The 56,023-nt window shown below is 65.8% G+C and carries 51 protein-coding genes, 2 pseudogenes and 1 riboswitch (2 of these 54 only partly in view); of the genes and pseudogenes, 33 read left to right on the forward strand and 20 right to left on the reverse strand.

Translation table 11 applies throughout. The features are described from left to right. The 3 genes from ACZ899_RS16945 to tkt all read right to left on the reverse strand — a co-directional run. Positions 1–71: the 5' portion of a phosphoglycerate kinase gene (locus tag ACZ899_RS16945; protein WP_234562765.1), read on the reverse strand. Its footprint begins 1,093 nt before the window's first position; the window shows 71 of its 1,164 coding nt (coding positions 1–71); the start codon lies at positions 69–71; its stop codon lies beyond the left edge, outside the window. 12 nt (positions 72–83) lie between these two features. Beyond that, positions 84–1,145 (reverse strand): erythrose-4-phosphate dehydrogenase, encoded by a 1,062-nt coding sequence (epd, locus tag ACZ899_RS16950; RefSeq protein ID WP_110734779.1) that lies wholly within the window; start codon positions 1,143–1,145, stop codon positions 84–86. Positions 1,146–1,299: 154 nt separating this feature from the next. After that, a complete protein-coding gene (gene tkt, locus ACZ899_RS16955; RefSeq protein ID WP_234562766.1) occupies positions 1,300–3,297 on the reverse strand; it encodes a transketolase in 1,998 nt (665 codons plus the stop codon). A gap of 326 nt (positions 3,298–3,623) precedes the next feature. Between tkt and ACZ899_RS16960 the strand changes: the two genes are divergently transcribed. The 4 genes from ACZ899_RS16960 to ACZ899_RS16975 all read left to right on the forward strand — a co-directional run bounded on the left by ACZ899_RS16960 (position 3,624) and on the right by ACZ899_RS16975 (position 8,097). Then, positions 3,624–4,616 carry an ArsR/SmtB family transcription factor gene (locus ACZ899_RS16960; RefSeq protein WP_203648263.1) on the forward strand — a complete coding sequence of 331 codons (993 nt, stop codon included), beginning with the start codon at positions 3,624–3,626 and terminating at the stop codon, positions 4,614–4,616. 19 nt (positions 4,617–4,635) lie between these two features. Continuing rightward, complete coding sequence (gene metK / locus ACZ899_RS16965) at positions 4,636–5,826, forward strand: methionine adenosyltransferase (RefSeq protein ID WP_186715851.1); 1,191 nt, start codon at positions 4,636–4,638, stop codon at positions 5,824–5,826. Between the two features lie 145 nt (positions 5,827–5,971). Continuing rightward, positions 5,972–7,642 carry an NAD-dependent DNA ligase LigB gene (ligB, locus tag ACZ899_RS16970; protein ID WP_234562767.1) on the forward strand — a complete coding sequence of 557 codons (1,671 nt, stop codon included), beginning with the start codon at positions 5,972–5,974 and terminating at the stop codon, positions 7,640–7,642. A gap of 59 nt (positions 7,643–7,701) precedes the next feature. Further along, positions 7,702–8,097, forward strand: coding sequence for a DUF1090 domain-containing protein (locus ACZ899_RS16975; protein WP_203648267.1), 396 nt, complete (start codon positions 7,702–7,704; stop codon positions 8,095–8,097). 140 nt (positions 8,098–8,237) lie between these two features. On the opposite strand, the gene ACZ899_RS16980 is transcribed toward ACZ899_RS16975, so the two are convergent. Further along, positions 8,238–8,684, reverse strand: coding sequence for a c-type cytochrome (locus tag ACZ899_RS16980; protein WP_234562768.1), 447 nt, complete (start codon positions 8,682–8,684; stop codon positions 8,238–8,240). A gap of 119 nt (positions 8,685–8,803) precedes the next feature. Here ACZ899_RS16980 and mltA point away from each other — a divergent pair, with 119 nt between their 5' ends. Continuing rightward, positions 8,804–9,955 carry a murein transglycosylase A gene (gene mltA / locus ACZ899_RS16985; protein ID WP_234562769.1) on the forward strand — a complete coding sequence of 384 codons (1,152 nt, stop codon included), beginning with the start codon at positions 8,804–8,806 and terminating at the stop codon, positions 9,953–9,955. A gap of 69 nt (positions 9,956–10,024) precedes the next feature. Here the strand turns inward: mltA and ACZ899_RS16990 are convergent. Beyond that, positions 10,025–10,412, reverse strand: a pseudogene (locus ACZ899_RS16990) (MAPEG family protein). A 31-nt stretch (positions 10,413–10,443) separates the two neighbouring features. Continuing rightward, entirely contained in the window at positions 10,444–11,277 is an 834-nt protein-coding gene (locus ACZ899_RS16995; RefSeq protein ID WP_186733338.1) for an EamA family transporter, read from the reverse strand. 196 nt (positions 11,278–11,473) lie between these two features. Between ACZ899_RS16995 and ACZ899_RS17000 the strand changes: the two genes are divergently transcribed. Further along, entirely contained in the window at positions 11,474–12,709 is a 1,236-nt protein-coding gene (locus ACZ899_RS17000) for a cation:proton antiporter (RefSeq protein WP_234561915.1), read from the forward strand. 115 nt (positions 12,710–12,824) lie between these two features. Here the strand turns inward: ACZ899_RS17000 and ACZ899_RS17005 are convergent, their stop codons facing one another. After that, on the reverse strand, positions 12,825–13,226 hold the full coding sequence (locus ACZ899_RS17005) for an acyl-CoA thioesterase (protein WP_186715898.1): 402 nt from the start codon (positions 13,224–13,226) through the stop codon (positions 12,825–12,827). Between the two features lie 336 nt (positions 13,227–13,562). Between ACZ899_RS17005 and ACZ899_RS17010 the strand changes: the two genes are divergently transcribed. The 6 genes from ACZ899_RS17010 to rhlE2 all read left to right on the forward strand — a co-directional run bounded on the left by ACZ899_RS17010 (position 13,563) and on the right by rhlE2 (position 20,298). Then, positions 13,563–14,069: an inclusion body family protein gene (locus ACZ899_RS17010; protein WP_203648277.1), complete on the forward strand. Its 507-nt coding sequence runs from the start codon at positions 13,563–13,565 to the stop codon at positions 14,067–14,069. 84 nt (positions 14,070–14,153) lie between these two features. Further along, positions 14,154–14,663, forward strand: a complete 510-nt coding sequence (locus tag ACZ899_RS17015; protein WP_234561917.1) for a hypothetical protein — start codon at positions 14,154–14,156, stop codon at positions 14,661–14,663. 100 nt (positions 14,664–14,763) lie between these two features. Further along, positions 14,764–14,860, forward strand: a riboswitch (S-adenosyl-L-homocysteine riboswitch). A 21-nt stretch (positions 14,861–14,881) separates the two neighbouring features. Next, positions 14,882–16,291: an adenosylhomocysteinase gene (gene ahcY / locus ACZ899_RS17020; protein WP_234561919.1), complete on the forward strand. Its 1,410-nt coding sequence runs from the start codon at positions 14,882–14,884 to the stop codon at positions 16,289–16,291. A 139-nt stretch (positions 16,292–16,430) separates the two neighbouring features. Continuing rightward, complete coding sequence (gene metF, locus ACZ899_RS17025; protein ID WP_203648281.1) at positions 16,431–17,276, forward strand: methylenetetrahydrofolate reductase [NAD(P)H]; 846 nt, start codon at positions 16,431–16,433, stop codon at positions 17,274–17,276. A 116-nt stretch (positions 17,277–17,392) separates the two neighbouring features. After that, complete coding sequence (locus ACZ899_RS17030) at positions 17,393–18,175, forward strand: substrate-binding periplasmic protein (protein ID WP_234561921.1); 783 nt, start codon at positions 17,393–17,395, stop codon at positions 18,173–18,175. 221 nt (positions 18,176–18,396) lie between these two features. After that, positions 18,397–20,298, forward strand: a complete 1,902-nt coding sequence (gene rhlE2 / locus ACZ899_RS17035) for an RNA helicase RhlE2 (RefSeq protein WP_234561923.1) — start codon at positions 18,397–18,399, stop codon at positions 20,296–20,298. 96 nt (positions 20,299–20,394) lie between these two features. On the opposite strand, the gene ACZ899_RS17040 is transcribed toward rhlE2, so the two are convergent. The 3 genes from ACZ899_RS17040 to ACZ899_RS17050 all read right to left on the reverse strand — a co-directional run bounded on the left by ACZ899_RS17040 (position 20,395) and on the right by ACZ899_RS17050 (position 23,621). Continuing rightward, the gene (locus ACZ899_RS17040; protein ID WP_203648287.1) at positions 20,395–20,973 is read right to left on the reverse strand and encodes a YceI family protein; all 579 of its coding nucleotides are present in this window, start codon (positions 20,971–20,973) and stop codon (positions 20,395–20,397) included. Between the two features lie 34 nt (positions 20,974–21,007). Further along, positions 21,008–21,559 carry a cytochrome b gene (locus tag ACZ899_RS17045; protein WP_069016035.1) on the reverse strand — a complete coding sequence of 184 codons (552 nt, stop codon included), beginning with the start codon at positions 21,557–21,559 and terminating at the stop codon, positions 21,008–21,010. A 229-nt stretch (positions 21,560–21,788) separates the two neighbouring features. Continuing rightward, a complete protein-coding gene (locus ACZ899_RS17050) occupies positions 21,789–23,621 on the reverse strand; it encodes a flavin monoamine oxidase family protein (RefSeq protein ID WP_234561925.1) in 1,833 nt (610 codons plus the stop codon). A gap of 241 nt (positions 23,622–23,862) precedes the next feature. On the opposite strand from ACZ899_RS17050, the gene ACZ899_RS17055 reads away from it, so the two are divergent. The 3 genes from ACZ899_RS17055 (at position 23,863) to ACZ899_RS17065 (ending at position 26,634) form a co-directional block, all read left to right on the forward strand. Continuing rightward, positions 23,863–24,258, forward strand: a complete 396-nt coding sequence (locus ACZ899_RS17055) for a hypothetical protein (RefSeq protein ID WP_203648292.1) — start codon at positions 23,863–23,865, stop codon at positions 24,256–24,258. A 73-nt stretch (positions 24,259–24,331) separates the two neighbouring features. Next, entirely contained in the window at positions 24,332–25,738 is a 1,407-nt protein-coding gene (locus tag ACZ899_RS17060) for an adenosylmethionine--8-amino-7-oxononanoate transaminase (RefSeq protein WP_234561927.1), read from the forward strand. A gap of 176 nt (positions 25,739–25,914) precedes the next feature. Further along, entirely contained in the window at positions 25,915–26,634 is a 720-nt protein-coding gene (locus ACZ899_RS17065) for a 16S rRNA (uracil(1498)-N(3))-methyltransferase (RefSeq protein WP_203648296.1), read from the forward strand. On the opposite strand, the gene trhA is transcribed toward ACZ899_RS17065, so the two are convergent. The 7 genes from trhA to pilG all read right to left on the reverse strand — a co-directional run bounded on the left by trhA (position 26,631) and on the right by pilG (position 36,566). Beyond that, positions 26,631–27,248 (reverse strand): PAQR family membrane homeostasis protein TrhA, encoded by a 618-nt coding sequence (gene trhA / locus ACZ899_RS17070; protein ID WP_203648298.1) that lies wholly within the window; start codon positions 27,246–27,248, stop codon positions 26,631–26,633. The two genes, ACZ899_RS17065 and trhA, sit on opposite strands and share 4 nt — an antisense overlap. 104 nt (positions 27,249–27,352) lie before the next feature. Beyond that, entirely contained in the window at positions 27,353–27,826 is a 474-nt protein-coding gene (locus ACZ899_RS17075) for a chemotaxis protein CheW (RefSeq protein ID WP_234561929.1), read from the reverse strand. Then, complete coding sequence (locus tag ACZ899_RS17080; protein WP_234561931.1) at positions 27,819–33,116, reverse strand: Hpt domain-containing protein; 5,298 nt, start codon at positions 33,114–33,116, stop codon at positions 27,819–27,821. Before ACZ899_RS17080 ends, ACZ899_RS17075 begins: the two co-directional genes overlap by 8 nt. Next, on the reverse strand, positions 33,113–35,149 hold the full coding sequence (locus ACZ899_RS17085; protein ID WP_203652715.1) for a methyl-accepting chemotaxis protein: 2,037 nt from the start codon (positions 35,147–35,149) through the stop codon (positions 33,113–33,115). Before ACZ899_RS17085 ends, ACZ899_RS17080 begins: the two co-directional genes overlap by 4 nt. Positions 35,150–35,200: 51 nt before the next feature. Beyond that, positions 35,201–35,755 (reverse strand): chemotaxis protein CheW, encoded by a 555-nt coding sequence (locus ACZ899_RS17090; protein WP_232856275.1) that lies wholly within the window; start codon positions 35,753–35,755, stop codon positions 35,201–35,203. After that, positions 35,752–36,117, reverse strand: a complete 366-nt coding sequence (gene pilH, locus ACZ899_RS17095; RefSeq protein ID WP_234561933.1) for a twitching motility response regulator PilH — start codon at positions 36,115–36,117, stop codon at positions 35,752–35,754. The genes ACZ899_RS17090 and pilH overlap by 4 nt, the downstream gene beginning before the upstream one ends. Before the next feature lie 47 nt (positions 36,118–36,164). After that, positions 36,165–36,566, reverse strand: coding sequence for a twitching motility response regulator PilG (gene pilG, locus ACZ899_RS17100; RefSeq protein ID WP_234561934.1), 402 nt, complete (start codon positions 36,564–36,566; stop codon positions 36,165–36,167). A gap of 340 nt (positions 36,567–36,906) precedes the next feature. Between pilG and gshB the strand changes: the two genes are divergently transcribed. The 14 genes from gshB to ACZ899_RS17170 all read left to right on the forward strand — a co-directional run bounded on the left by gshB (position 36,907) and on the right by ACZ899_RS17170 (position 50,877). Further along, positions 36,907–37,860 carry a glutathione synthase gene (gene gshB / locus ACZ899_RS17105; RefSeq protein ID WP_050707244.1) on the forward strand — a complete coding sequence of 318 codons (954 nt, stop codon included), beginning with the start codon at positions 36,907–36,909 and terminating at the stop codon, positions 37,858–37,860. 89 nt (positions 37,861–37,949) lie between these two features. Continuing rightward, positions 37,950–38,849, forward strand: a complete 900-nt coding sequence (locus ACZ899_RS17110; protein ID WP_203648312.1) for an energy transducer TonB — start codon at positions 37,950–37,952, stop codon at positions 38,847–38,849. A 174-nt stretch (positions 38,850–39,023) separates the two neighbouring features. Then, on the forward strand, positions 39,024–39,593 hold the full coding sequence (locus ACZ899_RS17115; protein ID WP_203648314.1) for a YqgE/AlgH family protein: 570 nt from the start codon (positions 39,024–39,026) through the stop codon (positions 39,591–39,593). Next, positions 39,593–40,018: a Holliday junction resolvase RuvX gene (gene ruvX / locus ACZ899_RS17120; RefSeq protein WP_110734721.1), complete on the forward strand. Its 426-nt coding sequence runs from the start codon at positions 39,593–39,595 to the stop codon at positions 40,016–40,018. The genes ACZ899_RS17115 and ruvX overlap by 1 nt, the downstream gene beginning before the upstream one ends. Positions 40,019–40,069: 51 nt before the next feature. Then, positions 40,070–40,588 (forward strand): bifunctional pyr operon transcriptional regulator/uracil phosphoribosyltransferase PyrR, encoded by a 519-nt coding sequence (gene pyrR / locus ACZ899_RS17125; RefSeq protein WP_050707247.1) that lies wholly within the window; start codon positions 40,070–40,072, stop codon positions 40,586–40,588. Between the two features lie 12 nt (positions 40,589–40,600). Then, positions 40,601–41,605 (forward strand): aspartate carbamoyltransferase catalytic subunit, encoded by a 1,005-nt coding sequence (locus tag ACZ899_RS17130; protein ID WP_050707248.1) that lies wholly within the window; start codon positions 40,601–40,603, stop codon positions 41,603–41,605. Then, the gene (locus tag ACZ899_RS17135; protein WP_234561937.1) at positions 41,602–42,873 is read left to right on the forward strand and encodes a dihydroorotase; all 1,272 of its coding nucleotides are present in this window, start codon (positions 41,602–41,604) and stop codon (positions 42,871–42,873) included. Before ACZ899_RS17130 ends, ACZ899_RS17135 begins: the two co-directional genes overlap by 4 nt. A 201-nt stretch (positions 42,874–43,074) precedes the next feature. After that, entirely contained in the window at positions 43,075–43,605 is a 531-nt protein-coding gene (gene hslV, locus ACZ899_RS17140) for an ATP-dependent protease subunit HslV (protein WP_011536056.1), read from the forward strand. Between the two features lie 74 nt (positions 43,606–43,679). Beyond that, on the forward strand, positions 43,680–45,023 hold the full coding sequence (hslU, locus tag ACZ899_RS17145) for an ATP-dependent protease ATPase subunit HslU (protein ID WP_203648318.1): 1,344 nt from the start codon (positions 43,680–43,682) through the stop codon (positions 45,021–45,023). 175 nt (positions 45,024–45,198) lie between these two features. Next, on the forward strand, positions 45,199–45,576 hold the full coding sequence (locus ACZ899_RS17150) for a gamma-butyrobetaine hydroxylase family protein (RefSeq protein ID WP_203648320.1): 378 nt from the start codon (positions 45,199–45,201) through the stop codon (positions 45,574–45,576). A 336-nt stretch (positions 45,577–45,912) separates the two neighbouring features. Continuing rightward, positions 45,913–47,592 (forward strand): class II poly(R)-hydroxyalkanoic acid synthase, encoded by a 1,680-nt coding sequence (phaC, locus tag ACZ899_RS17155; protein ID WP_234561939.1) that lies wholly within the window; start codon positions 45,913–45,915, stop codon positions 47,590–47,592. A gap of 64 nt (positions 47,593–47,656) precedes the next feature. Next, entirely contained in the window at positions 47,657–48,508 is an 852-nt protein-coding gene (gene phaZ, locus ACZ899_RS17160; protein ID WP_203648324.1) for a poly(3-hydroxyalkanoate) depolymerase, read from the forward strand. An 85-nt stretch (positions 48,509–48,593) separates the two neighbouring features. Continuing rightward, positions 48,594–50,258 carry a class II poly(R)-hydroxyalkanoic acid synthase gene (gene phaC, locus ACZ899_RS17165; protein WP_234561941.1) on the forward strand — a complete coding sequence of 555 codons (1,665 nt, stop codon included), beginning with the start codon at positions 48,594–48,596 and terminating at the stop codon, positions 50,256–50,258. Positions 50,259–50,262: 4 nt separating this feature from the next. Beyond that, positions 50,263–50,877 (forward strand): TetR/AcrR family transcriptional regulator, encoded by a 615-nt coding sequence (locus ACZ899_RS17170; protein ID WP_203648328.1) that lies wholly within the window; start codon positions 50,263–50,265, stop codon positions 50,875–50,877. Positions 50,878–50,962: 85 nt separating this feature from the next. Here ACZ899_RS17170 and ACZ899_RS17175 read toward each other — a convergent pair whose 3' ends face one another. The 3 genes from ACZ899_RS17175 to ACZ899_RS17185 all read right to left on the reverse strand — a co-directional run bounded on the left by ACZ899_RS17175 (position 50,963) and on the right by ACZ899_RS17185 (position 52,657). Then, positions 50,963–51,790 carry a phasin family protein gene (locus ACZ899_RS17175; RefSeq protein WP_442799995.1) on the reverse strand — a complete coding sequence of 276 codons (828 nt, stop codon included), beginning with the start codon at positions 51,788–51,790 and terminating at the stop codon, positions 50,963–50,965. Beyond that, positions 51,717–52,139 (reverse strand): phasin family protein, encoded by a 423-nt coding sequence (locus ACZ899_RS17180; RefSeq protein ID WP_110734707.1) that lies wholly within the window; start codon positions 52,137–52,139, stop codon positions 51,717–51,719. Before ACZ899_RS17180 ends, ACZ899_RS17175 begins: the two co-directional genes overlap by 74 nt. Before the next feature lie 242 nt (positions 52,140–52,381). Then, positions 52,382–52,657: a polyhydroxyalkanoic acid system family protein gene (locus tag ACZ899_RS17185; RefSeq protein ID WP_110734705.1), complete on the reverse strand. Its 276-nt coding sequence runs from the start codon at positions 52,655–52,657 to the stop codon at positions 52,382–52,384. Positions 52,658–52,782: 125 nt separating this feature from the next. On the opposite strand from ACZ899_RS17185, the gene ubiE reads away from it, so the two are divergent. The 4 genes and pseudogenes from ubiE to hisI form a co-directional block, all read left to right on the forward strand. After that, on the forward strand, positions 52,783–53,553 hold the full coding sequence (ubiE, locus tag ACZ899_RS17190; RefSeq protein WP_203648331.1) for a bifunctional demethylmenaquinone methyltransferase/2-methoxy-6-polyprenyl-1,4-benzoquinol methylase UbiE: 771 nt from the start codon (positions 52,783–52,785) through the stop codon (positions 53,551–53,553). Further along, positions 53,553–54,176 carry a ubiquinone biosynthesis accessory factor UbiJ gene (locus ACZ899_RS17195; RefSeq protein ID WP_234561945.1) on the forward strand — a complete coding sequence of 208 codons (624 nt, stop codon included), beginning with the start codon at positions 53,553–53,555 and terminating at the stop codon, positions 54,174–54,176. Before ubiE ends, ACZ899_RS17195 begins: the two co-directional genes overlap by 1 nt. Beyond that, positions 54,173–55,787 (forward strand): annotated as a pseudogene (gene ubiB / locus ACZ899_RS17200) (ubiquinone biosynthesis regulatory protein kinase UbiB). Before ACZ899_RS17195 ends, ubiB begins: the two are co-directional and overlap by 4 nt. A gap of 73 nt (positions 55,788–55,860) precedes the next feature. Further along, positions 55,861–56,023, forward strand: the beginning of a protein-coding gene (hisI, locus tag ACZ899_RS17205; RefSeq protein WP_050707261.1) for a phosphoribosyl-AMP cyclohydrolase. The gene runs 230 nt beyond the window's last position; 163 of the gene's 393 nt are visible here — the first part of the coding sequence; its start codon is at positions 55,861–55,863; its stop codon lies beyond the right edge, outside the window.

Consider the following 56,023-nt stretch of genomic DNA (forward strand, 5'->3'; position numbering starts at 1 on the left):
ACGTTGAGGTCTTCGCGGATCAGTACGCGCTTACCTTGCAGGTCGAGGTCGGTCATCTTCAACACGGTCATGAATGCAGTCCTTCAGGGCTGTTTGCTGCGGGTTGGGTGTACGACGTGCAGATAGTGTTCGGCAACGTCGAGCATACGGTTGGCAAACCCCCATTCGTTGTCGAACCAGGCCAGCAGGTTCACCAGGCGGGGGCCTGAGACACGGGTCTGGCTGGCATCGACGATGGCCGAATGCGGGTCATGGTTGAAATCACAACTGGCGTGGGGCAGCTCGGTGTAGGCCAGCAAGCCTTTCAGCGGGCCGTCCAGGGCGGCCTCACGCAACACCCGGTTGACTTCCTCGGTGGTGGTATCGCGGGAAGTCTGCAGGGTGATGTCCAGGCACGAGACGTTTACGGTCGGCACGCGTACCGCTTTGGCCTGGATTCGCCCGGCAAGTTCCGGCAGCAGGCGTTCGATACCCCGGGCCAGGCCCGTGGACACCGGTATCACCGACTGGAACGCCGAACGGGTGCGGCGCAGGTCTTCGTGGTGGTAGGCGTCGATCACCGGCTGGTCGTTCATCGCCGAGTGGATGGTGGTGATCTGCACATACTCGATGCCAAAAGCCTGGTCCAGCACGCGCAACAGCGGCACGCCGCAGTTGGTGGTGCAGGAGGCGTTGGACACCAGCAGTTCGCTGCCGGTCAGGCAATCCTGGTTGACGCCGTAGACCACCGTGGCGTCGATGTCCGCCTCGCTGGCCATGGGCTGGGAAAACAGCACCCGCGGCGCGCCGGCGTCGAGGAAGCGCTGGCCGTCGGCACGGGTGTGGTAGGCACCGGAGCATTCCAGCACCAGGTCGATGTCCAGGGCGGCCCAGTCGATGCCTTCCGGGGTGGCGCTGCGCAGCACTTTCACGCAGTCGCCATTGATATGCAGACAGTCGCCGTCGACCTTCACCTCGCCGGGGAAACGCCCGTGGGTGGAGTCGAAGCGCGTCAGGTATTCCAGGCTGGCCTGGTCGGCCAGGTCGTTCAGCGCGACGATCTCGAAACCGGCCTTCGCCCCCCGCTCGAACAGTGCGCGCAGGACACAGCGGCCGATGCGGCCGTAACCGTTGAGTGCAACTTTGTAGGGACGCGGGTGGGGCATTCGATGGCTCGCTAACGCATGATGGCTTTTGGGGCCGCTTTGCGGCCCATCGCGACGCAAGGCCGCTCCTACAGGGTACGGTGTACGCCATACCTTGTAGGAGCGGCCTTGTGTCGCGAAACGAGGGCAACGCCCTCGCCTCGCACAGTCTGAATCAGTCTTCCAGCAGCTCTTCGGCGGTACCCAGGATGTTGTCCAGGGTGAAGCCGAACTCCTCGAACAGCGCGCTGGCCGGGGCCGACTCGCCGTAGGTGGTCATGCCGATCACGCGGCCTTCGAGGCCGACGTACTTGTACCAGAAGTCGGCGTGAGCGGCTTCGATGGCGATACGCGCACCGACTTGCAGCGGCAGTACCGACTGCTTGTAGGCTGCGTCCTGGGCGTCGAACACGCTGGTGCTCGGCATCGACACGACGCGGACCTTGCGGCCGTCCGCGGTCAGCTTGTCGAAGGCCTGGACGGCCAGGCCCACTTCGGAGCCGGTGGCGATCAGGATCAACTCAGGCTCGCCGGCGCAGTCCTTGAGCACGTAACCGCCACGGGCGATATCGGCGATCTGCTGGGCGTCGCGGGTCTGGTGCTGCAGGTTCTGGCGCGAGAAGATCAGCGCCGACGGGCCGTCCTTGCGCTCCAGGGCGGCTTTCCAGGACACGGCGGATTCCACCGCGTCGGCCGGACGCCAGGTGTCCAGGTTCGGCGTGCTGCGCAGGCTGGTCAGCTGCTCGATTGGCTGGTGGGTCGGACCGTCTTCGCCCAGGCCGATGGAGTCGTGGGTGTAGACGTGGATCACGCGCTGCTTCATCAGCGCCGACATGCGCACGGCGTTGCGGGCGTATTCCATGAACATCAGGAAGGTGGCGCCGTAAGGCACCAGGCCGCCGTGCAGGGCGACGCCGTTCATGATGGCGGTCATGCCGAACTCGCGCACGCCGTAGAACACGTAGTTGCCGCTGGCATCGTTGGCTTCGACGCCCTTGCAGCCTTTCCACAGGGTCAGGTTGGAGCCGGCGAGGTCGGCGGAGCCGCCAAGGAACTCGGGCAGCAGCGGACCGAAAGCGTTCAGGGTGTTCTGGCTGGCCTTGCGGCTGGCGATGGTCTCGCCCTTTGCAGCAACTTCGTTGATGTAGGCCTGGGCCTTCTCGGAGAAGTCGGCCGGCAGGTCGCCGGCGGCGCGGCGCTTGAACTCGGCAGCCAGCTCAGGATAGGCCTTGGCGTAGGCGTCGAAGCGCTGGTTCCACTCGGCTTCGACCTTGGCGCCAGCTTCCTTGGCATCCCACTCGGCCTTGATGTCGGCCGGGATTTCGAACGGGCCGTGGTTCCAGTTCAGTTCCTTGCGGGCCAGGGCGATTTCGTCGTTGCCCAGCGGTGCGCCGTGGCAGTCTTCCTTGCCCTGCTTGTTCGGCGAGCCGAAGCCGATGATGGTCTTGCAGCAGATCAGGGTCGGACGGTCGCTCTTGCGCGCGGTCTCGATGGCGGTCTTGATCTCGTCGGCGTCGTGGCCGTTGACGTTGCGGATCACCAGCCAGTTGTAGGCTTCGAAGCGCGCCGGGGTGTTGTCGGTAAACCAGCCGTGGACTTCGCCGTCGATGGAGATGCCGTTGTCGTCGTAGAAGGCGACCAGCTTGTTCAGGCCCAGGGTGCCGGCCAGCGAGGCGACTTCATGGGAGATGCCTTCCATCATGCAGCCGTCGCCGAGGAACACGTAGGTGTTGTGGTCGACGATGTTGTGGCCTTCACGGTTGAACTGGGCACCCAGCACTTTTTCCGCCAGGGCGAAGCCCACGGCGTTGGCCAGGCCCTGGCCCAGCGGGCCGGTGGTGGTCTCGACGCCCGGGGTGTAACCGAACTCCGGGTGGCCCGGGGTGCGGCTGTGCAGCTGGCGGAAGGCCTTGAGGTCGTCGATGGTGACGTCGTAGCCGGTCAGGTGCAGCAGCGAGTAGATCAGCATCGAGCCGTGGCCGTTGGACAGCACGAAGCGGTCGCGGTCGGCAAAGCTTGGGTTGCTCGGGTTGTGCTTCAGGTAATCGCGCCAAAGCACTTCGGCGATATCCGCCATACCCATGGGGGCACCTGGGTGGCCGCTGTTGGCCTTTTGCACGGCATCCATGCTGAGGGCACGAATGGCGTTGGCACGTTCACGACGGCTGGGCATCGCTGAGTCTCCTGGGGCTTGAAATAGGTGGTGAAGCGAAAAAAGGCGGCCATTTTCGCCCACAGGGGGGGCCGGGGGCAATGACGTATGGTCGCAGTCGGGTTTTTTTCCTGTGTTTGGCAGGGAAAAGAGTAAAAAAGCGGGGTCGTGGGAGCGGGCTTGCCCCGCGATTGCCTCAGATTGGACGCAGGAAGTACCAGGGCGAGCGCTATCGCGGGGCAAGCCCGCTCCCACGATTAGCCCCACGAGGCCATCGGTCAGGCAATATCAAAACTTTTTGATATTGCTATTGCGACGACAGCATCCCCTGTCTAGACTCCCGCCCCATGAACCTCAATGCGCCCATCACCCCACAACGCAGCGACGAGCTGGCCGCCCTGTGCAAGGCCGGCGGCGACCCCCTGCGCCTGAACGTGCTGCGCGCATTGGCCAATGATTCGTTCGGCGTGCTGGAGCTGGCGCAGATCTTCGACATCGGTCAGTCGGGCATGAGCCATCACCTGAAGGTGCTGGCCCAGGCCGAGCTGGTGGCGACCCGCCGCGAAGGCAACGCGATCTTCTACCGCCGCGCCCTGCCCGACAGCCAGCGCCTGGGCGGCCGTCTGCATTCGGCGCTGCTCGAGGAGGTCGACGACCTCGCCCTGCCTCAAGCAGTGCAGGCTCGCATCGCCCAGGTCCAGCAGCGTCGCGCCGCCACCAGCCAGGATTTTTTCCTGCGCGTGGAAGAGAAGTTCCGCGCCCAGCAGGACCTGATCGCCGGCCTGCCGCAGTACCGCGAAAGCCTGCTGGCACTGCTCGACAAGCTGAGCTTCGACGCGGGCGCCAGCGCCCTGGAGGTCGGCCCCGGCGACGGCGGTTTCCTGCCCGACCTGGCCAGGCGCTTCGAGCAGGTCACGGCCATGGACAACAGCCCGACCATGCTCGAGCTGGCCCGCCAGGTCTGCGAGCGCAACGAATTGAGTAACGTAAACCTGCAGTTGGCCGATGCACTGGGTGCAACGGATGTGGAAGCCGACTGCGTTGTGCTGAACATGGTCCTGCACCATTTCAGCGACCCGGCCCAGGCCCTGCGCCTGCTGGCCAGACGGGTGAAGGCGGGCGGCAGCCTGCTGGTCACCGAGCTGTGCAGCCATGACCAGGGGTGGGCCCGCGAAGCCTGCGGCGACCTGTGGCTTGGCTTCGAGCAGGACGACCTGGCCCGTTGGGCCAACGCGGCAGGGCTGGCCCCCGGGGACAGCCTCTACGTGGGCTTGCGTAACGGTTTCCAGATCCAGGTCCGGCACTTCCAGCGGACCACTGGCGACATACAACATCGGTAAATTTCAGGAACCCATCGAGATGAGCGAATACTCCCTTTTCACTTCCGAGTCCGTGTCCGAAGGGCATCCGGACAAGATCGCCGACCAGATCTCCGACGCGGTGCTGGACGCCATCATCGCCCAGGACAAGTACGCCCGCGTGGCCTGCGAGACCCTGGTCAAGACTGGTGTCGCCATCATCGCCGGTGAAGTCACCACCTCGGCCTGGGTCGACCTGGAAGAGCTGGTGCGTAAAGTGATCATCGACATCGGCTACAACAGCTCCGACGTCGGCTTCGACGGTGCCACCTGCGCCGTGATGAACATCATCGGCAAGCAGTCGGTGGATATCGCCCAGGGTGTCGATCGCTCGCGCCCTGAAGACCAGGGTGCCGGCGATCAGGGCCTGATGTTCGGCTACGCCAGCAACGAGACCGACGTGCTGATGCCGGCGCCGATCTGCTTCTCGCACCGTCTGGTCGAGCGCCAGGCCGAAGCGCGCAAGTCCAAGCTGCTGCCATGGCTGCGCCCGGACGCCAAGTCGCAGGTCACCTGCCGCTACGAAAACGGCAAGGTAGTCGGTATCGATGCCGTGGTGCTGTCGACCCAGCACAACCCTGAGGTTTCGCAGAAAGACCTGCAGGAAGCGGTGATGGAGCTGATCGTCAAGCACACCCTGCCGGCCGAGCTGCTGCACAAGGACACTCAGTACCACATCAACCCGACCGGCAACTTCATCATCGGTGGCCCGGTGGGCGACTGCGGCCTGACCGGCCGCAAGATCATCGTCGACAGCTACGGCGGCATGGCCCGCCACGGCGGTGGCGCGTTCTCCGGCAAGGACCCGTCCAAGGTCGACCGTTCCGCCGCCTACGCCGGCCGCTACGTGGCCAAGAACATCGTTGCCGCGGGCCTCGCCGAGCGCTGCGAGATCCAGGTGTCCTACGCCATCGGCGTAGCCCAGCCGACCTCCATCTCGATCAACACCTTCGGTACCGGCAAGGTCTCCGACGACAAGATCGTGCAGCTGGTGCGCGAGTGCTTCGACCTGCGTCCGTATGCCATCACCACCATGCTCGACCTGCTGCACCCGATGTACCAGGAAACCGCCGCCTACGGTCACTTCGGCCGTACGCCGCAGCAGAAGACCGTCGGCGACGACACCTTCACCACCTTCACCTGGGAGCGCACCGACCGCGCCGCCGCCCTGCGCGACGCCGCTGGCCTGTAAGCCTCCTACAGCAGTACCGGAAAGCCCCTGCCGAGTGATCGGCAGGGGCTTTTTTGTGACATATGGGCTGACAAATGCCCACCGTCGCCCACGCCGTCACCCGCCTAGGCTGAGAACTCCTTCCCGCCTTGCAAGGATGCCGGCCATGCCATTACTGCTGATAGTCGTAGCGCTGCTGTTGCACCACCCCGTTGTCCTGGCGGGTGTGTGCCCGGCCTGGGACTCGGCGCAGGCCGAGGCCGAGGTCGCCCGGCTGCGCGCCACCCTCGCGCACTGGGACGACCAGTACCATCGCCAGGGTATCGCCCTGGTGGCCGACGAACTCTACGATCAAAGCCGCCAGCACCTGCTGGAGCTTCAAGCCTGCTTTGGTCTTTCCCACGACGACGCTCCGCTGGCGAGTGCCCGCGGCACTATCCCCCATCCGATCCCCCACACCGGTGTCGACAAGCTTGCCGACGAGCAGGCCGTAGCCCGCTGGCTGCTGGGCAAACGCGACATCTGGATGCAGCCGAAGGTCGACGGCGTCGCGGTATCACTGATCTACCGCCAGGGCCAACTGACAGGCCTGCTCAGCCGTGGCGACGGCACACTAGGGCACGACTGGAGCCGGCACATCCCGGCGCTGAGCGGTATCGTGCGACAACTTTCCCAACCTTTGGACAGTGTGTTCCAGGGTGAGCTGTACTGGCGCCTGGACCACCACGTGCAAGCAGAAGCAGGCAGCGCCAACGCCCGCGGCTCCGTCGCCGGGCTGCTGGCACGCAAGCGGATGACCGAGGAACAAGGCGCGGGCATCGGCCTGTTCGTCTGGGACTGGCCGCACGGCCCGGACAACCAGGCCGAACGCCTGGCGCAGCTGACAGCGCTTGGTTTTCCGGACAGTCAACGCCTGAGCGTGGCCATCGAGGATGTCGCCGAGGTCGCGCACTGGCGTCAGCACTGGTACCGCTCGCCCCTGCCCTTCGCCAGCGACGGCGTGATCCTGCGCCAGGACAGCCGCCCCGCAGCACAGCGCTGGCGCGCCCAGGCGCCCTACTGGATCGCTGCCTGGAAATACCCGTTCGCCCAGGCGCTGGCGCAGGTCAGGGAGGTGCAGTTCCGAATCGGCCGTACCGGGCGCATCACACCCTTGCTGCTGTTGCAGCCGCTGACCCTGGACGATCGCCGGATCAGCCAGCTCAGCCTTGGCTCGCTGGCGCGCTGGAGGCAGCTGGACGTCCGGCCCGGTGACCAGATCGCGGTCAGCCTGGCCGGCATGACCATCCCACGCCTGGAAAGCGTGGTGCATCGCGCCGCCCGGCGTCCCGAGGTTCAGGCTCCGGATCCGTCTGTTTATAACGCCTTCAGTTGCTGGCAGGTCGACGATGGCTGCCAGCAGCAGTTCCTTGCCCGCCTGGCCTGGCTGGGCGGCAAGCAGGGACTGGACCTGCCGGGCCTGGGGACCGAAACCTGGAAACGTCTTGTCGAAAGTGGCCATATCGTGCAGTTGACCGATTGGCTGAACCTCGATCAGAAACAGCTGCTCGAGGTACCCGGGATCGCCCAGGCACGGGCCAGGCAATTGCAGACTGCTTTCTCTCAGGCCCGCCAGCAGCCGTTCCAACGCTGGCTGCGAGGCCTCGGCGTACCCGCACCGACCAGCCTGCAACTGGGTCCCGACTGGCACACACTGGCATCCAGAAACATCGAGCAATGGCTTGCCGAACCTGGCGTCGGGCCTGGTCGAGCAGAGCAATTGCGGGCTTTTTTCGCCCACGAGCGGGTTCAGGAGCTGGCCCGAAACCTGCGAGCCCATGCAATCGAGGGTTTCTAATTTACGCAGATCAAGGCAGCATTTCGCTTTCTGCTGCCCAGCCTCGAATGGAGCCCCCGATGAAACTGCTTTCGTCCCTCGCCCTGTCTACCCTGCTCGGCTTCGCCGCCAGCCCGCTGCTGGCCGCCGCAGAGCAGCCGGGCCTGACCGGTTGCGCGGCCAAGCGCCAGGCCATCAGCGAACAGATCGAACAAGCCCGCGCCCATGGCAACAGCGACCAGCAGGCGGGGCTGGAAAAAGCCTTGAGCGAAGTCACCGAGCACTGCACCGATGCCGGCCTGCGCAAGGAGCGCGAGCAGAAGGTGCTCGACGCCCGTCACGAAGTGAACCAGCGCACCAAGGACCTGGACAAGGCCATGAAGAAGGGCGACGCGGAGAAGATCAACAAGCGCAAGGACAAGCTGGCCGAGGCGAAAAAGGAGCTGCAGGAGGCCGTTGACGAGCTCGAACGCTAGCCGACCGGTCTTATGTGTACGAACCGTGGGAGCGGGCTTGCCCCGCGATGACGTCAGCCCAGGCAATGTCACTGGCCGATCCGACGCCATCGCGGAGCAAGCCCGCTCCCACGAGCCCGCACCGACAACGGCCCACTCGCTCAGTGATTGCGAAACTCGTTATGACAGGCCTTGCACGCCGCCTCGACCTTGTCCATCGGCGCCTTCACCTGCGCCGCGTCCAGTGGCAGGGCACGGGTCACCGCGACCAACTCGCCGGTGACGCCCTCCAGTTGCCGGGCCAGGTCCTGGAACCGCGCCTGGCGCTCCCAGACCTCGGCCCGCGCGCTGCTGTCGCCCGCGTCACGCACCTGCGGGAAGTGCTGCCACGGCGCATGGGCCAGGCTGTCCAGCTTCGCCGCGCCATCGGCGAACTTCACACCGTCGAAGGGCAAGCGCCCGCGCAGCATGCCGCCCATGTCTTCGCTGGTCTTGAGCATCTGCTTGAAGATCGCCTTGCGCTGGCCCAGCGGCGAGTTGGGATCAACGCCGTCACAGGCACTCAGGGCAAGGGCGGCGAGCAGTACTACGGTCAATCGCTTGAACATCACGGTCTCTTCGGCCAGGAAAACGGGCGGCCAGTATCGCCGCCTCGCGGGCAAAGACCAATAGCCACACAGAAAACAGGGGCGAATCTTCATGCTTCGCCCCCTACAGGATCGACGACATGAACTCTGCATTGCGCCATCTCGCCTGGGCACTGCCCGCCCTGGCGCTCCTGGCCGGCTGCAACGGCGGCGAAAGCGCCAAGCCCGAACCCCACGCCATTGCCACCTACGTGCCAGCCACCTTCAAGGACCTGCCCCAGGTCAGCGACGACGACCTGCTGGCGGGTTTCTACGCCTGGCGCAGCGGTTGCGAAAAGCTCAGGCGCGACCCGGTGTGGGCCGCCACCTGCGAAGCAGCGGGCTCGGCCACGGCCAATGCCGCCCAGGTGCGCACCTTCCTCGAACAGAACCTCCAGGTCTATGGCCTGCGTTCGGCGCAGAACAGCGCCAATGGCCTGATCACCGGCTACTACGAGCCGGTCTATCCCGGCAGCCTGGCCCGCACCGACAGCGCGCAGGTCCCGGTGTATGGCGTGCCCGAGGACATGATCGTGGTCGACCTGGCCAGCGTTTACCCCGAGCTCAAGGGCAAGCGCCTGCGCGGGCGCCTCGACGGACGGGTGCTCAAGCCCTACGACACCGCCGAGGTGATCAGCCGCGACGGCGCCAAGGCGCCGGTACTGGCCTGGCTGACCGACCCGATGGACCTGCAGTTCCTGCAGATTCAAGGCTCGGGCCGGATCCAGCTGGAGAACGGCCGTCAGTTGCGCCTGGGCTATGCCGACCAGAACGGCCACCCATACCGCCCGATCGGCCGCTGGCTGGTGGAACAAGGGCAGTTGCCGAAGGAAGAGGTGACCATGGGCAGCATCCACGCCTGGGCCCAGGCCAACCCGCAACGTGTGCCCGAGCTGCTGGCCAGCAACCCGAGCTACGTGTTCTTCAGTACCCGCCCGGACAGCAACGAGGGGCCGCGCGGCTCGCTCAACGTGCCGCTGACCGCGGGCTACAGCGTGGCGATCGACCGCAAGGTGATCCCCCTGGGCAGCCTGCTCTGGCTGGCCACCACCCGCCCGGACGGCAGCCCGGTGGTGCGCCCGGTCGGCGCCCAGGACACCGGTGGCGCCATCACCGGCGAAGTGCGCGCGGACCTGTTCTGGGGCACCGGCCCCGAGGCCGGCGAGCTGGCGGGGAACATGAAGCAGCAGGGGCAGATCTGGATGCTGTGGCCCAAGGGGCAGCCTTTGCCCGAAGTGCCGAAAGTACCCTGACAGGCGCTATCGCGGGGCAAGCCCGCTCCCACGATGATTGCGTGGGAGCGGGCTTGCCCCGCGATGCATTCAAATCGATACGACGAAGAACGACACAATCAGCGCCATCCCGACGAACCACACCAGCGAACGCAGCACCGCCCAGTCCGCCAGGTAGCAGATGATGTAGAGCAGCCGGCTGGTGATGTACAGCACCCCCAGCACATCCTGGGTCACCTGCTCGGCATTGCCGACGATGTCGGGCCACCAGCACCGCCGCGGCAAACGCAGGGAACGCCTCGTAGCCGTTCAACTGCGCTGCATGGGCACGCCGGGGCAGCCCTTCGAGCTTGTCCAGGAACGCACGCGGGTCGTGATTGGCGCGCAGGCCAAAGTACCCGCTGCTGAGCTTGGCGATCAATGCGCACAGCGGCGGCAGGACCAGCGCGACGAGAATGCACCACAGGGCAACGGTCATCTACAGGACTCCTTGTTCACAGAGGATCGGTTCACAGTTTCATCACCAGCATGCCGGCCAGGACCAGCCCGCAAGCTAGGAGTCTCGGCCCGCCAAAAGGTTCTTTAAGGTAGCGCATGCCCAGCAGCACCACGAGGATCACGCTCAGCTCGCGCAGCGCCGCCGCCTCGGCCACCGACCCCAGGTGCATGGCCCACAGCACCAGGGCGTAACTCAGCAGCACGCACAACCCCACCGCCAGCCCGAGGCGCCACTGGGTGCGCCAGAACAGGGCAAACGGCCCCCGACGCGCCACCCCGGCCAGCAGCGGAAACGGCCAGGCGCTGAGCAGGGTCAGCCACACCAGGTAATCCCAGGGCTTGCCCCACAGGCGCACGGCCTGGCCGTCGAACCAGGTGTAGCAGCCGATGCACAGGCCGATCAGCGCCACCACCGGCAGCATCGACCAGGGCAGGCGATCACCGCCACCGCCCTGCCACAACAGGCAGGCCATGCCGCAGGGGATCAGCAGGATACCGATGATCTGCTGCTGGCTGAGCGACTCACCGGCAAAAGCCAGGGTCAGTCCGAGCACGACCAAGGGCGACAAACCACGCATCAACGGATAGACCAGCCCCAGGTCGCCGACACGATAGGCTTTGATCAGCAGGTAACGGTAGAGCTGCTCGGCCAGCGCCGATGCCAGCAGCCAGGGCCAGATGCCGGCCGGGGGAAACTCGACGAACGCCACCGCCAGAACGGCGAAGACCAGTGCCACCAGGTCCATGCTGGCGATCACCAGAAGGCGTTCGCCGCTGAACTTGATGAGGGTGTTCCAGGTCGCGTGGAGCAGGGCTGCGACCAGTACCAGGGAGGTTGCCAGCACGCGGGGCTCCTTGCGCAATGACCAGGCGGCTGCACGCACTATAACGCGTGCTCCCACAAAGTATCTGCAATCTGTTTTGAGGAACGAATTCGGTATTTCGGGTCATAAGGTGTGTCCCGAACCCCGCGCCAGGTCATCAAAGAACTGCCCGAGTCACTCGGGAAACGACTTGGAAGCCACTGTTACAGGATTCGGGATGCTTGAATTAGTTGCCGCGTTTATCTGCCTCACCACCCTCCTCACCTATGTGAACTACCGTTTTATCGGCCTGCCGCCGGCCATCGGCGTGATGGTCACCGCACTGCTGTTCTCCCTGATGCTGCAGGGCCTGAGCCTGATCGGCTTTCCTGGCCTGGAAGAGCGCGTCGAAGGCCTGATGAACCAGATCGACTTCAATGACCTGCTGATGCACTGGATGCTGTCGTTCCTGCTGTTCGCCGGCGCCCTGCACGTCAACCTCGCCGACCTGCGCAGCTACCGCTGGCCGATCGGACTCTTGGCCACGATCGGCGTGCTGATCGCCACCGTGGTGATCGGCTACCTGGCGCACTGGGTGTTCGCCCTGTTCGGCTGGAACGTGCCGCTGATCTACTGCCTGCTGTTCGGCGCGCTGATCTCGCCGACCGACCCGATCGCCGTGCTCGGCGCGTTGCGTACCGCCAACGCCTCCAAGCCGCTGAAGACCACCATCGTCGGCGAGTCGCTGTTCAACGACGGCACCGCGGTGGTGGTGTTCACCGTGCTGCTGGGCATCATCCAGCTGGGCGAGACGCCGAGCGTCACCGACACCGCCATCCTCTTCGCCCGCGAAGCCATCGGCGGGATCGCCTTCGGTGGCCTGATCGGCTATGCCACCTATCGCATGATCAAGAGCGTCGAGCAGTATCAGGTCGAGGTCATGCTGACCCTGGCGCTGGTGATCGGCGGCTCGGCCATGTGCTACGAGCTGCATGTGTCGGCGCCGATCGCCATGGTGGTGGCCGGCCTGATCATCGGCAACCTGGGGCGCAACCTGGCGATGAACGACATGACCCGCCGCTACATGGACGGTTTCTGGGAACTGATCGACGACATGCTCAACGCGCTGCTGTTCGCCCTGATCGGCCTGGAACTGTTGCTGCTGCCGTTCAACTGGCTGCACCTGGCGGCCGGTGGCGTGCTGGCGGTGGCGGTGCTGGCCTCGCGCCTGCTGACCGTGGCGCCGGCCATCGTCTTGCTGCGCCGCTGGCGGACCGTGCCACAGGGCACCATCCGCGTGCTGACCTGGGGAGGCCTGCGTGGTGGCGTGTCGGTGGCACTGGCGCTGTCGCTGCCACAGGGCGATGAGCGTGACCTGCTGCTGTCGATCACCTACATCGTGGTGCTGTCGTCGATCCTGGTGCAGGGTCTGACGGTCGGCAAGGTGGTACGCAAGGTCAGCACACAGCCTTGAAAAGGCCGGGACCGCTTTGCGGCCCTTCGCGGCACAAGGCCGCTCCTACAGGGGATTGCGTTCTTCTGTAGGAGCGGCCTTGTGCCGCGAAGGGCTGCAGAGCAGCCCCCGAGAATCACTCCACGGCGCTGTCCGGGAACTGGTCCTGGATGTACTTGATCTCGGTACGCCCGTGCGGCGCCGGCTGACCATCCTCGCCGAGGTTGACGAAGACCATCTTGTCTACGGTAAGGATCGCCCTGCGAGTGATCTTGTTGCGCACTTCGCACTTGAGGGTGATCGAGGTGCGGCCGAACTCGGTGGCGGTGATGCCCAGCTCGATGATGTCGCCCTGGCGCGAGGCGCTGACGAAGTTGATCTCGGAAATGTACTTGGTCACCACACGCTGGTTGCCCAGTTGGACGATGGCGTAGATTGCCGCCTCCTCGTCGATCCAGCGCAGCAGGCTGCCACCGAACAGGGTGCCGTTGGGGTTGAGGTCTTCGGGTTTTACCCATTTGCGGGTGTGAAAGTTCATCTGTACTCCTGGCCTGCGGCCTCATGAACATCGAGCGGCGAACGGCGGATCAGCCGTCCGACCACGTCCTACATGGTAGCCCCATTGATTTGCGTCAACCATGTCCACGCCCTACGACCATTGGTCAGTATCCGCGCAACGTGGTTTGACACCCACCTCCACGGATCTAGCCTGACCCTGTGATCCGCAGATCACTCCAGGTGGTCGGACAACCGGAACTTGGCATACGGCGCGGCAGAACCGGCATTCGCAGGAAGCGAGGCTCCGGGCAGTGCCAGTGGAGAGCGACTGAGGCTCACCATTGACCTACTCGAAATCAGTGAAAAGGAATCCACTATGTCCAGAGTCATCGATGTCAGCATCAACTTCGACACCGAAACCATCCTCAAGAAGTTCCCCAACGCGAGCAAGGACCCGAACAAACCTACCTTCATCCCGCCGGAACACATCTACATGGTGACCTACCAGGACAACGTCATCGCCGGCCAGGCCGGGGGTGAACTGCACCTCAAAGGCCGTGTTGGCGATGTGGTCCGCTGGCGCGAACAGAGCATCTCGTTCGGCTTCGAGCAATCGGTGATCCTCTACGGATTCGTATCTGACGATCCGAGCCACCAACTGCTGGAGGATCCGCGCGCACTCAAGGCCAAGGTGCAGACTGCCGTACCGAACGCCAACAACAAGACCGTGCCAACCTGCCAGGTCAACGACAACTACTACTGGCGCGGTGACCTGCTCGCGCAAGGCAAGGTCACCTACCACTTCAAGTTCATGATCGTCGACCGTGACTGCAAGTGCTGTGGTTACTTCGAATGGGATCCGTTCATCACCATCACCAACTGACCCACGCCGAGCACCGCCGAGCCTTGGCTCGGCGGTGCGCGCCTGTACCCGGCCCCTTATTGGTGCTCAAGGAAGGAGCGCATCATGATCACGGAGAACCCCGCCCATCACGCTCTGATAATCGTCGATACTCAGGGCCTGCTCGCAGCCTTCGAGCAACTACCCAACGACCCTGCCTCCCCGGCCGAACTCAATCCCCGCCATTTTTGTACCCTGCACTCGCGCCCGGCCACGGGCGAAACGCTGCTTCTCGATACACCGGAGTTGGTCGTCGCAGCCGGGGACACCCTGCTCCTGCACATGACCCCAGTGGCGCTGCTCGGCGAGGAGATGCTGTTCAGCCACAGTCCTGCCAGCGAACCGCCGCTGGACATCGAGTTGATCGAACAGCGCAACCTGCGCCTGGCCCTTCCCGATGCCTCGGCGCCGCTGCAGCCGGCGAGTCGCGAGGTCGACACCTACCACTGGCGTATCCGCTGCGATCAGCCGGGCGAGTTCAAGCTGGCCTGGCAACTGATGGTGCTGGCACAGGACTGCGAGCCCCTGGCCCACTTCAACCTGCGCCTTGCATTGCGGACAAACGGCCGCCCCTAGTGAGTCCGTCTTTAGTGTTTAGCCCTTGGGATGCATCGAAAGCCCCGCTATAATCGCCCGGCACTTTCGACGGTGGCCCTGCGGCCACCGTTCCCGCCACCCATCCGAGGGGCGCTGCAGCAGGCTCGGCCTGTCAGGCTCGGTTGGGGCGTTGTCCGCGCAAGCGGACGCTCAACGCACAACGGCGCCCATTCGCACACTACGAATGGAGGCTCTCAATGAGCGCTGTAAACACGCCTGCTGGTTTTTCCGACTTCAAGGTCGCCGACATCTCCCTGGCCGACTGGGGCCGCAAGGAAGTCATCATCGCCGAATCGGAAATGCCGGCACTGATGGGCCTGCGCCGCAAGTACCAAGCCGAGCAACCGCTCAAGGGCGCGAAGATCATCGGCTGCATCCACATGACCATCCAGACCGCCGTGCTGATCGAGACCCTGGTCGCCCTGGGCGCCGAAGTGCGCTGGTCGTCGTGCAACATCTTCTCCACCCAGGACCAGGCCGCCGCTGCCATCGCCGCCGCCGGCATCCCGGTGTTCGCCTGGAAAGGTGAAACCGAGCAGGAGTACGAGTGGTGCATCGAGCAGACCATCCTGAAAGACGGTCAGCCATGGGACGCCAACATGGTCCTGGACGACGGCGGTGACCTGACCGAAATCCTGCACAAAAAATACCCGGCCATGCTGGACAAGATCCACGGCGTGACCGAAGAGACCACCACCGGCGTGCACCGCCTGCTCGACATGCTGGCCAAAGGCGAGCTGAAAGTCCCGGCGATCAACGTCAACGACTCGGTCACCAAGAGCAAGAACGACAACAAGTACGGCTGCCGTCACAGCCTGAACGACGCCATCAAGCGCGGTACCGACCACCTGCTGTCGGGCAAGCAGGCTTTGGTGATCGGCTACGGCGACGTGGGCAAGGGCTCGGCCCAGTCCCTGCGTCAGGAAGGCATGATCGTCAAGGTCACCGAAGTCGACCCGATCTGCGCCATGCAAGCGTGCATGGACGGCTTCGAAGTCGTCTCGCCGTTCAAGGACGGCATCAACACCGGTACCGAAGCCGGCATCAACAAGGACCTGCTGGGCCGCATCGACCTGATCGTCACCACCACCGGTAACGTCAACGTCTGCGACGCCAACATGCTCAAGGCCCTGAAGAAGCGCGCCGTGGTCTGCAACATCGGCCACTTCGACAACGAGATCGACACCGCCTTCATGCGCAAGAACTGGGCATGGGAAGAGGTCAAGCCGCAGGTGCACAAGATCCACCGCACCGGTGCTGGCGTGTTCGACCCGCAGAACGACGACTACCTGATCCTGCTGGCCGAAGGCCGCCTGGTGAACCTGGGCAACGCCACCGGTCACCCAAGCCGCATCATGGACGGCTCGTTCGCCAACCAGGTCCTGGCGCAGATCTTCCTGTTCGGGCAGAAGTTCGCCGAACTGCCAGCCGCCAAGAAGGCCGAGCGCCTGACCGTGGAAGTGCTGCCGAAGAAGCTGGACGAAGAAGTGGCCCTGGAGATGGTCCGCGGCTTCGGCGGCGTGGTCACCCAGCTGACCCCGCAGCAGGCCGAGTACATCGGTGTGACCGTCGAAGGTCCGTTCAAGCCGGACGCCTACCGCTACTAAGCAGCGGCGCCAGCGCCGGGTAATCGCCCTGGCGCTGGCTGGCAACGCGTCGAACCGATGTCCGAGCCAGGCCGGCCCCAACCGTCCTGGCTTTTATTTGCAGGTAGCCGCCCTGGGCGCGCCGCCGAAGGAACGAGAGATGTCACAAGAACGCCGCTACAGTTTCGAGTTCTTCCCCACCAAGACCGATGCCGGCCACGAGAAGCTGATGGGCGTCGCCCGCCAGCTGGCCAGCTACAACCCGGACTTCTTCTCCTGCACCTACGGTGCCGGTGGCTCGACCCGCGACCGCACGCTGAACACCGTGCTGCAGCTGGAAAGCGAAGTGAAGGTCCCGGCCGCTCCGCACCTGTCCTGCGTGGGTGACAGCAAGGACGACCTGCGCGCCCTGCTCGCCGAGTACCAGGCCGCCGGCATCAAGCGCATCGTCGCCCTGCGCGGCGACCTGCCATCCGGCATGGGTGCGGCCAGCGGCGAGCTGCGCTACGCCAGCGACCTGGTCGAGTTCATCCGCCAGGAAACCGGCAACCACTTCCACCTGGAAGTGGCCGCCTATCCTGAGATGCACCCACAGGCGCGTAACTTCGAGGCGGATCTGGCCAACTTCGTGCACAAGGTCAAGGCCGGTGCCGACAGCGCCATCACCCAGTACTTCTTCAACGCCGACAGCTATTTCTACTTCGTCGAGCGTGCGCAGCAGCTGGGCGTGGACATCCCGGTGGTGCCCGGCATCATGCCGATCACCAACTACAGCAAGCTGGCACGCTTCTCCGACGCCTGCGGCGCCGAGATCCCGCGCTGGATCCGCAAGCAGCTGGAAGCCTATGCCGACGACACCGCCAGCATCCAGGCCTTCGGCGAGGAAGTGATCACCCGCATGTGCGAACAACTGCTGCAAGGCGGCGCACCGGGCCTGCACTTCTACACGCTCAACCAGGCCGAACCGAGCCTGGCGATCTGGAACAACCTGAAGCTGCCACGCTGATGGTCGTGGACAAGGCTTTGGCGCAGGTCAAAGCCTTGTTCATTCGCGCTTGTACCGCAGGCCCCCGCGACCAGTGCTCACTGGCCTTGCACGGGCTCGCAGCGTACTCTCCCGCCATGCGCACGCTCATTCTCCCTCTCCTGCTGTTGCTGCTCGCCGGCCTGAGCCCGCTGGCCCATGCCGAACGCCTGCGCATCGTCAGCGACGACTGGGCGCCATACCTCTACCAGGAAAACGGTCAGCCCAAAGGCATCGACTACGAAGTCACCAACGAGGTGTTCAAGCGTCTGGGCGTCGAGGTGCAATGGCAGTTCCTGCCCTGGCGGCGCTGCCTGGCCATGATCGAGCAGGGCCTGGCGGACGCGGTGATGGATATTTTCCGGGTCGACTCGCGCCAGGGTTACCTGGTCTACCCGGACGAGCCCATGTCAGAAGTCGAGTTCGTCCTCTACCAGGCCCGCTCACGCCCCCACCCGGTCGAGCGCCTCGAAGACCTGGCCGGGCTGACCGTGGGCACCTCGCCTGGCTATGTCTATGACGGCAACTTCGCCGAATCGCCGCTGTTCCGCCGCGAGCCTGCGCCCAGCCACGAAGCCAACTTCGGCAAGCTGGCGCTCGGGCGCATCGACCTGCTGGTGACCGACCGCCGGGTGGGTGGCTATGTCAGCCGCCAGCTGGGCCTGGAGCAGACCGTCGAGGCGCTGCCCCTGGTGATCAGCCGCCGTCCGCAGTACCTGGGGCTGGCCCGCAAGCCCGGCCGCGAGCAGCTGGCACAGGCGTTCAGTGATGAACTGCGACGCTTCAAGCAGGAGCCGGCCTACGCGGCGATCAACGCCCGCTACCTGGGCAATCGCGATTTTCCTTTCGCCGTTGAGCAGCAGGAACGCAGCACACCCTGATTGCTCTGTTATACTCGGGCCTTCCCGCCAGGCTCACGCCCGGACGCTCGGCCTCGCAACAGGCATCTCGACCCGCAGCAGCGCACCTTGCGCGCCGCCCGCAGGCTCCAGGATGCGCCGTGAACGCCCAGCTGGACCGGACGCGATCGCATCCTTCCGATGCCCGTCGCGCCAGGCAGAACACCCCATCGGGCCCAGCCCCCACGAGAACAGGATTGCCCATGTCCTTTGCTTCCCTCGGTCTCTCCGAGGCTCTTGTCCGCGCTATCGAGGCAGCGGGCTATACCCAGCCCACTCCGGTGCAACAGCGGGCCATTCCCGCCGTGTTGCAAGGTCGCGACCTGATGGTCGCCGCCCAGACAGGTACTGGTAAAACCGGCGGCTTCGCGCTCCCCATCCTCGAGCGCCTGTTCCCAGGTGGCCACCCCGACAAATCGCAACGCCACGGCCCGCGCCAGCCGCGCGTGCTGGTGCTGACCCCGACCCGCGAGCTGGCCGCCCAGGTGCATGACAGCTTCAAGGTCTATGCCCGCGACCTGAACTTCATCAGCGCCTGCATCTTCGGCGGTGTCGGCATGAACCCGCAGGTCCAGGCCATGGCCAAGGGCGTCGACGTCCTGGTCGCCTGCCCGGGTCGTTTGCTCGACCTGGCCGGCCAGGGCAGCGTCGACCTCTCGCGGGTCGAGATCCTGGTGCTGGACGAAGCCGACCGCATGCTCGACATGGGCTTCATCCACGACGTCAAGAAAGTGCTGGCACGCCTGCCGGCCAAGCGCCAGAACCTGCTGTTCTCGGCGACTTTCTCCAAGGACATCACCGACCTCGCCGACAAGCTGCTGCACAACCCCGAGCGTATCGAGGTCACGCCGCCGAACACCACCGTCGAGCGCATCGAGCAACGCGTCTACCGCCTGCCGGCCAGCCACAAGCGTGCCCTGCTGGCGCACCTGATTACCCTGGGTGCCTGGGAACAGGTACTGGTGTTCACCCGCACCAAGCACGGCGCCAACCGCCTGGCCGAGTACCTCGAAAAGCACGGCCTGACCGCTGCGGCGATCCACGGCAACAAGAGCCAGAACGCCCGCACCAAGGCCCTGGCCGACTTCAAGGCCAATACCGTGCGCGTGCTGGTCGCCACCGACATCGCCGCCCGCGGCCTGGACATCGACCAGTTGCCCCACGTGGTCAACTTCGAGCTGCCCAATGTCGAGGAAGACTACGTTCACCGCATCGGCCGCACCGGCCGTGCCGGTCGCTCGGGCGAGGCCATCTCGATGGTCGCCCCGGACGAAGAGAAGCTGCTCAAGAGCATCGAGCGCGTCACCAAGCAGAAGATCCCGGATGGCGACCTGATGGGCTTCGACGCCTCCCAGGTCGAGGCCGAGAAGCCGGAAGTCCGCGAGCGCCAGCAGAACACTGGCCGCGGTGGCCGCAACCAGCAACCTCGCGGCGAAGGCGGCAAGGAAGGCAGTGGCGGGCGCAAGGACAAGGGCAAGGACAAAGGCCGCAACAAGCCTGCGGGCGAGAAGCAGGCCGACAAGGAAAAGGCCGGCGACAAGCAGCAACAAGGCCAGCAGCAGCGCAAACCGCGTGACAAGAAACCACGCCAGCAGCAGGCCGCACAAGGGCAGAAGGCCACCCCTTCGGCCCCCGCCAATCGCGACCCGGAAGAGTTCCTGGACGACGATGTGGATAACTTCGGCAACCGCGCCGACTACGTCAGCCCTTACCAGAACGCCAAGAACCAGGGCCGCAACCGTCGCCCGGGTGGCAATGGCGGACAAGGTCAAGGCCAACGCAGCAGCGGTGGCCAGGCGCAAGGTCAAGGCCGTGGCAATGGCCAACAGCGCCAAGGCCAGGGCTCGGGCTCGGGTGAAAAACGCCCACGCAACGGTGGTGCCAGCAATGGCGGCGCTCGTCGTGACAACAACGGTGGCCGTAACCGCCGTGACGAATCGGCTCGCCAGGAACCCGCCGTGCGCAACCCGCGTGAATCGCAAAGCGCACCGGTGATCATTCGCAAGGAATCCAAGCTCGACCGTTACCCGACGCCCGAGCAGCTGGACGACCTGCCGAGCCGCCCACGCGGTGAGCGTCCGGCGCTGCTGACCCGCAAGGGCTGAGAGCGCAATCGCGGGTCAGACCCGCGATAAGGACCGAATGAAGGCCAAACAAAAACGCCGCCCAGTGGGCGGCGTTTTTGTTTCCGGCGTAGCGAATTACTTCTGCTTCACACCTTCGACACTGATATCCAGATCCAGGGTCTGGGAGGTCGGGCCTGGGCCTTTGATCCCGAAGTCGTTCAGGTTCAGCGTGGTCTTGGCGTTGAAGCCGGCACGCTCGCCACCCCACGGGTCCTTGCCTTCACCGTTGAACACAGCCTTGAAGGTGACCGGCTTGGTCACGCCGTGCAGGGTCAGGTCGCCAGTGACGTCGGCTGTCTTCTCACCGGTCGACTTGACGCTGGTGGAGACGAACTTGGCATCGGGGTACTTCTTCACATCGAGGAAGTCTTTGCTGGCGATGTGCTTGTCACGCTCGGCGTGGTTCGACCACAGGCTGGCGGTCTTCAGGTCGACGCTGATCTTGCTGGCCTCGGGCTTGGCGCTGTCCCAGGTGAAGTTGCCGTCGAAGTCCTTGAAGGTGCCGTGGATGAAGCTGTAGCCCAGGTGGCTGATCTTCCAGTCAACGAACGCGTGCTGGCCTTCCTTGTCGATCTTGTATTCGGCGGCCATGGCCTGGCCGGCGGAGATCAGGGCGGTACCGAGCGCCAGAGCGGCAAAAGTCTTTTTCAACATCCTTACTTCCTTCCTTTGCAATTGAGGTTGAGAGTCAAGCTTTACGGCCCAGCATGCGGGTCAGGGTCGCGTCACGGTCGATGAAATGGTGCTTGAGTGCCGCCAGGGCATGCAGCACCGCGAAAATCACCAGGCCCCAGGCCAGCCACAGGTGGATCACCCCCGCGGTATCGGCCTGGTCAGGCAGGTCACTGATCAGCGCCGGCACTTCGAACAGGCCGAACACCGGAATGCCGACACCGTCGGCGGTGGAAATCAGGTAGCCGGCGACCATCACCGCGAACAGGCCCAGGTACAGCGCCAGGTGGCCCAGCTTGGCGGCCAGGCGGGTGACCTTGCCATGGTTGGCCGGCGCCGGCGGTGGCGGGCTGATGAAACGCCAGAGTACGCGCAGCAGCATGGCGGCCAGCAGCACCAGGCCGATGCTCTTGTGCAGATCGGGCCCGGTCTTGCGCCAAGGGCTGTAGTAGTCGAGACCGACCATCCACAGGCCCAGGCCGAACAGGCCGAAGACCGCCAGCGCCACGCCCCAGTGCAAGACGATGCTGACCAGGCCATAGCGGGAAGATGAGTTGCGCAGTTGCATATTGGCGTGTTTCCCCGTGAAAGCTGTGCACAAGACTAGCGCGTAACGCATCGAATAAAAGCGTAAAAAATTGCTTCGGATTATCTAAAAACCCGATATTTAGTGTGCAAGCTTCCTATTAAGGAAACATTAACGATAGTCGTTTGGTAGGAGCTTGCCACCGTCGGCAAATTTGTGGGAGCGGGCTTGCTCGCTCCCACAGGAGACAGGGCAATTGCCTGTCGAAAGATCAGCCGGCCTTGGCCTGGCTGTTGACCACTGGCTTCTTGGCCGGTTCCGACTTGGCGGTGGCCTTCTTCACCGGCGCCGGCTTGGCGGCGGGCTTGTGCGCCTGCTTGGCCGCAGGCTTGGCTGGGGCTGGCTTGGTGGCGGCCGGCTTCACCGGTTCCTCCTTGGCCACAGGCGCCGGAGCGACAGGCGCGGGGGCCGCGGCAGGCACCGGCGCAATCTCCTCGGCCTTGGCGATCGGCGCGGCCTTGACCTCTGGCTTGTCAGCACCACCGAACAGACGCGTGAAGAAGCCTGGCTTGTCCTGCCTGGCCTCCTCGACCTTCACAGGCTCCGCCTTGGCCGGGGCCTTGTCGGAGCCACCACCGAACAGGTTGGAGAAGAACCCGCCCTTGTCCTTCGCCACGACCGCGCCCGCAGCGGCTGCGGCGGCAACCGGTGCGGCCTTGGCCGGGTCGAAGGATTTGCCCGCAGCCAGGTCCTGAACCTGGCTCGCGGCGCGCTGGCCGCTGCGCAGGGCGCCTTCGAGGGTACCGGGGTAGAGCGCGTCGGTATGCTCGCCGGCAAAGGCAATGCGCTGAACCGGACGCTCCCACAGGCGCCAGTACTTGCTGATCTGCCCAGGGCCGTAGGCCAGGTAGGCGCCCCCCATACCGGCATCAGTGCTGTAACGGCGCACTTCGTAACCGGTAAAGGCGCCACGGGCCTGCGGGTAGAAGGCGTGCAAGCGGATCAGCACCTGGTCGACCATCTGCTTGTCACCGAAGGCCTGCAACAGGCGAGCATTGTCGCCGGACAGGTTGATCACCACGTTGGCGCCGCCCTTGAGCGCCGGTTCGATCCACAGCATGCCCAGGCCGGTGTTAGAGAAGATCTCGCCGGACATGCGCGCACGGCTTTCCCATACCGGGTTCTTGAACTTGAGCATCAGCTGATCGCGCCAGCCGTAGTTGGTGCCCTTCAAGGCGCCCAGGTGCTGGTTGTCCAGGCCCGGGGTCATCTGGATCTTGGCCAGGGCCCGCAGCGGCACGGCCATGACCAGGTAATCGGCCTTGTAACCCACGGCACCGACCTTGACCGTCACCCCGTCCTTGTCCTGGACGATGGCGGTGACCGGCGAGCTGGTCTTGATGGTCTTGAGCTGCTTGACGAACGCCTGGGCCAGCACCGGGCTGCCGCCCGGCAAGCGCGCGGCGCGCAGGTCGCGGTCGCTGACGTTGCGGTAGACACGGCTCTGTTGGGCGAAATACAACAGCGACAGGCGCGATGGCTCGTCGTAACGGGTGCGGATCTGCTGGTTGACCAGCTGACGGGCGGTCGCCGGCAGTTGCAGCTTGTCCAGCCAGGTGGACACGTTCATCTGGTCAAGGGCGAACAGGGTGCTGTTGGCCGCCGGGTTCAACGGGTCCTCGATGGAGCGGGCCAGGTCGTCGAGGGTCTTCTCATAACGCTTGAGGGCCTCGGCGGTGGCCGGTTGCCTGGTTGCGAGGTCGGCGGCGCTGAAATACTCCCCGTCGATCAGGTAGCCGGGGTTACGCACGAACTCCGGTGCCGGCAAGGTGCCGACCTTGAACTGCTCCAGATACTGGTTGAGCACCGGCTGGGTCTTGCTGTTGCCAATCCACTCGCTGGTGGCCAGCCCCGAACGCCCGCCCATCCCTGACTTGGCCTCGAGCAAGGTGACCTGCCAGCCCTTGCCTTGCAGCTCGTAGGCCGCGGTCAGGCCCGCCAGGCCACCACCGACGACGATCGCCGTCTTGTCCTTGGCCAGCGCGGCACCGCTGGACACCCCGATCAATACCAACGCGCACAGGCGCACCCAAGCAGCAGCCATGATGGCGAACTCCGGTTAGAGAAGCGATAGAAGAGACGGGGAAGAATGCCCCGGGAGAGATGCGTTAAGAATACGTCACCTCTGCCCACCCTGCCACCGCAGTGACATCAAGTGCTTTTGGCAACTGGTAATTTTGTCAGTAGCCGTTTGTCGCAAGGGCAGGCAGGCTTGGCTCGCACTCCAGAATCAGGCCGGAGAAACAGCGGTGATCTACACGGAAGATTTTGCCAGGTGGCAGCCCTTGGCACCGATGCCGGAAATCACCTGGCGCACCCCCACGGGCCTGAGCATCATCTCCAATGGCACCGCCTACAGTTCGCGCTACCAGACCGACGAAGGGCGTAGCGGTACGGAACTGGTCGTCCGAGGCCAGTGCGATATCGAGATCATCTTCGGCCAGACGGTCGATTGCCTGCTGCTCGAAGTGGAGATCAATACGCTAGGCAGCGCCGTTTCGACCGCCTACTGGCTGACCTTACGCGACCATGACTACACCGAGTTCATGCCCGGTCCCGCCACGCTCGGCTCCTTCTGGCACGACGTGCCCGGCCCCCTGGATCGCCTGGTCCTCTCCACCCTGCCGCTGTGCACCGTGCACATACGCCAGCTGGAATGGCGCCCGGCCTGGCGTCACTGAGCGGTTGTCCTGCCTTCCGGCATTGCTTAGGCTTACGCGGTCAAACCGAGCCGTAACGCCAGGAGAAGTGCCCATGGGCCTCAACGAACAGTGGATGCAACGCGACCTCAAGGTCCTGTGGCACCCCTGCACCCAGATGAAAGACCACGAGCAGCTGCCGCTGATCCCGATCCGCCGCGGCGAGGGCGTGTGGCTCGAGGACTTTGAGGGCAAGCGCTACCTGGACGCGGTCAGCTCCTGGTGGGTCAATGTGTTCGGCCATGCCAACCCGCGCATCAACCAGCGCATCAAGGACCAGGTCGACCAGCTCGAGCACGTGATCCTCGCCGGTTTCAGCCACCAGCCGGCGATCGAGCTGTCCGAACGCCTGGTGGCGATGACACCGGCCGGCCTGGAGCGGGTGTTCTACGCCGACAATGGCTCCTCCTGCATCGAAGTGGCGCTGAAGATGAGCTACCACTATTGGCAGAACATCGGCAAACCGCAGAAAAAACGCTTCGTCACCCTGACCAACAGCTACCACGGCGAGACCATCGCGGCGATGTCGGTGGGTGACGTGCCGCTGTTCACCGAGACCTACAAGGCGCTGCTGCTGGACACCATCAAGGTGCCGAGCCCGGACTGCTACCTGCGCCCCGAAGGCATGGGCTGGGAGGCGCATTCGCGAAACATGTTCGCGGCCATGGAACAGACCTTGGCCGAACATCACGCCAGCATCGCCGCAGTCATCGTCGAGCCGCTGATCCAGGGTGCCGGCGGCATGCGCATGTACCACCCGGTGTACCTCAAACTGCTGCGCGAGGCCTGCGACCGCTACGAGGTGCACCTGATCCACGACGAGATCGCCGTGGGCTTCGGCCGCACCGGCACGATGTTCGCCTGCGAACAGGCCGGCATCCGCCCGGACTTCCTGTGCCTGTCCAAGGCCCTGACCGGCGGCTACCTGCCCCTGGCCGCCTGCCTGACCACAGACAAGGTGTACCAGGCCTTTTACGACGACTACTCGACCCTGCGCGCCTTCCTCCACTCGCACAGCTACACGGGCAACCCGCTGGCCTGCGCCGCAGCCCTGGCGACCCTGGACATCTTCGCGCAGGACAACGTCATCGAGGCCAACAAGGCCCTGTCGGTGCGCATGGCCAGCGCCACCGCGCACCTGGCCGATCACGCCCATGTCGCCGAGATCCGCCAGACCGGCATGGCCCTGGCCATCGAGATGGTCCAGGACAAGGCCGGCAAAGTCGCCTACCCCTGGCAGGAGCGCCGTGGCCTGAAGGTCTTCGAGCATGCCCTGAGCCGGGGCGCGCTGCTGCGTCCGCTGGGCAGCGTGGTGTACTTCCTGCCGCCCTACGTGATCACCCCGGAGCAGATCGACTTCCTGGCCGAGGTGGCCAGCGAAGGGATCGACATTGCCACCCGCGATAGCGTCAGCGTGGCGGTGCCGGCCGACTTCCACCCCGATTTCCGCGATCCGGGCTAGGCCCCAAGCCTTCACACGGCCCCCTGTAGGAGCGGCCTTGTGTCGCGAAAGGGCTGCGCAGCAGCCCCAGGTTTTCAGCTTCGCAGCAGAAATTGCCGGGGCCGCTTTGCGGCCCTATCGCGACACAAGGCCGCTCCTACAGGGACGTTGCCCCCATTCAGATTCCGAGTAGAACCATGAGACTCTCCCGCTTCTTCATCGACGCCCCGCTTGGCCTCGGCGAGCACGAGCTCCCCGAAGCCCAGGCCCACTATATCGGCCGCGTGCTGCGCATGGCCGCCGGCGACGCCGTGCAGCTGTTCGACGGCAGCGGCCAGGAATACCTCGGCCAACTGCTAGAGGTGGGCAAGAAAAGCGTACGCGTCAGCCTCGACCAGGCCCTCCCCGGCCAGGCCGACTCGCCGCTGCACATTCACCTCGGCCAGGGCCTGTCCCGCGGCGAGCGCATGGACTGGGCGATCCAGAAGGCCACCGAATTGGGCGTCAACGAAATCACCCCGATCGTCAGCGAACGCTGCGAAGTACGCCTGAAGGACGAGCGCGCCGACAAGCGCCTGGCCCACTGGCGCCAGGTGGCGATCAGTGCCTGCGAACAGTGCGGCCGCTCGACCCTGCCGGTGATCCACCCGCCGGTCACCCTGGCCGAATGGCTCAAGGGCACCGAGGCCGACCTCAAGCTGGTGCTGCACCCGGTGGCCGAGCCGCTGACCAGCCATGAAAAACCAGCGAAGCTGGCCTTCCTGATCGGCCCGGAGGGGGGCCTCAGCGACGCGGAAGTCGAACAGGCCAAGGCCAGCAACTACCACGCCGCCCGCCTTGGCCCTCGCGTACTGCGCACCGAGACCGCGCCGGTAGTGGCGCTGTCGGTGGCGCAGCAGTTGTGGGGCGACTTCTAGGACACGTAGAAGAACACCGCGACGAAGTGCATCAGGCTGCCGGCGATGACGAACAGGTGCCAGATGCCATGCCAGTGGCGGAACCGGCTGTCGAAGGCAAAGAAAATGATGCCGACGGTGTAGAACACGCCGCCGGCCGCCAGCCAGGCAAAGCCGGCGCCGCCCAGGCTGTGCAGCAGCGGCTTGACCGCCACCAGCACGATCCAGCCCATCAGCGCGTAGATGACGATCGACAGGATCCGCGCCTCCGAGCGCGGCTTGATCTCCTGCAACATGCCGACCAACGCCAGCCCCCAGACCACCCCGAACAGGCTCCAGCCCCAGGGCCCGCGCAGGCTGACCAGGCAGAAGGGCGTGTAGCTGCCGGCGATCAGCAGGTAGATCGACAGGTGGTCGAGCTTGCGCATGATGCGCTTCGCCCGCCCGCGAGTGCTGTGGTAGAGGGTAGAGATGCTGTAGAGCAACAGCAGGGTGAAGCCGTAGATGGAGAAACTGACGATCTTCCAGGGATCACCCTGCAGACCGGCCACGACAATCAGCCAGACCGCGCCAATGCAGGCCAGGACCGCACCGACCAGGTGGGTCCAGGCGTTGAAACGTTCACCATGGTACATGCAAGCAAAGACCTCGCTACGCCGCTCGGGTTCCTGAAAGGCCGTTCCCACACCTTGTCGTGGGAGCGGGCTTGCCCCGCGATAGGGCCCGCCCAGACACCATCCTAATCGGCTACAGGTTGCAGTTGCGCGTCACGCACCAATCTTTCCAACCCCGCCAGGTCAGGCACCCGCGCCACCTGTTCGCCCACCTGCACCGCCGCAAGCTCCAGCCCTGCCAACGGCACATCGACATAATTCAGCTGGCTGTCGAGCTTGCACGAGCGCGGAATCCCCTGCAGCAGCAGCGCCAGGTAGCGCAGCCCGGTATCCCCCAGGGCGTTGAGCACCACCACCCGCGCCCGCTCCCCGCAGGAAGTCTGCCCGCCACACGCGGCCTCGAAGCCGATCAGTGGCAACCGCTGTTGGCGCCAGTTCACCCAGCCCAGGTGCCAGGCCGGCTCCCCCGGTTCGCAGGCGATGACACGGTGACCGATCAGCTCGGCCACCGCCACGTTGGGCAGCACCAGGGTGCGGTCGCCCAGGGGCAGCAGCAACCCGGTCAGGCTGCTGCGCTGGCCGGCAATATGTTCAAGCATGGGGCTTGCTCCAGTGGGCGATGCTCTGCAGCAGCACCGATTCCTGATACGGCTTGCCGAGGTATTCATTGACGCCGATGGCCATGGCCCGGTCGCGGTGCTTCTGGCCGGTACGCGAGGTGATCATGATGATCGGCAGCTGGCTCAGGCGTTCATCGCGGCGGATCCGCGTGGCCACTTCGAAGCCATCCATGCGCGGCATCTCGATATCCAGCAACAGCACATCCGGACGGTGCTCCTCGAGCAGCGCCATGGCATCGACGCCGTCCTTGGCCGTCAGCACGCTCATGCCGTGACGCTCGAGCAGGCGGCTGGTGACCTTGCGCACGGTCACCGAGTCGTCCACCACCATCACCAGCAATGGCCGCCGGGGCACCGGGCCAGTCAGCCCATGCGCCCCCTCGGCCACGCCCGGCAGGCGCGCCAGGCGCCGTTGCTGGCCGCGCAACTGGCCGAGCAGGTCGAGAATCAGCACCACCCGCCCGTCCCCCAGCAGGGTGGCGCCAGACAGCCCCGGCACCGCGGCGAACTGCGGGCCGAGGCTCTTGACCACGATCTCGCGGCTGGGCGACAGGCTGTCCACATGGATGGCGAACGACTGCTCGTGTGAATGGGTGAGCAGCACCGGCAACGGCACGCTCTGCCCCAGCAGCCCGGGCTGGCCGCCGCCCTGCAACAGGTCGCCGAGGTAGCGCAGCGCGTAATCGTGGCCGGCATAGCTGTAGCGTGGCGGGTCGAGCCGGTAACAGGCCTCCAGCTCCGCCGGCGGCACGCGCACGATGCCCTCGATGGTGTTCAGCGGGATGGCGTACTGCTCGTCCTCCACGTGCACCATCAGCGCCCGGTTCACCGACACGGTGAACGGCAGGCGGATCAGGAAACGCGCGCCCTTGCCGGGGCTGGACTCGATGCTCATCGAGCCGCCCAGTTGCTTGACCTCTTCATGGACCACGTCCATGCCCAGGCCGCGCCCGGAGATCTGGGTGATCTTCTCGGCCGTGGAGAAACCGGGGCGCAGGATGAACTGCAGGATCTCGTGGTCGCTCAGGCGCGCCTGCGGATCGAGCAGACCACGCTTGATCGCCTTGTTGCGCACCGCCTCCAGCGGTACCCCGGCGCCGTCGTCGCTCATCTCGATGACGATGTCGGCACCTTCGTGCAGCAGGTTCAGGTGGATGGTGCCCTGCTCCGGTTTGCCGGCCGCAAGGCGCGCCTCGCGAGCTTCCAGGCCATGGTCGACGGCATTGCGCAGCATGTGCTCCAGGGGCGCAACCATACGTTCGAGCACGCTGCGGTCGAGCTCGCCCTCGGCGTTGCCGACCACCAGTTCGACCTGCTTGCCCAGCTCGCTGGCCACCTGCCGTACCACCCGCTGCAAACGGGGCACCAGACGCTCGAAGGGCACCATCAGGGTGGCGGTCAGGCCCTCCTGCAACTGGCTGTTGACCCGCGCCTGCTGCTGCAGGAGGCTGTAGGCTTCCTGGGCCCTCTGCAGCAGGGTTTCCTTGAGGTCGAGCAAGTCCGAGGTGGACTCGAACAGCGCCCGCGACAATTGCTGCAGCTGGGAATGGCGGTCCATCTCCAGGGGGTCGAAATCGTCATAGGCGTCACCCTCCAACTGGTGACGGCTGGAAATCCGCCCCTGGGTCTCGATGTCCAGGCGCAGCAGCTGATCGCGCATGCGCTCCAGCGTGGTCTCCATCTCGTTGAGGGCGAACTGCGCATCGTTGACCTGCTGCTCGATGCGCCCGCGGATCACCGAATGCTCACCGGCCAGGTTGCCCAGGTCGTCGAGCAGCTCGGCATCGACCTTGACCATGTCGCCCGCCCGCTCGGGAGCGACAGCCGTGGCCTCGGCGGGAGCTGGTTCGGCCTGGGGCTGGCCGGCCACGCTGTCGGTCAGCGCGGCGCTGGAGAAGTTGCGGATGTAGTCGATCAGCGCCGTGGCTGTATGCAGCGGCTCGCCCAGGCGCGCCGCGTCGAGCATGTGCGCCAGGCGGTCATGACAGTTCTGCAGCAGGCTGAACAAGGCCGGCGTCGACGGCAGGCGTCCGGCGGCCAGCAGTTCGTAGAGGAATTCAAGTTCGTGGGCGAGGTCGCCGATGGCGGTGATCTCGACCATGCGCGCGCCGCCCTTGAGCGTGTGCAGGTCGCGCAGCAGGTTCTCCACCTCGACCGTGTTGCGCGGATCGGCCTGCCAGCGCGCCAGGGACTCGGCCGCGCTCTCGAGAATATCGGAGCTCTCTTCGAGGAAGACCTCCAGCAGTTCCTTGTCGCTCTCGGTTTCTTCGTTGTCGTCCTGCGGCTCGGAGGTGACGGGAGGCGGGGCGCTGTGGCGGAACTCACGCAATTCGCCCAGCAACGCCACCGCCGACAGCGGTGCCTGGCCCTCGCGCAGGCTGCGCAGCATTTCGGCCAGGGCGTCATGGCTGCGCCGGAGCAGCTCGAACAGTGCCGGGCTGGCACCCAGCCGGCGGTCCACCAAGCCTTCGTAGAGCAGCGCCAGCTCCTGGGCCAGCACCTCGACGGCGCCGATCGCCGCCATCTGTGCCCCGCCCTTGAGGGTGAGCACATCGTGCTGCAGCGCCGACAGCGGCGACAGGCTGTCCGGATCGGCCTTCCATTGCCGCAAGGCCTGGTCGGCACCGTCAAGGATATCCCCGGCCTCTTCGAGGAACAGCTCGACCAGCGCCGGGTCCGGCAACTCGCCTGGAGCCGTAAGCACCGTGACGCCGTTCGCCCCGACCAAACCCAATGCTGCAGGGTCGAGGGCATCATCGAGCAGGCCATGCAGGGCCGCCAGGCATTCGGGCCGGGGATTCGGGTCCTGGCCGGCGGCTATCTCGTCGAACAGGTCGAGCAGCGCCTCATGGGCTTGCCGGGCAACGGCGAAGAAGCGCGGCGTGACGGCCAGGCTGCCCTCCTCCACCGCACCGTACAGGTCGAGCAGCCCTTCGCAGACCTCATCCACCTGCCACAGCTCGGCCTGGTGCGCGCCGTGACCGAGGGTGGTCATCTCCTCGAGCAGCAGGTGCAACTCATGGTGTTGCGTGGGATCGCCCTGCCAGTTGGCGAGCCGCGCCTCGGCATCGAGCAGGATATCCATGCCCATGGTCAGGAAGGTGGCCGTCAGCTGCGGATCGCGCCGGAGCCGGCGCGGCGGATGCGGCTCGGCCTGGAGTTGGGCCAACCGGACGTCAACCGTCTGCCCGACCTGTTCGATCAGCCCGGCGGCCCCGGGGATCGGCGCCAGCGGCGTGCTGCCCAGCTGGGCCAGGCCCAGGTGCAACAGCGAGCGAGCCGCCTCCAGCAGTTCGATCTCGGCCACTTGCAGGGGCAACTGGTGCCCCTTGTATTCACGCACCAGGCGGTCGAGGGCGGTGGCCAGCTCCGCCACCGGCATCACGCCGGCCATGGCAGCGCTGCCCTTGAGGGTGTGCAGGGCGCGTTGCAGGCTGTCGTTGACCGCGATGCCCTGGCCGGCGGCCGTCTGCAGGAACCCATCGAGCCCGGCCAAATGGCCCTGGGCCTCGTTGCGGAAGATCTCAAGCAAGTGCGGATCGAGGCCATCGATACTGGCGCTGACCGGCGTGTCGTTGAGCGCCAGCGCATGCAGGTGCCCGGCCAGCTGCTCGATCTCGGCCGTGGGCGGCAACTGGCTGGCGGCGAAATCAGCGAGCAGGTCGGGCAGGCGCACGAACACCTGCTGCAGGGCCACCAGGCCTTCGGCGCTGAGCACGATGCGCCCTTCCAGCACCCGATTGAGCAGGTGCTCGGCGCCCCAGGCCAGCTCGGCCACGGCTTCGGCATGAACCATCCGCCCGCTGCCCTTGAGCGTGTGCAGTGCCCGGCGCACCTCGATCAACGCCTCGCGCAGGCCGTTGTCGGCTCGCCAGCGCAGCCATTGGCGCTCGATTTCCGGGAGCAGCTCGCCAGCCTCTTCGAGGAACACCTCGCGCAACTCATCGTCGATACCATCCAGCGCCTGCTCACCGCCCGCGACTGACGTGTCGCGCACGCACTGCACGCCCAGCGCGGACAAGCTGGCGTGGGCCATGTCGATGAAGCACTGGGCGTCGGCCAGCGGATCGGCCACCCGCCATTGCAGCCAGGCCTCGCCGGCACTCAGGGCATCGGCCAGGTGCGCCAGTTCGTCCGCTTGCGGCTCATCCTCCAGGTGCACCAGCCAGCCTTGCACATAGCCCGCGCAACCGGCGAACACCTCGGCGGCGGCTGGCAGCATCAGCATCGCCAGCGCCCCGCGCACCTGTTGCAGCAACCCGGGCAGGGCTTGCAGACGCTGGCGTGACCAGTCGGACTCCAGGCAATCGCCGATCAGGTCCTTGGACTGTTGCAGCACGTTGAGCGATTCGTTGAGCACCAGCTGGCGGATTTCGGCCAGGTCCGAGCCGGGCAGGCTGCCGGGGCTGATTTCCTCCAGCGGACCGACCATGCCGTTGAGGGTGGCCTCGACATACAGCAGTGCCCCGGCGACATCCATCAGCACCGCCTCGTCCACGGCGCCGTCTTTTTCGACCAGTGCCTGCAACGCCAGCACCTGATCGATGATCACCCGCCGCGGCTGCTGGAAGCCCAGCACCGCCAGGGTATCGGCCACATGCCGCAAGGACGGCAGCAGCGCCTCCAGTGGCTCGCTGGGCGATCGCTCGCCACCGACGAAGGGGTCGAGGCGGTCCTTGATGCGCATCAGGTCGTCGCACAGGGCCATCACCACCGAGCGCAGCGCGTCGCGCCCGGGGCCGGCCTGCATGTGCTCGCGCCAGCTGCCCAGGGACAGGTCGAGGTTGGCCAGGTCCGCCGCACCGGCCAGCCGCTGCCCCAGGTCACCCAGCAGGCTGCCCTGGGCCAGGGGTTCGGCACCACGGCAGACCCGCAGCTGGTTGAGCAGCGGCATGACCACCAGTGGCAAGTCGTGACGCGCGCCACGCAGGCGATCCAGGTACGGCGGCAATTGCTCGAGCCCACGGAACAACGCGCCCAGGCAATCGCCACGCGGGCTCACCTGGCCGTCGGCCATGGCCCGCCCGAGCAGTTCCAGCTCCTCGGCCAGGCGCATCGCGCCCGGCAGCGCGAGCATATGCAGACAGCCGTGGACCTGGTGCAGGTTGTCGACGAAGAACGCCAGCATCGACAGGTCGCCCGGCTCCGCCGAGAAGCGCTCCAGGGCCTGGCGCGCCTGCCCCAGGCAATCAAGAATCGGCGCCTTGGTCCAGGCCAGGGCCACTGTGTCGTGACGCTCGCCGGGCGCGTTCAGGTTCGCCTCGTTCACGAGCGCTCCACCGGTTTGGGCAAGGTGAAGCCGGACACCGAGCGGCGCATCTCGCTGGCCATGCGCGCCAGGTGGCGGATGCTGTCGGCAGTGGCGCCGGAGCCGGCGGAGGTCTGCGCAGTGATTTGCTGGATCACCGCCATGGTGTGGGAAATTTGCCCCGCCGAGGAGGTCTGTAACTGGGCGGCGTCGGAGATACTGTGGATAAGTTCAGCCATCGTCTGCGAAACGCCCTCGATTTCCGCCAGGGCCACCCCGGCATCCTGCGCCAGGCGCGCGCCCCGCACCACTTCGGCGGTGGTCTGCTCCATGGAAATCACCGCCTCGTTGGTGTCAACCTGGATGGTCCGCACCAGCGCCTCGATCTGCCGGGTCGCCGAGGAGGATCGCTCGGCCAGGCGCTGCACCTCGTCAGCGACCACGGCGAAGCCGCGACCAGCCTCGCCGGCCAGCGAGGCCTGGATCGCCGCGTTGAGGGCGAGGATGTTGGTCTGCTCGGCAATATCGTCGATCAAGCTGACGATGTCGCCGATCTCCTGGGACGACTCGCCCAGGCGCTTGATCCGCTTGGCGGTGTCCTGGATCTGCTCACGGATGTTGTCCATGCCGTGGATAGTGTTGTGCACCACCTCGTTGCCCTTGTTGGCGATGGCCACCGAGCGCTCGGCCACCTTGGCCGATTCATAGGCGTGGGCCGAGACCCGGTCGATCGACTCGACCATGTCGCCCACCGCCTCGGAGGCCTCGCTGATCTGCTCGGCCTGGTGCTCGGAGGCCTTGGCCAACTGGCGGGCGGTGTTCTGGGTGTCCTGCACGGCGGCGGCGACCTGCTCGGCGCTGTGATTGATGGTGGCGACCAGGTCGCGCAGTTGGTCGACCGAGTAGTTGATCGAGTCGGCGATGGCGCCGGTGAAGTCCTCGGTGACCGACACCGTGACGGTCAGGTCGCCGTCGGCCAGCTCCTCGATCTCGTCGAGCAGGCGCATGATCGCCTGCTGGTTGCGTTCGTTCTTCTCGGCGGTCTCGCGCAGCTGGCGGTGAGTGGCGCGCACCATCACCAGGCCGATGAGGATGATCGAGGCCAGCGCCAGCAGGCCGAGCACGTAGCCGCCGACGGTGTCCAGGGTGCGCCCACCGGCCAGGTTCTCGAAGCCGTTGGCCAGGTGCGAGGCCTCGTCGAGCAGGGTCTGCGACAGGCTGAAGATATTGCCGGCGGCCTCGCGCACCCGGAACAGCTCGGGTGAGGTTTCAAGGATCTCGTCCACCGAACCCGAGACGAACTGGAACAATTCGGCAATCTCGGCCAGCCGTGCCCGGGCATCGGCGTCCTCGACCCGGGTGACCTGGATCGCCGGATTGCCGGCGAGCATGCCTTCGAGCACCTGGCCGAAGCGGCTGGCGTCGCGACCGAAGGCGTCGGCGGCCTGCACCGAGGTCTCGTCGCCGGCAAGCACGGTATTGACCGAACCAAGTATGCGTTCGGCCAGCAGCAGCTGACGCTGGGCCACTGCCACCTGATTGGCCGGCGCGCCGCTCTGCAGCAGGATCTCCACCACCTTCTCGTACTCGACCTGCAATTGCGGCACGGTCTCGGCCAGGGTGGCCGCGACCTGGTGCAGCGACAGCACGGTCTGTTCGCTGGCGAGGATGGTGTCGGTGTTCTTGCGCAGGTTCTCCCAGTCCTGGCGCACCGCGTCCATCTCGTCGCGCACCGTCACCGGCGCGGCGGGCAGGCCTGTGGTCTTGTCGCCCTCGCGCAGGTAGCTCCAGCGCCGCTCGAAGTCGTTGCGCGCATCGCTGAGCAGCTTGAACGCCAGTGCCTTGCCCGCCGCCGCCTCGGTGGCGTTCTTGGCGATGCGCTGGGACAGCACGCGCAGCTCGCCGGCATGGCCGATGTACTGTTTGTCGTGGTTGGCCTGGGTGTTGAGGTAGGCGAAGTTGGCGAACAGCAGGACGATCGACAGGATCAGCACCACGAACAGCACGGTGATCTGCGCGGTGCTGCGCGGGCGCTGGGCCACGGCGGCTGGCAAAACGCCGGCGGTGGCTACGGAAGGTCCTGGCTTGTTCACGTCGAAAATCCTCTACAACGCCACATCGAGAAAACCCGGGGCCTGGGCCAGGGCGAACGGGCTGAAGATCGCCCAGTTGCGTTCACGGGGAAAATGGCCCTGCACGAAGGGCGCGGCCGCGCGGATCAATGGCTGCGGCGGCGACAGCTCGAGGCTGCTCAGGGCGAAGTGCTGCAGACCCACCACCTCGTCCACCAGCAGCCCGGCGAACAACTCCTCGTGATCGAGCACCAGCACCCGCCGTTGCTTGCCCGCCGCCGCCGGGCCAAGGCCGAAAAACGCGCACAGGTCCATCACCGGCAACAGTCGCCCGCGCAGGTTGGCCACCCCGCGGACCCAGGGCTGCACGCCCGGCACCCGGCTGCTGCGGGGCTCGCGCAGCACCTCGGCGACCTCGCCCATGGGCGCGACGAACCATTGCCCGGCGATGCGAAAACCGATGCCACTCCACTGCTGCAGGCGGATGTCCTGCGGTGGCTGGTCGGCCACCAGCAGGCGGCAGCGCCGGTCGATGTCCAGCAACAGCTCGAAGGCGGTCAGCGACGCGCCCTGGGGGCGGGTGGTCAAGCGCCGAGTACTTCTTGCAGCTTGGCGATCAGGGCGTCTTCTTCCACCGGTTTGGTGAGGAAGTCCCGGGCGCCCTGGCGCAGGGCCCAGATGCGATCGGTATCCTGATCCTTGGTGGTCACCACGATCACCGGGATGTGACGGGTCTCGTCATCCTTGCTCAACTGGCGGGTGGCCTGGAAACCATTCATGCCTTGCATGACGATGTCCATCAGCACGGCGTCGGGTTTTTCCTGACGGGCCAAGGCCACGCCGTCGGCGCCATTGTCGGCCTTGAGCACCTGGTGGCCGTGATTTTCGAGCCATTCGGTCAATCGATACATCTCTGTCGGCGAATCATCGACAATCAGAATTCGGGCCATGCTGTTTCCCCATCAGGAAATAGAGACGCCGTCCGGTGAAGGCGGCGTCAGGGTGCGTTTGAGTCCTGCGCGGCGAAACCGGGCACGCTGGCACGGATCGCGTCGAGCAGTTCTTCCTTGCTGAACGGTTTGGTCAGGAACTGGTCGGAGCCGACCACCCGGCCGCGGGCCTTGTCGAACAGGCCATCGCGGGAAGAGAGCAGGATCACCGGGGTGTCCTTGAAGGCGTTGTTGTGCTTGATGATGGCGCAGGTCTGGTAACCGTCCAGGCGCGGCATCAGCACATCGACGAAGATGATCCGGGGCTTGTGGTCGACGATCTTGGCCAGGGCGTCGAAGCCGTCACTGGCGGTGATCACCTCGCAGCCGGCCTCGCCGAGCAACATCTGCGCGGTGCGGCGGATCGTGCGGGAGTCGTCGATCACCATCACCTTCAGGGGTTGTTCCATAGTCGCACTACCATCGCTGCCGGGGCCGAAATCCTGGGGCCGCTTCACGCCCCATCGCGACACAAGGCCGCTCCCACCTGTCCATGCGTTGCGCTGAGCAGCCATCCGACGCCGAACCCTGTGGGAGCGGCCTTGTGTCGCGATGGGCTGCGCAGCAGCCCCAGCTCTTGGAGGTACGGCCAGGCTGGAGGCCAACACAGACCACTTGTCCGGCCTTTTTAGCACACTCCCGGAGGCCATTCCATCCGCCCGCCCCTTGACCGTGGGCGCGCCCGGCGCCACCCTGAGCCACTTTTCTTTCGTGCCATCGCGGCCACCGGCCGCCAAGAGGAACTACCCCATGAGCGTTCGCCTCGGGATTGTCATGGACCCCATCGCGTCCATCTCCTACAAAAAGGACAGCTCGCTGGCCATGCTGCTGGCTGCCCAGGCCCGCGGCTGGAGCCTGTTCTACATGGAACAGCGCGATCTGTACCAGGCCCAGGGCAAGGCCCGCGCGCGGATGCGTCCGCTCAAGGTGTTCGCCGACCCGGCCCGCTGGTTCGAGCTGGACGAGGAGCAGGACAGCCCCCTGGCCGAGCTGGACGTGATCCTGATGCGCAAGGACCCGCCCTTCGACATGGAGTTCGTCTACAGCACCTACCTGCTGGAACAGGCCGAGGCCGAAGGCGTCCTGGTGGTCAACCGCCCGCAGAGCCTGCGTGACTGCAACGAGAAACTGTTCGCCACGCTGTTCCCGCAGTGCACGCCGCCGACCCTGGTCAGCCGCCGCCCGGACATCATCCGCGCCTTCGCCGCCGAGCATGGCGATGTGATCCTCAAGCCGCTCGACGGCATGGGCGGCACCTCGATCTTCCGCCACCGGGCCGGCGACCCCAACCTGTCGGTGATCCTCGAGACCCTGACCGCGCTCGGCGCCCAGCAGATCATGGCCCAGGCCTACCTGCCGGCGATCAAGGACGGCGACAAGCGCATCCTGATGATCGACGGCGAGCCGGTGGACTACTGCCTGGCGCGCATCCCGGCCAGCGGCGAGACCCGCGGCAACCTGGCCGCCGGCGGACGCGGCGAAGCCCGGCCGTTGAGCGAGCGCGACCGCTGGATCGCCGCCCAGGTCGGCCCGACCCTGCGCGAAAAGGGCCTGCTGTTCGTCGGCCTGGACGTGATCGGCGACTACCTCACCGAAATCAACGTCACCAGCCCGACCTGCATTCGCGAGATCGACGCGGCCTACAACACTGATATCGGCGGCCGCTTGATGGACGCCATTGATCGCCAGTTGCAGGCGCGCTGACCGCCGACACGTGGCAAACCCGCGGAGTGGGGTATGATGCCGGTCCTTTTCGCTGACCTGCGCCCTGTTTCGCGGTTGCTGGATACCTGATGACGCTGCCCGCCGACATCCCCGCCGACCTGCTGCCACCCCGCGTTCGCCCGGTGGACCGGCTCGGCTTCACCCTGTTCCTGGCTGCCCTGGTGCACCTGGCGCTGATCCTGGGCGTGGGTTTCACCGTGGTCAAACCGGCTGATATCCGTCACACCATGGACATCACCCTGGCCACCTTCAAGAGCGAAAAAGCGCCCGAGAAGGCCGACTTCCAGGCCCAGGACAACCAGCAGGGCAGCGGCACCCTGGATAAAAAGGCGGTGCCCAAGACCACCGAGGTCGCGCCGTTCCAGGACAGCAAGATCAACAAGATCACCCCGCCACCGGCCGCGAAACCGGAAACCCCGCCCGCACCGGCGAAGTCCGTGGTCGCCACCCAGGCGCCGAAAACCCAGAAGGTCGAGCCCAAGCCGAAGGAAAGCAAGCCGCAGCCCAAACCCGAAGCCAAGGTGCCGGACTTCGACAGCTCGCAGCTGTCGAGCCAGATCGCCAGCCTCGAGGCCGAGCTGTCCCATGAACAGCAACTGTATGCCAAGCGCCCGCGCATCCATCGCCTGAACGCCGCCTCAACCCTGCGCGACAAGGGCGCCTGGTACAAGGAAGAGTGGCGCAAGAAGGTCGAGCGCATCGGCAACCTCAACTACCCCGAGGAAGCCCGACGCCAGCAGATGTATGGCAGTCTGCGAATGATGGTATCGATCAACCGCGATGGCTCGCTGTACGAAGTGCTGGTGCTGGAGTCCTCGGGCCAGCCGGTGCTGGACCAGGCGGCCCAGCGCATCGTGCGCCTGGCGGCGCCGTTCGCGCCGTTCACCGGCGACCTGGCGGAATTCGACCGCCTGGAGATCATCCGCACCTGGCGCTTTGCCCGCGGGGACAAGCTGTCGAGCAACTGACCCGTAGGAGCTGCTGACGATGTCGTGGGAGCGGGCTTGCCCCGCGATCGCGTCCGTTTTGCCACCGCGCAATCCTGATCTGACGCCATCGCGGGGCAAGCCCGCTCCCACCGGAGTACCAACAGCCCTCCGCGCACCTTGCCAGCCCCGCCACCTGGCGCCACACTAGCGGACATGAAGACCCTCGCCCCCAGCTACCTCAAGCACCAGTTCCTGATCGCCATGCCGCACATGGCCGATCCGAACTTTGCCCAGACCCTCACCTACATCGTCGAGCACAATGCCCACGGCGCCATGGGCCTGGTGGTCAACCGCCCGCAGGAGCTGAACCTGGCCGACATCCTCGAGCAGTTGCGCCCGAACGACGAGCCGCCCGCCAGCACCCTGCACATTCCGATCTACCAGGGCGGCCCGGTGCAGACCGACCGCGGTTTCGTGCTGCACAGCAACGACCGCAACTACCAGGCCACGGTCGAGCTGGAGGGTCTGTCGCTGTCCACCTCCCAGGACGTGCTGTTCGCCATCGCCGCCGGCGACGGCCCGCGCAAGAGCCTGATCACCCTGGGCTACGCGGGCTGGGAAGCCGGCCAACTGGAGGCGGAGCTGGCCGATAACGCCTGGCTCAACTGCCCCTTCGACCCCGAGATCATCTTCGGCCTGGCCAGCGACCAGCGCCTGGGCGCCGCCGCCGCGAGCCTGGGGATCAACCTCAGCTTGCTGACCAGCCAGGCGGGCCACGCCTGATGGCCGAACTGCGTCTGCTGCTGGGCTTCGACTACGGCACCCGGCAGATCGGCGTCGCCGTCGGCCAGGTGATCACCGGCCAGGCCCGCGAACTGTGCACGCTCAAGGCGCAGAACGGCGTGCCGGACTGGAACCAGGTCGAGAAGCTGATCAAGGAATGGAAACCCGACGCCATCGTCGTCGGCCTGCCGCTGAACATGGACGGCACGCCCAGCGAGATGAGCGAGCGCGCCGAGAAGTTTGCCCGGCGCCTGCACGGTCGCTACAACCTGCCGGTGCACACCCACGACGAACGCCTGACCACCTTCGAGGCCAAAGGCGAGCAGATGGCCCGAAGCGGGCGCCATGGCAGCTACCGCGACAACCCGGTCGACGCCATCGCCGCCGCCCTGCTGCTGCAAGGCTGGCTGGAGGCCAACACTTAAATCCGCTTTGCCGCCGGCTGGAGCCGGCGCCCGCCTTCCGAGGAGCACGCAATGAGCCTACCCAATCCCGCCGACCTGATCCGGCAGATGGCCGTCGACCTTCGCGCCCACCTGGCCCGCCGCGGCATCAGCGAGCCGCGCTTCATCGGCATCCGCACCGGCGGCGTGTGGGTGGCCCAGGCCCTGCAGGCCGAGCTGGGCGACCAAGGCCCGCTGGGCACCCTGGATGTGTCCTTCTACCGCGACGACTTTAGCCAAAACGGCCTGCACCCGCAGGTGCGCCCGTCCGAGCTGCCGTTCGAGATCGAAGGCCAGCATCTGGTGCTGGTGGACGACGTGCTGATGAGCGGGCGCACCATTCGCGCCGCCCTTAACGAACTGTTCGACTATGGCCGCCCGGCCAGCGTGACCTTGGCCTGTCTGCTCGACCTGGATGCCGGCGAATTGCCGATCCGCCCGAATGTACTCGGCGCCACCCTGTCCCTGGCGGCCCATGAACGGGTAAAATTGACCGGACCCACGCCGCTCGCCCTCGAGCGCCAGGACCTCGCTCCCGCTTCCGCCCTTTAAGAGTCCCCCGCGATGACGCCATTCGACGCCAAGCGCCCGCTGCAGCTCAATGACCAGGGCCAGCTGCGCCACTTCCTCTCGCTCGACGGTTTGCCCCGCGAACTGCTCACCGAGATCCTCGACACCGCCGACTCCTTCCTCGAAGTCGGCGCCCGGGCCGTGAAGAAAGTCCCGTTGCTGCGCGGCAAGACCGTGTGCAACGTGTTCTTCGAGAACTCCACCCGTACCCGCACCACCTTCGAACTGGCCGCCCAGCGCCTGTCGGCCGACGTGATCAGCCTGAACGTGTCGACCTCCTCGACCAGCAAGGGCGAGACACTGTTCGACACCCTGCGCAACCTGGAGGCCATGGCCGCCGACATGTTCGTCGTGCGCCACTCCGACTCCGGCGCCGCCCACTTCATCGCCGAGCATGTGTGCCCGGACGTAGCCGTGATCAACGGCGGTGACGGCCGCCACGCCCACCCCACCCAGGGCATGCTCGACATGCTCACCATTCGTCGGCACAAGGGTGGTTTCGAAAACCTCTCCGTGGCCATCGTCGGCGACATCCTGCACTCGCGGGTGGCCCGCTCGGACATGCTCGCGCTCAAGGCACTGGGCTGCCCGGACATCCGCGTGATCGGTCCGAAGACGCTGATCCCGATCGGCATCGAGCAATATGGCGTGAAGGTCTACACCGACCTCGCCGAAGGCCTCAAGGACGTCGACGTGGTGATCATGCTGCGCCTGCAGCGCGAGCGCATGGCCGGTGGCCTGCTGCCCAGCGAGGGCGAGTTCTACCGCCTGTTCGGCCTGACCACCGCGCGCCTGGCCGGTGCCAAGCCGGATGCCATCGTCATGCACCCGGGCCCGATCAATCGCGGCGTGGAGATCGAATCGGCAGTGGCCGACGGCCAGCACTCGGTGATCCTCAACCAGGTCACCTACGGCATCGCCGTGCGCATGGCCGTGCTGTCCATGGCCATGAGCGGGCAGAACGCGCAACGTCAATTCGACCAGGAGAACGCCCAGTGACCATCAGCATTATCGGCGCCCGGGTCATTGATCCTGCCAGCGGCCTGGACCGCATCACCGACCTGCACCTGGACGGCGGCCGTATTGCCGCCATCGGCGCGGCGCCGGCCGGCTTCAGCGCCAGCCGCACGATCCAGGCCGACGGCCTGGTGGCCGCCCCGGGCCTGGTCGACCTCGGTGTTTCCCTGCGCGAACCGGGCTACAGCCGCAAGGGCAACATCGCCAGCGAAACCCGTGCTGCCGTGGCCGGTGGCGTCACCAGCCTGTGCTGCCCGCCGCAGACCAAGCCGGTGCTGGACACTTCGGCGGTCGCCGAACTGATCCTCGACCGCGCCCGCGAAGCCGCCAACAGCAAGGTCTACCCGATCGGCGCCCTGACCAAGGGCCTGGAAGGCGAGCAACTGGCCGAACTGGTGGCCCTGCGCGACACCGGTTGCGTGGCCTTCGGCAACGGCCTCAAGGAAATCCCCAACAACCGCACCCTGGCCCGTGCCCTGGAGTACGCGGCGACCTTCGACCTGACCGTGGTGTTCCACTCCCAGGACCGCGACCTGTCGCAAGGCGGCCTGGCCCACGAAGGCCCGATGGCCAGCTTCCTCGGCCTGCCGGGCATCCCGGAAACCGCCGAAACCGTGGCCCTGGCCCGCAACCTGCTGCTGGTCGAGCAGACCGGCGTACGCGCCCACTTCACCCAGATCACCAGCGCCCGCGGCGCCCGGCTGATCGCCCAGGCCCAGACGCTGGGGCTGCCGGTCACCGCCGACGTGGCGCTGTACCAGCTGATCCTCACCGACGAGGCGCTGCGCGACTTCTCCAGCCTGTACCACGTGCAGCCGCCGCTGCGCACCGCCGCCGACCGCGACGGCCTGCGCGAAGCGGTGAAGTCCGGGGTGATCCAGGCGATCTCCAGCCATCACCAGCCCCACGAGCGCGACGCCAAGCTGGCGCCGTTCGGTGCCACCGAGCCGGGGATCAGCAGCGTCGAGCTGTTGCTGCCGCTGGCCATGACCCTGGTCGAGGACGGCCTGCTCGACCTGCCTACCCTGCTGGCACGCCTGAGCAGCGGCCCGGCTGCTGCCATGCGCTTGCCGGCCGGCGAACTGAAGGTGGGCGGCGCGGCGGACCTGGTGCTGTTCGATCCGCAGGCCTCCACCGTTGCCGGTGAGCAGTGGTACTCCCGCGGCGCGAACTGCCCGTTCATCGGCCACTGCCTGCCGGGCGCTGTGCGTTATACATTGGTCGATGGGCACGTCTGCTTTGAGGCCTGAGTAACGCCCATCGCGGGGCAAGCCCGCTCCCACGCAGAAGCTCTCATGCAAGGTCGACCTGGCGTGGGAGCGGGCTTGCCCCGCGATGGGGACGGCAAAGACCTGAAACAACCATTCATCCCTATCGGTTGAAATCCTTCCCCCCTCCCCCCATATGAGTCTGCATCAGGCATTTTCGCCCCGCTGCGTGGAGACTCTCCCTTGACTACCATCGTTTCTGTCCGCCGTAACGGCAAAGTCGTCATGGGCGGCGACGGCCAGGTTTCCCTCGGCAACACCGTGATGAAAGGCAACGCCAAGAAGGTCCGTCGCCTGTACAACGGCCAGGTCATCGCCGGCTTCGCCGGTGCCACCGCCGATGCCTTCACCCTGTTCGAGCGCTTCGAAGCCCAGCTGCAGAAACACTCCGGCCACCTGGTGCGTGCCGCCGTCGAGCTGGCCAAGGAATGGCGCACCGACCGCTCGCTCAGCCGTCTGGAAGCCATGCTGGCCGTGGCCAACAAGGACGCCTCCCTGATCATCACCGGCAACGGTGACGTGGTCGAGCCCGAGGACGGCCTGATCGCCATGGGCTCCGGTGGCGGCTACGCCCAGGCCGCGGCCCGCGCACTGCTGAACAAGACCGACCTGTCGGCCCGTGAAATCACCGAGGCCGCCCTGAACATCGCCGGCGACATCTGCGTGTTCACCAACCACAACCTGACCATCGAGGAGCAGGACCTGGCCGAGTGAATCAGTTGTTTTGGCGTCCCGCTCGCAGCGGGACTTTTCCACACTGATCACTCTGCTCGAGGACCACATTCATCATGTCCATGACCCCCCGCGAAATCGTTCACGAACTCAACCGCCACATCATCGGCCAGGACGACGCTAAGCGCGCCGTCGCCATTGCCCTGCGCAACCGCTGGCGGCGCATGCAGCTCCCCGCCGAGCTGCGTGCCGAAGTGACTCCCAAAAACATCCTGATGATCGGCCCCACCGGCGTCGGCAAGACCGAGATCGCCCGCCGCCTGGCCAAGTTGGCCAATGCGCCGTTCATCAAGGTCGAAGCGACCAAGTTCACCGAAGTGGGCTACGTTGGCCGTGATGTCGAATCGATCATCCGCGATCTGGCCGACGCCGCGCTGAAGATGCTCCGCGAGCAGGAAATCGTCCGCGTGCGCCACCGCGCCGAGGATGCCGCCGAAGATCGCATTCTCGACGCCCTGCTACCGCAGGCGCGGGTCAGCAGCTTCAGCGAGGAAGCCCAGCAGTCCAGCAGCGACTCCAACACCCGCCAGCTGTTCCGCAAGCGCCTGCGCGAAGGCCAGCTGGACGACAAGGAAATCGAGATCGAAGTCGCCGAGAACATGGGCGTCGAGATCGCCGCGCCGCCCGGCATGGAAGAGATGACCAACCAGCTGCAGAGCCTGTTCGCCAACATGGGCAAGGGCAAGCGCAAGAGCCGCAAGTTGAAGGTCAAGGATGCCCTGAAGATGGTCCGCGACGAGGAAGCCGGCCGCCTGGTCAACGAGGAAGAGCTCAAGGCCAAGGCCCTGGAAGCGGTCGAGCAGCACGGCATCGTGTTCATCGACGAGATCGACAAGGTGGCCAAGCGTGGCAACGTCGGCGGCGCCGATGTCTCCCGTGAAGGCGTGCAGCGCGACCTGCTGCCGCTGATCGAGGGCTGCACCGTCAACACCAAGCTGGGCATGGTCAAGACCGACCACATCCTGTTCATCGCCTCCGGCGCCTTCCACCTGAGCAAGCCGAGCGACCTGGTACCCGAGCTGCAGGGCCGCCTGCCGATCCGTGTCGAGCTCAAGGCGCTGACCCCGGAAGACTTCGAGCGCATCCTCAAGGAGCCGCACGCCTCGCTGACCGAGCAATACAGCGCCCTGCTCAAGACCGAAGGCCTGAACATCGAGTTCGCCGCCGACGGCATCAAGCGCCTGGCCGAGATCGCCTACCAGGTCAACGAAAAGACCGAGAACATCGGTGCCCGCCGCCTGCACACCCTGCTCGAGCGCCTGCTCGAAGAGGTGTCGTTCAGCGCCGGCGACCTGGCCAGTGCCCACGACGAGACGCCGATCCACATCGACGCCGCCTACGTGAACAGCCACCTGGGCGAGCTGGCGCAGAACGAAGACCTGTCGCGTTACATCCTGTAAGACCGCATGGGGCCGCCGCGCGGCCCATTCGCGGCACGAGGCCGCTCCTACAGGGGGGACTGCATTCTCCTTGTAGGAGCGGCCTTGTGCCGCGAAAGGGCTGCAAAGCAACCCCCTTGCACAATCTCCTGAATCTCCCGAAGCTTGCACCATCAGCTCACCAGAGATTCCACCCATGGCCCGCCTCCCCACCGCCATCAACCTGCACAAAGCCTCCAAGACCCTCACCCTCACCTACGCCCCCGGCGAGGTCTACCACCTGCCCGCCGAATTCCTGCGCGTGCACTCCCCCTCCGCCGAGGTCCAGGGCCACGGCAATCCCATCCTGCAATTTGGCAAGATCAACGTCGGCCTCAGCGGCCTGGAACCGGCCGGTCAATATGCACTGAAACTGAGCTTCGACGACGGCCATGACTCCGGATTGTTCACCTGGGAGTACCTCGAGCAGTTGTGCCTGCGCCAGGAGCAGCTGTGGAGCGAATACCTCGACGAATTGCACAAGGCCGGCAAATCCCGCGACCCGTCCGAATCGGTAGTGAAATTGATGCTCTAGCTCAAGGCTCGCAAGCTTTAGAGCGCATTTTCTAATCTCATCTGCTTGAATGCCTTGATGACTGCCAAAGATTGGCTGTCTTGCGCATTACACGAAAGTCGGGTAACCAATGGAGCTGGCAAGTTCCCTGCATTGCCCAGAAGGCAGGCAGGGCCAGGCCGGTATGTAGAGGTCGCGAGCGAAAGCAGGTTGTCTTCACACGCAGAAACCCACGCAGCTCATCATCGGCACGCATCCGGTCGCAGCACCGCTGTTCCTTATCACTGGTCACCCGAGTAGCAGTACCGGGCTGTCACAGCACGCCGGTACTCGTCTCAGGACAACGGAGCGTCGTAGATGAGTAACAAGAACAACGATGAGTTGCAGCGGCAGGCCTCGGAAAACACCCTGGGGCTGAACCCGGTCATCGGCATTCGCCGCAAGGATCTGCTGACATCGGCGCGCACGGTACTGCGCCAGGCGGTACGCCAGCCCCTGCACAGCGCCAAGCACGTGGCGCATTTCGGCCTGGAGCTGAAGAACGTGCTGCTGGGCAAGTCGGCCCTGCAGCCCGAAGGCGACGACCGTCGCTTCGCCGACCCGGCGTGGAGCAAGAACCCCCTGTACCGCCGCTACCTGCAGACCTACCTGGCCTGGCGCAAGGAGCTCAACGACTGGATCGGCGAAAGCGACCTGTCGCCCCAGGACATCAGCCGCGGGCAGTTCGTCATCAACCTGGTGACCGAGGCCATGGCCCCCACCAACACCCTCTCCAATCCCGCCGCGGTCAAGCGCTTCTTCGAGACCGGCGGCAAGAGCCTGCTCGACGGGTTGTCCAACCTGGCCAAGGACATCGTCAACAACGGCGGCATGCCCAGCCAGGTGAACATGGAGGCCTTCGAGGTCGGCAAGAACCTCGGCACCAGCGAAGGTTCGGTGGTGTACCGCAACGACGTGCTGGAACTCATCCAGTACAGCCCCATCACCGAGCAGGTGCACAGCCGCCCGCTGCTGGTGGTGCCACCACAGATCAACAAGTTCTACGTGTTCGACCTGAGCCCGGAAAAAAGCCTGGCGCGCTTCTGCCTGCGCTCCCAGCAGCAGACCTTCATCGTCAGCTGGCGCAATCCGACCAAGGCCCAGCGCGAGTGGGGCCTGTCGACCTACATCGACGCGCTCAAGGAGGCGGTCGACGCGGTGCTGTCGATCACCGGCAGCAAGGACCTGAACATGCTCGGCGCCTGCTCCGGCGGCATCACCTGCACCGCGCTGGTGGGCCACTACGCCGCGCTTGGCGAGAAGAAGGTCAACGCCCTCACCCTGCTGGTGAGCGTGCTCGACACCACCGTCGACACCCAGGTCGCGCTGTTCGTCGACGAGCAAACGCTTGAGGCGGCCAAGCGCCACTCCTACCAGGCCGGGGTGCTCGAAGGCAGCGACATGGCCAAGGTGTTCGCCTGGATGCGCCCCAACGACCTGATCTGGAACTACTGGGTCAACAACTACCTGCTCGGCAACGAGCCGCCGGTGTTCGACATCCTGTTCTGGAACAACGACACCACCCGCCTACCGGCCGCCTTCCACGGCGACCTGATCGAAATGTTCAAGAACAACCCGCTGACCCGCTCCGACGCCCTCGAGGTATGCGGCACCGCCATCGACCTGAAGAAGGTCGACTGCGACATCTACAGCGTCGCCGGCACCGCCGACCACATCACCCCGTGGCAGTCATGCTACCGCTCGGCGCACCTGTTCGGCGGCAAGATCGAGTTCGTGCTGTCCAACAGCGGTCATATCCAGAGCATCCTCAACCCGCCGGGCAACCCCAAGGCGCGCTTCATGACCGGCGAGGACCGCCCGGACGACCCGGTGGCCTGGCAGGACAACGCCATCAAGCATGCCGACTCCTGGTGGCTGCACTGGCAGGCCTGGCTGGGCGAGCGCGCCGGCGAACTCAAGAAGGCGCCTACAAAGCTGGGTAACCGCACCTATACCGCAGGCGAGGCCGCACCGGGAACATACGTGCACGAGCGTTGAACCGAACCGCCGCGATGGGCCTGTCGGTGCATCGCGGCGCTACCTTCACCACAGAGTCACGCGCATGCCGCAACCGTACATTTTCAGGACCGTCGAACTGGACGATCAGTCCATCCGCACCGCGGTCCGGCCGGGCAAGCCACACCTGACACCGTTGTTGATCTTCAACGGCATCGGCGCCAACCTCGAGCTGGTGTTCCCGTTCATCGAGGCGCTGGACCCGGACCTGGAGGTCATCGCCTTCGACGTGCCCGGGGTTGGCGGCTCGTCAACGCCCCGCCATCCTTATCGCTTCCCTGGCCTGGCCAAGTTGACCGCGCGCATGCTCGACTACCTGGACTACGGCCAGGTCAATGTCATCGGCGTGTCCTGGGGCGGCGCCCTGGCCCAGCAGTTCGCCCACGACTACCCCGAGCGCTGCAAGAAACTGGTGTTGGCCGCCACCGCCGCCGGCGCGGTGATGGTGCCGGGCAAGCCCAAGGTGCTGTGGATGATGGCCAGCCCGCGGCGCTACGTGCAGCCCTCCCATGTGATCCGCATCGCCCCGCTGATCTATGGCGGCGGCTTCCGGCGCGACCCGGACCTGGCCATGCAGCATGCCTCGAAGGTCCGCTCGGGCGGCAAGCTGGGCTACTACTGGCAGCTGTTCGCCGGGCTCGGCTGGACCAGCATCCACTGGCTGCACAAGATCCACCAGCCCACCCTGGTGCTGGCCGGCGACGACGATCCGTTGATCCCCCTGATCAACATGCGCCTGCTGGCCTGGCGAATTCCCAATGCCCAGCTACACATAATCGACGACGGCCACCTGTTCCTGATCACCCGGGCCGAGGCCGTCGCGCCGATCATCATGAAATTCCTCGAGCAGGAACGCCAACGCGCGGTCATGCACCCCCGGCCCGCTGCGCGCACCTGATCCCGCTCCCATGGCCCCAGGAAAGCTGTCGTGGGAGCGGGCTTGCCCCGCGATCGGCCCGATTGCTAAACGATGGAGTGTTGGCATGAAAGACAAACCGGTGCCCGTCACCAGCATGAACGTGCAGAACGCCATCACCGGCCTGCGCGGTCGCGACCTGATCTCGACCCTGCGCCAGGTCGGCAGGATCAGCCTGCGCAACCCGCTGCACACCGCCCATCACCTGCTGAGCCTCGGCGGCCAGCTGGGCCGCGTGCTGATCGGCGACAGTGCCTATCAGCCCCACCCCCGCGACACGCGCTTCAGCGACCCGACCTGGAGCCAGAACCCGTTCTACCGCCGCAGCCTGCAGGCCTACCTGGCCTGGCAGAAGCAGACCCGCCTGTGGATCGAGGAAAGCAGCCTGGCCGACGATGATCGCGCCCGGGCGCAGTTCCTGTTCAACCTGGTCAGCGACGCCTTCGCCCCGAGCAACTCGCTGCTCAACCCGCTGGCGGTCAAGGAGCTGTTCAACACCGGCGGCCTGAGCCTGCTGCGCGGGGCCAGCCACCTGCTCGACGACCTGCGCCATAACGACGGCCTGCCGCGCCAGGTGGACGAACGCGCCTTCGAAGTCGGCGGCAACCTGGCCGCCAGCCCTGGTGCTGTGGTGTTTCGCAACGAGCTGCTGGAGCTGATCCAGTACAAGCCCATGAGCGAGAAACAGTACACCCGGCCGCTGCTGGTCATACCGCCGCAGATCAACAAGTTCTACATCTTCGACCTGAGCCCGACCAACAGCTTCGTCCAGTACATGCTCAAGCAGGGCCTGCAGGTGTTCATGGTCAGCTGGCGCAACCCCGATCCGCGTCACCGCGAGTGGGGCCTGTCCAGTTACGTACAGGCCGTGGAGGAAGCGCTCAACGCCTGCCGCAGCATCAGCGGCAGCCGCGATCCCAACCTGATGGGCGCCTGTGCCGGCGGCCTGACCATGGCCGCGTTGCAGGGCCACCTGCAGGCCAAGAAGCAACTGCGCAAGGTGCGCAGCGCCACCTACCTGGTGAGCCTGCTCGACAGCCAGTTCGACAGCCCCGCCAGCCTGTTCGCCGACGAGCAGACCATCGAGGCGGCCAAGCGCCGCTCGTACCAGCGCGGCGTGCTAGATGGCGGCGAAGTGGCGCGGATCTTCGCCTGGATGCGCCCCAACGACCTGATCTGGAACTACTGGGTCAACAACTACCTGATGGGCAAGACCCCGCCGGCGTTCGACATCCTCTACTGGAACGCCGACAACACCCGCCTGCCCGCCGCCCTGCACGGCGACCTGCTGGACTTCTTCAAGCTCAACCCGCTGACCTTCCCCGAAGGGCTGGAGGTGTGCGGCACGCCGATCGACCTCAAGCAGGTCGGGCTGGACAGCTTCACCGTGGCCGGCAGCAACGACCACATCACCCCGTGGGACGCGGTCTACCGCTCGGCCCTGCTGCTCGGCGGCGACCGGCGTTTCATCCTGGCCAACAGCGGCCATATCCAGAGCATCATCAACCCGCCCGGCAACCCCAAGGCCTACTACCTGGAAAACCCCAAGCTCTCCAGCGACCCGCGGGCCTGGTTCCACGATGCCCAACGCCGCGACGGCAGCTGGTGGCCGCTGTGGCTGGAATGGATCAGCGAGCGCTCCGGCACGCTGAAGGCGCCCCGCGAGGAACTGGGCAACGCCACCTACCCAGCGCTGGGCCCCGCGCCGGGCAGCTACGTATTGGCGCGCTGACCGGATGAAGACCCGCGACCGTATCCTTGAATGTGCCTTGCAGCTGTTCAACCGCCAGGGCGAGCCGAACGTCTCGACCCTGGAGATCGCCAACGAACTGGGGATCAGCCCCGGCAACCTGTACTACCACTTCCACGGCAAGGAGCCGCTGGTGATCGGCCTGTTCGAGCGCTTCGAAGAGGCGTTGATGCCACTGCTCGATCCGCCCCTGGACGTGCGCCTGGACGCCGAGGACTACTGGCTGTTCCTGCACCTGATCGTCGAGCGCATGGCCCAGTACCGCTTTCTGTTCCAGGACCTGTCCAACCTCACCGGGCGCCTGCCCAAGCTGGCGCGGGGCATGCGCAGCCTGATCAACGCCCTCAAGCGCACTTTGGCGGCATTGCTGGCCAGCCTCAAGGGCCAGGGCCAGGTGACCAGTGAAACCCAGGCGCTGGGGCAACTGGTGGAGCAGATCACCCTGACCCTGATGTGCTCGCTGGACTACCAGCGGGTACTGGGGCGCGAGGGCGACGTGGGGGTGGTGGTGTACCAGGTGATGATGCTGGTGGCGCCGCATCTGCAGGCGCCGGCACGCAGGGCGGCGGAGCAGTTGGCGATGCGGTATCTGGAAGGCTGAAACAATCACGGGGCAAGCCCACCCCCACGCGTCCTGTGCAGGCTTCGTGGGAGCGGGCTTGCCCCGCGATCAGGGCGACCCGGTGTCAGGCCTGGGTGGCCGCGTTCACCGGTGCCGACGGCGTGCTGCTGGCCGGGGCCGCGCTCGGGGCCGGGGCCGCGGTGGCGGCAGGCGCCGGAGCAGCCGGCTTGGCTGCCACAGGCTTGGCCGGGGCGGCTTTTTTCACAGCCGGTTTCTTGGCAGCAGCGGGTTTGGCCGCTGGCTTGGCCGCCGCTGGCTTGGCTGCCGGTTTGGCCGCCGCGGTTTTCGCCGCAGGCTTGGCCGCCGGTTTTGCCGCGGCGGTCTTGGCCGCAGGCTTGGCTGCCGCCTTGGCCAGGGGCTTGGCCGCGGTCTTGCTGGCACCGGCCTTGGAGATCGGGGTCACCGACGCGCCGGTCAGCTTCTCGATCTGCTTGGTCAGCGAGTCGACCTGCTGGTGCAGGGCCTTGATCTCATTGCGGCTGGGCACGCCCAGGCGCGAGATGGCGCTGTTCAGGCGCTTGTCGAAGGCCTCTTCCAGCTCGCTCCACTTGCCCAGCGCACGGTCCTTGACGCCCGACACCCGCGAGTTGGTCGACGACTTGGCGCTTTCGGCCACGTCTTCTGCGGTTTTCTTCGCCTGCTTCTCGGCCTTTTCGCCATCCTTCACCAGCGAATCGAACAGCTTCGGACCATCCTGGTCGACCTTGGAGTAGATACCCAGGCCAGCCAACCAGATCTTGCGGGAGTACTTCTCGATTCCGCCGATCCAGGAGCTGCCTTCTTTCTCGGTGTTCTTCTTGCCAGCCATCCTGCTCTCCTTATGGTTTGTGCGCGACGCGCTCGAGCAGCTCGTGCAGCTGTTCAAGCTTGATGGACAACGCCTCAACGTCATGTTTAGACGGAATGCCGAGGCGATTCAAGGCGCGACCGACACGGGCGTCGAAGGCTTTCTCGATTTTGTCCAGTTGGACCTCGACCTTGCCGCGTACCCGGCTGACTTCCTGGGTGGCTTCGTCAAGATGGCCGTTGGCCGCCTCGAGCTCCTTGCCCAGGCGCTTCTTGCCGCGTTTCTCGACGCCTTCGCCGGCCTTCACCAGCTCCTTGAAGTAGTCGGAACCTTCCTGGCCGACGCGGGCGTAGGCACCGATGCCCGCCAGCCAGATCTTGCGGGCGTAGCCGCGCACCTCGCCCAGGGTACTGCCTTGGGCGTCGTCTTTCTGCTTGAGATTCACTTTGGCCATGCTCTGCACCTCATGCTCGTTCAAGGGAGGGAGGAACTGCCCTGGGAGGCAGGGCTTGAGCGTGAAGGTAGGCGGAAAAATTAGAATCCTCACCCTAAGGTGAGGTCATGCAGCGTTTGCGTGGGAGCGGGCTTGCCCCGCGATAGCGATTACCTGGGCTGGCGCCATCGCGGGGCAAGCCCGCTCCCACAATAACTGCTCCCACAAGGTCCGCTCCCGCAAACAGCAAGGAGCGCGCAGTGTCAGGCCAGCGCCTTGTCCAGCGCCCGCTCGATCTCGCCCTTGATGCTGCCACTCATCATCGACAGCATCATGCCCAACTTCAGCTCGACGCGGATGGTGTCCTCGCCGATGTGCACGCTGCCGTTGGCGCCGCTGCGCGTCACATCGACGCGGTCGCCGTTCCAGGTGGCCTTGAGGTCGTATTCGCGGGTCAGCTTGTCGACCAGCGCCTCGGCCTTGGCACGGGCGGCATCACGGCCGAGGGAGTGTTTGCGTTCGACGCTGATCTGGGTCATGCGGGTGTTCCTGGATATGAAGACATAATCACCATTATGCCCGCCCCCTCTGCATGACACACCCCGCCAAGACAAATCCGCCCGCAGCCCCTAGAATGGCCGTAATTTTTTTCTGGTGAAGCGATATGACCGACCAGCGCAAAGGCGACCACGCCGAACCCACTACTCACTTCGGCTACCAGGACGTGCCCGAGAGCCAGAAGGCGAAGAAAGTCGCCGAGGTGTTCCATTCGGTGGCCGCCAAGTACGACCTGATGAACGACGTGCTGTCCGGCGGCATGCACCGCCTGTGGAAGCGCTTCACCATCGAGCTGTCCGGCGTGCGCAGCGGCAATCGGGTGCTGGACATCGCCGGTGGCACCGGCGACCTGGCCGCCAAGTTCTCGCGCCTGGTCGGCCCGACCGGCCAGGTGGTGCTTGCCGACATCAACGACTCGATGCTCAAGGTCGGCCGTGACCGCCTGCTTGATCGCGGCGTGGCCGGCAACATCGAGTTCGTCCAGGCCGACGCCGAGAAGCTGCCGTTCCCGGACAACCACTTCGACTGCGTGACCATCGCCTTCGGCCTGCGCAACGTGACCCACAAGGACCAAGCCATCCGCTCCATGCTGCGGGTGCTCAAGCCCGGTGGCCGCCTGTTGATCCTGGAGTTCTCCAAGCCGACCAACAAGCTGATGTCCAAGGCCTACGACGCCTACTCGTTCGCCTTCATGCCGCTAGCCGGCAAGCTGATCACCAACGACTCGGAAAGCTACCGCTACCTGGCCGAATCGATCCGCATGCACCCCGACCAGGAAACCCTCAAGAGCATGATGGTCGAGGCCGGCTTCGACCGCGTCACCTACCACAACATGACCAGCGGCATCGTCGCCGTGCACCGGGGGATCAAGCCCTGATGCTCCTGGCCGGCCTGCTCGCCAGCGCCGAGCACGGGCTCAACCGTGTCCTGCGCCTGGACAGCACCGCCCTCCCGCGCCTGGCGGCGTTGGAAGGGCGGGTGATCGAGATCGACTGCGTGCAGCCGGCCCTGAAGCTGTTCGTGCTGCCCGACGAGGAAGGCCTGATGCTCGCCGCCCACTGGGAGAACGAGGTCGACTGCACGCTGCGCGCCCCCGCCGGGCGCCTGGCGCAGCTGGCCCTGGCCAAGGACAAGACCGCCGTGCTGCACAGCCCCCAGGTCGAACTGCATGGCGACAGCGCCGTGCTGCTCGACCTGTTCGGCATCCTGCAGGACCTGCAACTGGACTGGGAATACGAGCTGCAGCGCTGGCTGGGCCCGGTGCCCACCGCGCTGATCGCCGGCCACCTGCGCCTGCGCGCGCGCTGGACCCGCCAGGGCCTGGCGCGCTTCGGCGAGAACCTCTCCGAGTACCTGGCCGAGGAATCCCGTACCCTGGTCGGCAAACGCGAAGCCGAAGCGGCGTTCAGCGAACTCGATGCGCTGAAGGTCGACATCGAACGTCTCGAGGCGCGCCTGCGCCGCCTCGCCCACACTCTTGATACCAGCGATAACGCATGAAGCTGCTCGCCGTCCGCCGTCTGTTGCGCATCCAGCGCGTCGTGATCCGCTACCGCCTCGATGACCTGCTGTTCGAACAGCCCCTGCTGCCCTGGTGGCTGGCCAGCCTGCGCCTGCTGATGCCCTGGCGCTGGCTGCCGCGCAAGCCCCTGGAGCTGAGCCGCGGCGCGCGCCTGCGCCTGGCGCTGCAGGACCTGGGACCGATCTTCATCAAGTTCGGCCAGTTGCTCTCCACCCGCCGCGACCTGCTGCCCACCGACATCGCCGACGAACTGATGCTGCTGCAGGACCGGGTGCCGCCGTTCGACCCGCAGCACGCCGTGGCGCTGATCGAGGAACAGCTCGGGGCGAAGGTGGGCGAGGTGTTCAGCCGCTTCGACGTCGAGCCGCTGGCCTCGGCCTCGGTGGCCCAGGTCCATGCCGCGCGCCTGAAGAGCGGTGAGGAAGTGGTGGTCAAGGTGGTGCGCCCGGGCCTCAAGCCGGTCATCGCCCAGGACCTGGCCTGGCTGTTCCTGATCGCCAAGGCCGCCGAGCGCGCCTCGGCCGATGCCCGCCGCCTGCACCCGGTGGAGATTGTCGGCGACTACGAGAAGACCATCTACGACGAGCTCGACCTGCTGCGCGAGGCGGCCAACGCCAGCCAGCTGCGACGCAACTTCGAAGGCTCCGAGCTGATGTACGTGCCGCAAGTGTACTGGGACTTCTGCCGGCCCAAGGTACTGGTGATGGAGCGCATCTATGGCGTGCCGGTCACCGACATGGCCACCCTGGCCGACCAGCGCACCGACATGAAGATGCTCGCCGAGCGCGGCGTCGAGGTGTTCTTCACCCAGGTGTTCCGCGACAGCTTCTTCCACGCCGACATGCACCCGGGCAACATTTTCGTCAGCACGGTCAAGCCTTGGAGCCCGCAGTACATCGCCATCGACTGCGGCATCGTCGGCAGCCTCACCTCCGAGGACCAGGACTACCTGGCCCGCAACCTGATCGCCTTCTTCAAGCGCGACTACCGCCGCGTGGCCCAGCTGCACATCGATTCGGGCTGGGTGCCGGCGCAGACCAAGGTCAACGAGTTCGAGGCGGCGATCCGCACCGTGTGCGAGCCGATCTTCGAAAAACCCTTGAAGGACATCTCCTTCGGCCAGGTGCTGATGCGCCTGTTCCAGACCGCCCGGCGCTTCAACATGGAGGTCCAGCCGCAGCTGGTGCTGCTGCAGAAGACCCTGCTCAACATCGAAGGCCTGGGCCGCCAGCTGTACCCCGACCTCGACCTGTGGAGCACCGCCAAGCCGTTTCTCGAGCGCTGGATGCGCGAGCGCATGAGCCCGAAGGCTGTGATCGGCAACCTGTACAGCCAGGCCGAGCAACTGCCGCACCTGGCCGACATGACCCGCGACCTGCTCGAGCGCCTGTCGCAACCGCATCTGCACGACGCGCAACTGCCCGAGCGGCGCCGCGCCGGCGACAACTGGGCGCTGCGCCTGCTCGGCGCCGGCCTGCTCGGTGGCGGCGCCACCCTGCGCGGCCGGTGCCGTCAGCCTCAGCGCCCCGGCCGCCTGGCCGGCGTGGCTGATGCTGGCCGCCGGCCTGTACCTGATCGTGCGCCGATAGCCAGCCGCGCCGCCGGCTGGCACACTAGCGCAAAGGGGCCCGGTACGGGAGCGGGCCCGGTTTGGAGTCGACGATGAAAGACTGGCTGGACGAGATCAAGTGGAACAGCGATGGCCTGGTGCCGGCGATCGCCCAGGACCACAAGACCGGGCGCGTGCTGATGATGGCCTGGATGAACCGTGAATCCCTCGCCCTGACCGCCGCCGAGCATCGCGCCATCTACTGGTCGCGCTCAC

The sequence above is a fragment of the Pseudomonas sp. TE31087 genome (genome assembly GCF_057284075.1).

Excerpts from the sequence above, each read along its gene's own strand:
- epd (WP_110734779.1), bottom strand. The coding sequence starts at position 1,145 with ATGCCCCACCCGCGTCCCTACAAAGTTGCACTCAACGGTTACGGCCGC.
- tkt (WP_234562766.1), bottom strand. The coding sequence starts at position 3,297 with ATGCCCAGCCGTCGTGAACGTGCCAACGCCATTCGTGCCCTCAGCATG.
- ACZ899_RS16960 (WP_203648263.1), top strand. The coding sequence starts at position 3,624 with ATGAACCTCAATGCGCCCATCACCCCACAACGCAGCGACGAGCTGGCC.
- metK (WP_186715851.1), top strand. The coding sequence starts at position 4,636 with ATGAGCGAATACTCCCTTTTCACTTCCGAGTCCGTGTCCGAAGGGCAT.
- ligB (WP_234562767.1), top strand. The coding sequence starts at position 5,972 with ATGCCATTACTGCTGATAGTCGTAGCGCTGCTGTTGCACCACCCCGTT.
- ACZ899_RS16975 (WP_203648267.1), top strand. The coding sequence starts at position 7,702 with ATGAAACTGCTTTCGTCCCTCGCCCTGTCTACCCTGCTCGGCTTCGCC.
- ACZ899_RS16980 (WP_234562768.1), bottom strand. The coding sequence starts at position 8,684 with ATGTTCAAGCGATTGACCGTAGTACTGCTCGCCGCCCTTGCCCTGAGT.
- mltA (WP_234562769.1), top strand. The coding sequence starts at position 8,804 with ATGAACTCTGCATTGCGCCATCTCGCCTGGGCACTGCCCGCCCTGGCG.
- ACZ899_RS17000 (WP_234561915.1), top strand. The coding sequence starts at position 11,474 with ATGCTTGAATTAGTTGCCGCGTTTATCTGCCTCACCACCCTCCTCACC.
- ACZ899_RS17005 (WP_186715898.1), bottom strand. The coding sequence starts at position 13,226 with ATGAACTTTCACACCCGCAAATGGGTAAAACCCGAAGACCTCAACCCC.
- ACZ899_RS17010 (WP_203648277.1), top strand. The coding sequence starts at position 13,563 with ATGTCCAGAGTCATCGATGTCAGCATCAACTTCGACACCGAAACCATC.
- ACZ899_RS17015 (WP_234561917.1), top strand. The coding sequence starts at position 14,154 with ATGATCACGGAGAACCCCGCCCATCACGCTCTGATAATCGTCGATACT.
- ahcY (WP_234561919.1), top strand. The coding sequence starts at position 14,882 with ATGAGCGCTGTAAACACGCCTGCTGGTTTTTCCGACTTCAAGGTCGCC.
- metF (WP_203648281.1), top strand. The coding sequence starts at position 16,431 with ATGTCACAAGAACGCCGCTACAGTTTCGAGTTCTTCCCCACCAAGACC.
- ACZ899_RS17030 (WP_234561921.1), top strand. The coding sequence starts at position 17,393 with ATGCGCACGCTCATTCTCCCTCTCCTGCTGTTGCTGCTCGCCGGCCTG.
- rhlE2 (WP_234561923.1), top strand. The coding sequence starts at position 18,397 with ATGTCCTTTGCTTCCCTCGGTCTCTCCGAGGCTCTTGTCCGCGCTATC.
- ACZ899_RS17040 (WP_203648287.1), bottom strand. The coding sequence starts at position 20,973 with ATGTTGAAAAAGACTTTTGCCGCTCTGGCGCTCGGTACCGCCCTGATC.
- ACZ899_RS17045 (WP_069016035.1), bottom strand. The coding sequence starts at position 21,559 with ATGCAACTGCGCAACTCATCTTCCCGCTATGGCCTGGTCAGCATCGTC.
- ACZ899_RS17050 (WP_234561925.1), bottom strand. The coding sequence starts at position 23,621 with ATGGCTGCTGCTTGGGTGCGCCTGTGCGCGTTGGTATTGATCGGGGTG.
- ACZ899_RS17060 (WP_234561927.1), top strand. The coding sequence starts at position 24,332 with ATGGGCCTCAACGAACAGTGGATGCAACGCGACCTCAAGGTCCTGTGG.
- ACZ899_RS17065 (WP_203648296.1), top strand. The coding sequence starts at position 25,915 with ATGAGACTCTCCCGCTTCTTCATCGACGCCCCGCTTGGCCTCGGCGAG.
- trhA (WP_203648298.1), bottom strand. The coding sequence starts at position 27,248 with ATGTACCATGGTGAACGTTTCAACGCCTGGACCCACCTGGTCGGTGCG.
- ACZ899_RS17075 (WP_234561929.1), bottom strand. The coding sequence starts at position 27,826 with ATGCTTGAACATATTGCCGGCCAGCGCAGCAGCCTGACCGGGTTGCTG.
- pilH (WP_234561933.1), bottom strand. The coding sequence starts at position 36,117 with ATGGCCCGAATTCTGATTGTCGATGATTCGCCGACAGAGATGTATCGA.
- pilG (WP_234561934.1), bottom strand. The coding sequence starts at position 36,566 with ATGGAACAACCCCTGAAGGTGATGGTGATCGACGACTCCCGCACGATC.
- gshB (WP_050707244.1), top strand. The coding sequence starts at position 36,907 with ATGAGCGTTCGCCTCGGGATTGTCATGGACCCCATCGCGTCCATCTCC.
- ACZ899_RS17110 (WP_203648312.1), top strand. The coding sequence starts at position 37,950 with ATGACGCTGCCCGCCGACATCCCCGCCGACCTGCTGCCACCCCGCGTT.
- ACZ899_RS17115 (WP_203648314.1), top strand. The coding sequence starts at position 39,024 with ATGAAGACCCTCGCCCCCAGCTACCTCAAGCACCAGTTCCTGATCGCC.
- ruvX (WP_110734721.1), top strand. The coding sequence starts at position 39,593 with ATGGCCGAACTGCGTCTGCTGCTGGGCTTCGACTACGGCACCCGGCAG.
- pyrR (WP_050707247.1), top strand. The coding sequence starts at position 40,070 with ATGAGCCTACCCAATCCCGCCGACCTGATCCGGCAGATGGCCGTCGAC.
- ACZ899_RS17130 (WP_050707248.1), top strand. The coding sequence starts at position 40,601 with ATGACGCCATTCGACGCCAAGCGCCCGCTGCAGCTCAATGACCAGGGC.
- hslU (WP_203648318.1), top strand. The coding sequence starts at position 43,680 with ATGTCCATGACCCCCCGCGAAATCGTTCACGAACTCAACCGCCACATC.
- ACZ899_RS17150 (WP_203648320.1), top strand. The coding sequence starts at position 45,199 with ATGGCCCGCCTCCCCACCGCCATCAACCTGCACAAAGCCTCCAAGACC.
- phaC (WP_234561939.1), top strand. The coding sequence starts at position 45,913 with ATGAGTAACAAGAACAACGATGAGTTGCAGCGGCAGGCCTCGGAAAAC.
- phaZ (WP_203648324.1), top strand. The coding sequence starts at position 47,657 with ATGCCGCAACCGTACATTTTCAGGACCGTCGAACTGGACGATCAGTCC.
- phaC (WP_234561941.1), top strand. The coding sequence starts at position 48,594 with ATGAAAGACAAACCGGTGCCCGTCACCAGCATGAACGTGCAGAACGCC.
- ACZ899_RS17170 (WP_203648328.1), top strand. The coding sequence starts at position 50,263 with ATGAAGACCCGCGACCGTATCCTTGAATGTGCCTTGCAGCTGTTCAAC.
- ACZ899_RS17175 (WP_442799995.1), bottom strand. The coding sequence starts at position 51,790 with ATGACGTTGAGGCGTTGTCCATCAAGCTTGAACAGCTGCACGAGCTGC.
- ACZ899_RS17180 (WP_110734707.1), bottom strand. The coding sequence starts at position 52,139 with ATGGCCAAAGTGAATCTCAAGCAGAAAGACGACGCCCAAGGCAGTACC.
- ACZ899_RS17185 (WP_110734705.1), bottom strand. The coding sequence starts at position 52,657 with ATGACCCAGATCAGCGTCGAACGCAAACACTCCCTCGGCCGTGATGCC.
- ubiE (WP_203648331.1), top strand. The coding sequence starts at position 52,783 with ATGACCGACCAGCGCAAAGGCGACCACGCCGAACCCACTACTCACTTC.
- ACZ899_RS17195 (WP_234561945.1), top strand. The coding sequence starts at position 53,553 with ATGCTCCTGGCCGGCCTGCTCGCCAGCGCCGAGCACGGGCTCAACCGT.